Origin of the sequence: uncultured Maribacter sp., from assembly GCF_963975365.1 — a bacterium.
Classification (GTDB): Bacteria; Bacteroidota; Bacteroidia; order Flavobacteriales; family Flavobacteriaceae; genus Maribacter.
In genome coordinates this window covers 1-44775 of record NZ_CAXBGF010000021.1, presented here as the reverse complement: position 1 = coordinate 44775, position 44775 = coordinate 1, and the positions used below count along the sequence as shown (strand labels likewise).

Here is a 44775-nt window from a genome sequence, read left to right as displayed (position 1 = left end):
GAACAAAGGGTTGCTAAGGTTTCAAAGGGTCTAATCCCTCCACCTTTCTTGATAACTATTCAATATGTGTTTGAACTTTGGCTACAAATATAAGGGCAGAAGATTTTAAAAACCTAATCATTTAGAAAAATTTATATAAAATCACATATTGTGCCATTTGAGGAGCGTTTATAACTAGTTATATACATTGTAATATGTCACTTCGAGTGGCTTTCACGACCTTTTCGGGAAGAAAAGTTGTATCGAGAAGCTATTTTAATTTAGACTCTTTTGATCAAAACATATCTACAATCATATTGACTAGCTAGGTTCTCGATACACTTTCATTCAAAATCACCAATTAGAATAAAAGCACTTGAACTGACATAATACCCAACTACCATCAACTACTTAATCATCCCCGCACTTTTGTACTTCTCAATATATTGCTGGTCTTGCTCTGGGGAGTCTTTGTACTTTTTACGTAGTGCAATTAAATCTTGCTTTAATTTCTTAACGGTATCTGCATAGGTAGGGTCGTTGTATACGTTGTTCATTTCATTAGGATCGTTTAACCTATCGTACAGTTCCCATTCATTAACATCATAGTAGAAATGAACTAGCTTAAATTCTTTATTTACAATGCCGTAATGGCGTTTAACCATGTGCACCGATGGGTATTCGTAATACTGATAATATACGGCATCACGTGTCCAGTCTTTTTTGTTTCCTTTTAATAGCGGAATTAGACTTTCGCCCTGCATATCGTTTGGTGGTGTAATACCTACTGCTTCTAACATGGTTTGTGCAAAATCTAAATTCTGTACCATTTCATTTTCAACAGCACCTGGTTTCACAACATTTGGCCAACGTACCAGTAACGGAGTTTTAAAAGATTCGTCATAAATAAATCGTTTATCGAACCAGCCATGTTCTCCTAAATAAAAACCTTGATCAGAAGTGTAAATAACAATCGTATTCTCTGCTAAACCAGACTCATCTAAATAATCTAAAAGCCTACCTACATTATCATCCACCGAAGAAATACTCCCTAAGTAATCTTGCATGTATCGTTGGTATTTCCATTTCATTTTCTCGGTAACGGTCATTTTTGGCCAATTCTCATAGAAGAAATCATTGATGGAATCTAGTACAGGATCATATAATGCTTTTTGCTCTGCTGTGGCACGATTATACGGACCATAAAATCCATTAGGATATTCCTCAACTACCGGAAAAACGGTGCCCTCCATTTTCGCCAAGGTCTCTGGCCTAATCTTACTATCGTGACTGTACATCATATGGGTCAACAGATTCATTTCGGCCGTTTTTGCCGCTGAGCCTCTATTCTTGTAATCGTCAAACAGCGTTTCTGGTTCTGGGAATGTTTTCTTGGTGAATTCCTTGAACTTATCTGGTCTTGGCCACCAAGGGCGATGTGGTGCTTTATGCAAATACATCATCATAAAAGGTTCGTCATCAGCCGCTTCTTCCTTTAACCAATTTAAAGATACATCTGTTATGATATCGGTTACATAGCCTTGTTTTGTAATGGTATCACCGTTGGTGACAATAAAATCGGGATTAATATAATTACCTTGACCTGGTAGAATCATAAACTCATCTACCCCTTTTGGGTTGTTTCCAAAATGAAGCTTGCCGAACATGGCGGTTTTATAACCGTTCGCTTTAAATATCTGCGGAAAAGTGACTTGCGTAGTATCGAACGGAAAGTAATTATCTACTTTTCCATTGATATGTGTGTGCTTACCCGTAAGTATAGTAGCTCTTGATGGTGCACAAATGGAGTTGGTAACGCTCGCATTCGTAAACAACATCCCTTCTTTTGCCAAGCGGTCTATATTTGGTGTCTGAATCAGTTTATCATCATACGCGCTTATCGCCTGATACGCATGATCATCTGACATGATGAAAATAATATTTGGCCTTTTGGTTTTGCTTTTTTGAGCTGCGCCTAAATGCGGCACTAGGAATAAAAGCACTACTATTGCTGATAATAAATTTTTCATTTTTGGTGTTGGTATTTGGTAAGGTTCGTTTGTAATAAAAGTAAGTTATTCTTGTGTTATGCTATTGGCTTGGTTATTTCTTAATCCTACAAATTGCCTACTCCAACACCGAAAACTCAATACTAGAATCTGTAAATACGGTATGGGTTTGGGTTTTAAAGTCCGCCTCATCTGCTTCAAAAATATTTTCCACATAAGTCTGCGGGTTTAAATCTATCAACGGGAACCAGGTACTCTGTACTTGCACCTGTAACTTGTGTCCCTTTTTAATGGTATGGAAAACGTCTTGTAACTTTATCGTAACATCTGTCTTTTGGTTGGGCACAAATGGTTCTGGGTTGGCGAAGCTATTTCTAAAACGCCCCCGCAGTACTTCGCTACGCACCATTAAATGGTAATTACTCATTTTTAAATGGTCTTGTATGCCTTCATAGGCAGGTTCATCTGCTGGGTGCACATCGATAATTTTCACGATCCAATCTGCCGCTGTACCTGTCGTCGCTACTTTTAATTTTGCTAAGATATCTCCTGCTAATGTCAGGTCATTTTCCATAACTTCGGTTTCAAACACCAATACATCACTACGGCGAGCGGCAAACCGTTGGTCGTCTGTCATGTATTTCCTAGGGGTAAATACGGTTTTAATATCCTCAGAATACGGAACCGGTTTTTTAATATCACTAATAAACTGAATGCCTTCTACCTTTTTTGGTTCAGTTGTTAATTCTTGGTCTGCTGATAAATACATATCCTTTTTAACCATGCCTTTTGGTGGCCAGGTATCATAGGTTTTCCAATCTTTTCTTCCGGAATCAAAAACATAGGCTTCAGGTAGTCCACTATTTTTATCGCCATTTCCTTTTAAGAAATGGTCAAAGAACTTGGTTTCTATCTTCTCTTGGAAAAACTCAGAAATGGAATCTCCGAAATAGTAGTTTCCCACTATATTCTGACCTTTACTACGTGCCCATCCACCATGATCCCACGGTCCGAAAACTAAAGTATTGTAATTATCTGCGTTGTACTTCTCAATATTCTTATAGGTCTCTAACGGCCCGTATAAATCTTCTGCGTCAAACTCGCCTGCAACCACCATGGTCGCCACAGTAGGTTTTACATTTTTTAAATGCTGAATCAATCCCCTACTCTGCCAAAGTTCGTCGTAATTGGGGTGTTCTTTTAACTCGTTCCAAAAATAATCATCGGTCACGCCTTCTTTTGCCATACGTGGTGTATCGGCGGTTTCATACTCAAAGAACTTATCCAAATTTTTTAACGGACCTTCATCTAAAAAGAATTGGTACTGATCTTCGGTCGGTAATTCCGGCAATACATACCAAGCCGTGTCTATAGGTTTATCGCCATTTGGTCTTGGCGTACCGAATAAAGAGGTCGCTCTAAAATAGCTTAACAAATAGGCTCCGTTATGGTGAAAATCATCAAAAAAGAAATCAGCTATACTTGCTTGTGGAGAGGCAGCCTTCAATGCTGGGTGAGCATCTACCACTGCATACGTAGAGTAGAAACCAGGATAGGAAATTCCCCAAATACCCACATTGCCATTGTTGTTCTCTACATTATTTACCAGCCAGTCTATCGTATCATACGTATCTGAACTTTCATCAATATCTTGATCCGTTTTCTTGTTTGGATTATATGCACGCATATTCTCATAGTTCCCTTCGCTCAACCAGCGGCCACGAACATCTTGGTAGACGACGATATACCCATCTTGCATCATATGTATATTTGGTGCAATTTTCTCTTTGAATTTTCCCGCTCCGTATGGCTGCGAACTATAGGGTGTTCGCTGCATGATAATAGGATATTCTTTTGAAGTATCTTTTGGGGAATAAATGGTAGTGTGGAGTTTTATGCCATCACGCATGACGATATCTACCTCTTTTTTATTATAGTTATCCCCAACAAAGGTTTCGGAGATTTCAGCATCTGCTACTTTGGGTGTTTTTCTACAGGAAATAATCAAAGTAGAAAGAAAAATAAACGCAAAAAGATGTTTGATGGTAAATTTTGGCATGTCTTAAGATTTTGAAATCTTAAAGCTAAGAAAGTTTACTACTGTACGGAATAAAAATTCCGTATTTCGAATAATAAGTGTTTTCCCGATAAACAGATTTCTTCAAGGTATTCATTATAGCAAAATAAAAATCTCTTTACAAACGAGAAAGTGAATACGTAAAGTTAGGGCATAAAAAAAGAGCGAATTGTAGGTGATTCGCTCTTTTAATTTCTAACTCAAAACGCTTACATCATGAATAACTTTTTGGTTAAAAGTAGTATTCCTTCATAAAAATTGTTTCGGTTAACTTTTACTTCTGATTCTTGATTAAGTTGATTTTTCATTGGGACATGTTTTTAAGTTAATTTTTTCTTTGGGACTTTACATAAGGTTATTTTGAATCTTGAACACCAAATCTGTTAGTTGGCCTTGACAGCTTGTGTTCTTGTACGTTTACTGGCGTAGCTATTTCAATAAAATCATAATGACTAAGTTTAGTACTAAATTCAATTTTTTCCACATCACGTATTACATACTCCGATATTAGGTCAGCATCTTTTGAACAAGATTGAAAAACAATAAACATTAATAAAGCTAGAGTAGATTTGGTGAATTTTAAGTAAGCATTCATAGGTTAAGTTATTTTTTAAATAAGCAGTTTTAAATAGACTCCATATGCTCAGATAGAAACTTGTTTTGGTCAACTTTTGGGGCTTCAACCTACACTTGTTTATGTCCGTTTTTGGTCAGTACTTTTACCATACATTTGATCTATTTCTATTAAGTAATTTGGGATTCACAATTAATTACATTTTAAATTTATGTAATATTTTTCCTACAAATTTAAATTTGTTGCAAAACCACTCAAAGTTGTTGTGTAACTATCTTAAAATGTTTGTGTTGAGATTTAAAGAATGTTTATCTCGGAATGGAACTTGTATTTATAACACCCCTGTATAGCGGCAGGCAAGCTTCATGAAGTGGTTACTAAAATAAGTGCAAAGCAAAAAGCAAAACATGAGTTTCATTTATTATAAGTTAAATTGCTTCGTACCTCGAAATGATATATTTTTCAAAAAAGTGCCTCCATCGAGGCACTAATAAACTATGACGTTATAAATTAAATACTTTTTTAATTTCTGTTACCATGTCCAACTTTTCCCAAGTGAACAATTCTACTTCTCTTTCGACACGACCGTTGTAGGGTGATTCGAAAACCTTTGTAATAGTAATTGGTGATTTACCCATATGGCCGTAAGCAGCTGTCTCCAAATAAATTGGATTTCGTAGTTTCAAGCGCTCTTCAATTGCAAATGGTCTCATATCAAATAATTTAGCTACCTTTTTTGCTATTTCACCATCACTCAACGATACCTTTGAAGTTCTGTAGGTATCTACAAAAATAGAGGTTGGCTCTACTACCCCAATTGCATAACTCACTTGCACCAAAATTTCATCAGCAACACCGGCAGCAACTAAATTCTTTGCAGCATGCCTTGCAGCATAAGCCGCACTGCGGTCTACCTTACTGGGGTCTTTTCCGCTGAAAGCACCACCACCATGAGCTCCTTTTCCGCCATAGGTATCTACGATAATCTTTCGACCCGTTAAACCTGTATCGCCATGAGGGCCGCCAATTACAAACTTACCTGTTGGGTTAATATGATACTTTATTTGATTATCAAACAACTTTTGTGTTTCCTTAGGCAATTGTGCTTTTACTCTTGGGATAAGTATTGAAATGATATCTGACTTTATCTTCGCCAACATTTTTTCATCATCCTTATCAAAAGGATCATGTTGCGTTGACACAACAATTGTATCGATACGTTGTGGCTCATTGGAATCTGAATATTCAATAGTTACCTGTGCCTTGGCATCTGGTCTTAAATAGTTGATTTCTTTATTCTCCCGTCTAATTTCTGCCAATGTGTGCAGAATTTTGTGGGATATATCCAAAGCCAACGGCATGTAGTTTTCGGTTTCGCTAGTCGCATACCCGAACATCATACCTTGATCACCAGCACCTTGCTCTTCTTTAGAACCACGATCAACACCTTGGTTGATGTCTTGAGACTGCTCATGAATCAATGAAATAACACCACATGAATCGCCACTAAACTGGTATTCACCTTTCGTGTATCCTATTTTATTAATCACCTCACGGGCAATATTCTGCACATCTAGATAGGTGTCACTCTTCACTTCACCAGCTAATACTACTTGACCGGTAGTCACTAAGGTTTCGCAAGCAACTTTACTTTCTGGATCAAAGGCTAGGAAATTATCTAATAACGCATCACTAATTTGATCCGCAACTTTGTCCGGATGTCCTTCACTAACAGATTCTGATGTAAATAAATAAGCCATTACAATTTTTTTAAACAGTAATGGATTTGGTGATATTCGGGGAGAAGTTTATGAATCTCGAAATGAGAATCCAAATATAATTTGGATTAAACTGCTTTAGCATTTTTACCCTTAAAACTAGCTTAAGGCCCCGAGGTTGCAATCAGACAAATCCTTCCTCTTTGATAACGACGCAAAAGTATGAAAATTGTTTGTATAAAACCCCAAGGAATAGTTTTTATACAAACAATTTTCATACTTTATAAGTGTTTATTAATAGCTACATTTCACCTACTATTTTTCTTAATGCTTAATTTACTTTGTATATTGTGCGTTATAATTTTCACTAATTTAACCGTTAAATAGAATCAAAATGCATATTGCCGTTGCTGGAAATATTGGTGCAGGTAAAACAACCCTAACCAAATTACTTTCAAAACATTATAATTGGGAAGCGCATTTTGAGGATGTTGTCGAGAATCCTTATTTAGATGATTTTTACAATCAAATGGAACGATGGAGTTTCAACCTTCAAATTTACTTTTTAAACAGTAGGTACCGACAAATTCTTCAAATTAAGGAAAGCGGTAAGGATATAATACAGGATAGAACAATTTACGAGGATGCGCATATTTTCGCTCCTAACCTTCATGCCATGGGTTTAATGACCAATCGTGACTTTCAAAACTATTCTAGTTTGTTCGATTTGATGGAGAGTTTAGTTGAACCACCAGACCTTCTTATCTATTTACGAAGTTCTATTCCTAACCTAGTGAAACAAATTCACAAGCGCGGACGTGAATATGAAAACACAATTTCAATAGACTACCTAAGTCGTTTAAACGAACGCTATGAAGCATGGGTTCATGGCTATGAGAAAGGAAACTTGTTAATTGTCGATGTTGACGATCTTGACTTTGTTGACAACCCTGAAGATTTGGGATTAATCCTCAACAAAATAGACGCTGAAATTAACGGCCTATTTTAAACTCAACGCATTTAAGCTCAAATTGATTGAAAGATTTTGAAAATAAGGTTACCAACTTTCTACACGAACAAAAACCGTTTTTATTTATAATAGACTTCAATAAGTCTAAAAAACTGGTGTATTCATTTGAGGAAGCAGCCGAACAAAACATCTATTTCAATATAAAAGGAAAAGGAAACGACAATCAACTAAATTCTAAAACTCAAGATAAGAGCCCAATAAATTTAGATCCTGTGCCAATATCAAAAGAAATCTATCGAAAAGCTTTTGACACGGTTAAAAAGGAATTGAATAGTGGCAATAGCTTTTTACTGAATCTTACTTTCCCAACAATACTTAATACAACGGCTGGTTTAAACGAGATTTACACCAAGGCTTCGGCACCTTATAAGCTACTTTACAAAGATAAATTTGTGCTTTTTTCACCAGAGTGCTATCTAAAAATAATGGACGATACTATTTTTTCGTACCCTATGAAAGGGACTATAAATAGTACTATCCCAAACGCCAAAGAATTACTGCTTTCTAACAAAAAGGAGTTATACGAACATAATACTATCGTAGACCTCATTAGAAACGACCTTTCTATGATTTCCAATAAAGTAAAGGTCAATAAGTTCAGATATATTGAAAAAATAAAAAAAGGCAACCAAGAGCTTTTACAGACCAGTACCGAAATACAAGGTGATCTGCCAAAAAACTGGAAAGATAATTTCGCCAACTTATTGCTAAAAACCTTACCCGCTGGATCAATAAGCGGAGCTCCCAAAAAGAAGACGATAGCTATTATTGAAAGCGTAGAAATTATGCCTCGTGGATTTTATTCTGGCATTTTCGGCATCTTTGATGGCACCCAAATTGATAGTGCCGTTAGTATAAGGTATATTGAACAAATTGACGGACAACTACATTACAAAAGTGGTGGTGGCATTACACACTTAAGTACGCTAGATGAGGAATATCAAGAACTTTTAGAAAAGATATATGTACCCATTATTTGAATCTGTATGTATTGCAAATGGTGAGATTCAAAATAGGTCTTACCACGAGTCGAGGTTCAAATCTTCTTTTTATTCATTTTTTGGATTCGAAGCAGAATATTCTTTATTTGACAAAGTAATCTTACCGCGAATTGACAAATCTCTAAAATGTAAATTAAAAATCGAATACAATGAAATTGACACCAAATGGACAATTTCTGAATACCTCAATATAATACCAACAAGCCTATTATTGCTAAAAGATGACGAAATTGACTACCGATTAAAATATACTGACCGCATACATTTAAACCACCTTTTTCAACAAAAAAGAAATTTTAAAGATGTTTTAATTATTAAAAACGGATTCATTACCGATGCTACGTACTCCAATATTCTTTTTACCGATGGCCATGAAATAATAACACCTTCTACCCCTCTATTACTTGGAACTTGTAGAGCCAAACTTCTTTCTGAAGAAAAAATCATAGAAGCCCCTATTAAAGCAGATACTATTTACTTATTCAAAAGCTTTCAACTAATTAATGCTTTAAACGATTTTAATGAAAATAGGTGGATAACCACTAAAAATATTGCAACCAAATAGTTTTTAGATAAATCCGTTTTCTTTCGCATGCGCAATTGCCTCCTCTGTTTTATTGACCATTAAAAAAGGAATATCCTTGAAGTCTGAAAATAGATTCTCTATACGCTTCATTCGTTTTGAATGATTTACGCTTCGTAGGTAAATTGCTTTTATTCTCCCTGGGAACAAGCTGGAAATTTCTTGATAAATATCTCCATCTTTTTCTCCACTATCACCAATTAGTATAAACGGTAAATTAGGATATGCTTTTAGTAGATTACTGATTTCTCGCTGCTTTTGCGGTTTCTCGTCGTTCTTTTTACGCATTCTAAAACTTGCCATACTTCGCAATAGAATTGGACCTTTAGGGAAATTATTCGTTTTTAAAAAGAGTTCAAGATATCGGTATAAATTCCAAGGACTATGGCTCACATAAAACAAAGGATTCGCTTCTCTTCCTGTTTTTCCGTTGTGGAGTTTCATGTAAAAGTCCGATGCCCCATCTAATTGCCTACGTTTAGTAGCGCGTTTAAACATGGTATTTATTATTACCTTCCATTTCAATGAAGAGACCACACCAGTATGCAAAATGGTATCATCTATATCACTAATAATACCGAATTTAGCCTGATCACTTGGAATGAGCATTTCACCTGGAAATCGATTCTGTAGTACTATATCCCTTTTTAAATTTAGATTATTGAATGATAGCTCAAAATTCAACCAACCCTCATCATTCGCTAAGTTTTGTAATCCCTCTATATTTTTATCAATTAAATAATACCCATCATTATCAGTAGAACCTTCTACTGTTTCTCCGTTTGCAAAAGTAATTTTAAGAGCCGTATTTCTAATTTCATCTGTTTCAAACCGCTTCCAAGTATTCCCCATCAAATTAAAAATACCTTTTTGATCTAAATCAATGTTTTCATCCTCAATAGCACGACCACGCACATACAAGCGGGTTGCAGTACCGTAAGACTGAAAGTTAATAATTTGAAGTTTGTCTTTCTTAAAAATACCCATGGTGTTAAAATTACGGTCTTTCGACAATCTTTTAAATTTTTATTTTAACAAATACCACCTTAAAGTAACTTCATAAACTATTTTTAAAGTAATAATCAGCATTAAAAGGCATTTCACTCAGTCAAAACTACTACTGACTCATTGCTCATTTTCCAATCTCTTTCTATAGAATAGTTTTATGAAAGCAAAAGTATAATAACCCAACTTGTTTTAAACAAGTCTAAATTTAAAAATTATGGAACCAAAAAAAAATCCACAGAAAGACCTCAACAAAAAAAGCAGCATGTATTTCGTATTCGGACTGCTATTAGTATTGGCGATGGTATATGTAGCCTTAGAATGGAAAACTTTTGAATCTGATATTTATATGGACCAAGCTATGAATACTAAAGAGAGTGAAATAGAAGAAGAGTATGTTGAGGAGTTCGTAATTGAACAACCTATAATGAAACAAGTTTTACCTCAAGAGATTAAAATTGAAGAAAATGATACTGAAGTTGAAGAGACAGAGATAATTGCAATTGAGGTTGATGCCAATACAGAAGTCTTAGAAATTTCAGATTTAGAAGTTATTGACGAACCTGACGAAGTAGAGGTAAATTGGGTTACTATTGAAGAAGTTCCCATTTTTCCTGGTTGTGAAGATGAAAAGGACAAGAGAGCTTGTTTTAATGCCATGATGCAAAAGCATATTCGAAAAAATTTCAGGTATCCAGAATTGGCTCAAGAAATGGGGCTTCAAGGTAGGGTAAGCACACAATTTATTATTAATAAAGATGGAAGTATTGGTACTATTAGCAAAAGAGGGCCACATGAATTACTAGAAAGAGAAGCAGCACGCATACTTTCTAAACTACCAAAAATGAAACCGGGTATGCAAAGAGGCACCGCAGTTAAAGTTCCTTTCAGTATTCCGATTACCTTCAAACTTCAATAAAAAAGAGGATAAAAAAAGCCATCAGCATTGCTGATGGCTTTTTTTAAATTATTAGTATCAACTATTTGTTAATCTCTACTTTTTCAATAGTAACTTCAGTTGCTTTTCCTTTTTTAAGAACATTTGCATTTTCAAATTCAGCCAATTTCGCTTCTACTTCAGCTTTGGTTCCATTATAAACCACTTCTTCAGTAACCGCTTCGCCATTAACTATTGTTGTAAAAGTTACTACTGCTTCTGCTAAATCTTGATTCTGAACATTTAACTCCACCGATATTTCCTTTGTATCGTTTTGCATTGCAACACCTTCTTCTGCATGTCCGCCCAATATTGGAGCAATTACCAACCCAATTAAACAAGTTAATTTAATTAAGATGTTCATTGAAGGACCTGATGTATCTTTAAAAGGATCACCAACCGTATCTCCTGTTACCGCAGCTTTATGAGCTTCAGAACCCTTATAAGTCATTTCACCATTAATCTCCACACCAGCTTCAAATGATTTCTTAGCGTTATCCCAAGCACCACCAGCGTTATTCTGGAAAATAGCCCATAATACCCCTGACACTGTTACACCAGCCATATAACCACCTAGCATTTCAGCAATTGCCAATTTGTTCATTCCGAACAATAAAGGAGCGAAAGCTATTAATAACGGGAAACCAATTGTCAATAAACCCGGTAACATCATTTCTTTAAGCGATGCTTGTGTAGAAATTGCAACACATTTATCATATTCTGGCTTTCCTGTACCTTCCATAATACCAGGAATTTCTTTAAACTGACGTCTAACCTCCTGAACCATTTCCATTGCAGCTTTACCAACAGCGTTCATCGCCAAGGCTGAAAATACTACTGGCACCATACCACCAACGAATAACATCGCCAATACTGGAGCTTTGAATATATTAATACCATCAATACCAGTGAATGTTACATAAGCAGCAAACAATGCCAAAGAAGTCAATGCTGCAGAAGCAATAGCAAAACCTTTACCAGTTGCAGCCGTAGTGTTACCTACAGAATCTAAAATATCCGTTCTTTCTCTTACGATAGGTTCTTGCTCACTCATTTCTGCAATACCACCAGCGTTATCAGATATTGGCCCGAATGCATCAATCGCCAATTGCATAGCTGTTGTTGCCATCATTGCTGATGCCGCTAATGCTACACCATAAAAACCTGCAAAAGCGTAAGACGACCATATTGCAGCCGCAAACAACAAAACAGATGGAAAAGTAGAAATCATACCTGTAGCCAAACCTGCAATTATATTCGTGCCAGCTCCTGTAGAAGATTGTTGTACAATTTTTAAAATTGGCGCTTTTCCTAATCCCGTGTAATATTCAGTTACCGAAGAAATAACAGCACCTACAACCAAACCTACCAATGTAGCATAGAATACACGCATTGAGGAAATTTCCAAAAGACCTTCACCGAAAAATTCCATCTTCATTGTTTCTGGAAGCATCCAAGTCACCAATCCAAAACAAGAAATAGCAACAAGAACAATAGACGTCCAGTTACCAATATTTAAAGCGCCCATAACTTGAGCTTCTTTTGCATCGTTACTTTTAATTTTCACCAACACTGTACCAATGATAGATATAATAATACCAGCCCCTGCAATTGCCATTGGCAATAAAATAGGACCAATACCACCAAAGGCATCAGAAATACTTCCGCCCATATCTTTTATCACATAATTACCCAGAACCATAGCCGCTAAAACCGTAGCAACATATGAACCGAATAAATCAGCTCCCATACCTGCAACATCACCTACGTTGTCACCCACGTTATCTGCTATTGTAGCTGGGTTTCGAGGGTCATCTTCTGGTATACCCGCTTCTACCTTACCCACTAAATCTGCACCTACATCTGCAGCTTTTGTATAAATACCACCACCTACACGTGCAAACAATGCGATAGATTCAGCACCTAATGAAAAACCTGCAAGAGTTTCAAGTACAATTGTCATATCCATTGTAGTAGTCCACACACCTCCCATAAAAAAATGGAAGAATAGAATGAAAAATATAGTAAGACCTAGAACTGCTAAACCTGCAACACCCAGACCCATAACAGTACCGCCACCAAATGAAATTTTCAATGCATTAGGCAAACTTGTACGGGCGGCCTGTGTGGTACGAACATTCGTTTTAGTAGCGATTTTCATACCTATGTTTCCTGCAAATGCTGAAAAAATAGCTCCAAAAATGAATGCTACTACAATTAACCAATGTGTTGTTGGCACTACAAATGATACTATAGCAAGCAAAACACTTACTATTACTACGAATATGGATAAAAGCTTATATTCCGCACTTAAAAAAGCTAACGCGCCTTCATAAATGTAATCTGATATTTCTTTCATTTTTCCATCTCCGGCATCTTGTTTCATTACCCAAGACCTCTTGATACCCATATAAATTAGGCCTAAAACAGCCATTACTATTGGCATATAAATCATTAGTGACTCCATTTAATCTGTTGTTTGTTTAGTTATAAAATTAGCGCGGCTAAAGTAGTAAATTAGAATAGAATAAAAAAAAGCCACTTTTTAATACAAAAAGTGGCTTTATTATGTATTTAAACCAATTAAATCACAAAAGTACGTTTTGCTTTATGCTCACTTTCATTATATCTCTTTACACATTCTTGGTATATTTCTATTGCTTCTTTTGCATCACCCCAACCGCCAGTATCTACTTTTTTCTCTTCTAAATCTTTATAAACCTGAAAGAAATGTTCAATTTCTTTTAATCTATGTGGATTTAAATCGCTGATATCATTGTTATTGCTCCATATTGGATCAGAAACAGGCACACAGATAATTTTTTCATCTGGTCCTTTTTCATCGGTCATATGAAACACACCGATTGGCTTAACCTCCATTACCGTCATTGGGTAGGTTGGTTCCGTTCCCATTACCAAAACATCCAGTGGATCCTTATCTAAGGCCAATGTTTCTGGAACAAACCCATAATCACCAGGGTACATCATGGAAGAAAAAAGCATACGATCAAATCGTATTTTATGTAATGCAAAATCGTATTCGTATTTATTTCTACTTCCTTTCGGAATCTCTATTAACACATCAAAGGTCAATATTTTAACTTCTGCCATATTTTAAGTTGTTTAATTTATAGTTGACTATGAAAACGGTACTTCTTTGTTATAATTGCAAAAAATAAATGAATTAAAAGACAAATCCAAATGTACCGGTCACTCCGAATGGCCTTGCTTTAGGATTATCTAAATAATTACCCCTAAAATTAAAATCCACTCTAAGGATCTTGAAAATATTACCTATACCGAAGGAATATTCATAATATATCTTTTCTGATGGCGCCCGCAACGGTGTATTTGCAGTCGCTGGCGCACTTAATGCTTTATTGGCATCAGACAAATCGCCCCATACACCACGAATCGCCACAATCTCCCTAAGATTATATTTTCTAAGGAATGGTATTCTAGAGAAAAATCGTCCATTAAAATTATGCTGCAAATGAACCGCAGCATAGGTATCGGTTACAAATTCGTAAAAATCTAAATTTGGAAACGTCCCGTAATTTGAGAAAAAAGTTTGATTCCCTGGCACTACACTTAAAAGCCCCAAAGGAACTTCTCCAAAGGTTTTTCCAAGCTCAACAGTACTTAACAACCTACCTAACCCACCTAACTGCCATGGCTGACTATATGAAAATTGCAACTTATTATAGTCAAAATCACTATCAAGTACACCTTTAGTCCCTTTGGTATAGTTCAGTAATATGGTACTGTAGGTATCATTAACATCACGGCGTTCAACACCATAACCAATGGTCTTCTTACCTGGGGTATACAGAATGAGCGCATTGAAATCGAATTGTCGTATTTCTGACGAAACCCCTGTTAGCGACTCTGGATCTACATAATCCAAACTAAAATCATTTGGTAAAGCAGAACTCAATATTCTAAAGGTACCCCCTGCTGAAAACTTAAAATTAGTTAATGGTTCAATTTCAAAATTTAGAGCACTAAGGTTAATGTTTGTCAATCTATTATTAGCGCCAACCGTTAATAATGATGATGAAGCAATACTTCGGCCCAAAACATCATTTGTCGCCGTTAAACTAACACCAAGCTGCTCAATATCCCTCCTGTTTCCTCCTGATACGATTAACCTACTATTTCTATCTACTAAAAATTTACCTGCAAGACCATGCTTAAATTTATGATCTTTAAATCCGTATGCCGTATAACCTTCAATTCGCCAAGGGTCATTTTGACCATAATATGTTCTCGCCCCAACTCTTACCCGAGCACCTTCAGCACTATTGTAACCAAAAAAATCATAGACCGAACCTAAATCAAGGTTCCACTTATCCATTTCAACATAGCCAGACCCTAATATGCTTACTAAGTTATAATATGATTTAAATTTAGGTACCGTCTTTAACGTATCTAACAATTTGTAAATTCCTTTTTCATCTTTATTTAAGGTTTCTAGTCTATTTTTTTCCCAAAACGCATCATCCTTTAATATTTGGTTAACATCTAAAGGATTACGTTCTTTTCTATAAGCCTCCCTTGGTTTAGGTTTATTAAAATCATAATTATCATAAACCGTAGTTCGTTTACCATACAAACCTCTAGACTCCTCTTTTTTATTAAAACTAAAATCACTTAACATATAATCTCGCTTCAACAGAAATATCGAATCATTCAAAACTTCAAAATCTTGTTCTATATAGATTTCCTTTACCCAGTTTATATTTGCGCTCTTGGTTACCTGTAGATTTATATTTTTTATGGCGTATGTGGAATCATTCACCCAAAAATCCCCTTTAAAAGTCAGTTCGTTTTTACGTCGAGGGTAGTATACTATATTATAACACCACTTATTATCTATAAATGCGCTATCGCGCAATGCATAATTATAAGTGTCGACACCGGTTCTTGACAAAGGACTGGTAAAACTTTTGTCGAAAAATTTTAGGTAATTATTATAAACATCATACTCTTGATACAAATCCTTTACAAAGGCAATAATGGCTTGGTTATTTTCAAAACCTGAGTTCTTGTTTCCTAAAATATCTTCCTTTTCCTCATTTAGTTTATTATCACCGTATACTTTAGAAAATGTTTCATTTAAAAAAATAGGCAAATAGGTTTTTCCCGTAATTCTAGAAGTGTCCAAATCTTGAAATACAAATTCAAGCCCTTTAAATATCTTACTTTTTATTAAAGAACTATCTATTGTATTTAAATCAAATTCAACTTTTTCATATTTATCAAAGGCATATTGGCTGAATTGCCGAACCCCGTTTTGCCTTTTCTTTGCCCAAATTTTACGAAGAATATCTACAGCAGGGTTATTCTTTTTAGATTGTTTACCTGCTATTAACACCACCTCGTTTAGCTGCTCGGCCGACTCGGTAAGTATAATTTTCAAATCATACATTACCTTAGAAGTAAGTTCTAGCTCATATTCCGTATATCCTATAAATGATATGATTGCTGTGGTAAAATCGTTTTCAGATTCTAAATAAAACCTACCATCATCATTGGTAATCGTACCCTCGGTAGAATTCTTAAATAAAACATTGGCAAACGACACTGGTTCGCCTTGTTCGTCTATTACAATTCCCCCTACTTTGGTCTGAGCGTGAGTTATAAAAAAACAAAAACTGACTATTAAAAAGAATATATCTTTCATCAAAAATTTTGGATGTCTTGCATTTTTTTCAAATCAAATTATCTATCAATAAAAAAAGCTTCTCCAGACTTGGTCGGAGAAGCTAAGATACTTTTACAAAATTGTATTTTACTTATATAAAACTTTTTTAACAGCAGCAACGACATCTTTATAATTCGGCAACCACTCTTCCAACAAAACTGGTGAATAGGGTGCCGGAGTATCAGCTGTGTTAATTTTAACAACAGGAGCATCTAAATAATCGAACGCATGTGCTTGAACATGATATGTAATTTCAGTGGCAACATTTCCAAATGGCCATGCTTCTTCTAAAATCACCAAACGATTTGTCTTTTTCACAGATTTTAGAACAGCCTCATAATCTAATGGCTTAACGGTACGTAAATCTATAATTTCACAGCTAATACCATCCTTTTCTAATTCATCGGCAGCTTTATCAGCTTCTTTAATAATCTTACCAAAAGAAACTATAGTAACATCCTTACCTTCGCGACGAATATCAGCGACACCTAAAGGAATGGTATACTCACCCTCTGGAACTTCGCCCTTATCACCATACATTTGCTCTGACTCCATGAAAATAACCGGGTCATTATCGCGAATAGCAGCTTTTAACAATCCTTTTGCATCTGCCGGGTTAGATGGCACTACCACTTTTAAACCAGGACAGTTGGCATACCAACTCTCAAAAGCTTGTGAATGAGTTGCCGCTAATTGACCTGCAGAAGCCGTTGGCCCTCTAAACACTATAGGACAAGGAAACTGTCCACCAGACATTTGTCTAATTTTAGCTGCATTGTTTATAATCTGATCTATACCTACCAACGCAAAGTTGAAGGTCATGAATTCAATAATCGGTCTATTCCCTGTCATGGTAGAACCCACACCTATGCCCGCAAAACCAAGTTCTGAAATTGGGGTATCTATGACCCTCTTTGGACCAAATTCATCCAACATACCCTTGGAAGCTTTATAGGCACCGTTATATTCTGCTACCTCTTCACCCATCAAATAGATAGACTCGTCCCTTCTCATTTCTTCGGACATCGCCTCGGCTATCGCTTCTCTAAATTGTAGTGTTTTCATCTATCGAAAATATTAATCTTTGTTATATGCTAGAAAGCAAGCAAAAATAGGAAATATAATGTCAATTAATAGAACGCCGTATTTAAAAAAAGTTATAAAATTTATTATGCATGCATAATAAATTTAGAATTAAATAGTTATCTTCGTCGTCATTGAATTAAAGTTTTTACACATGAAGATATTAGTTTGTATAAGTAATGTACCAGATACCACCTCTAAAATAAATTTCACAGATGGCGATACTAAATTCGACACCAATGGCGTGCAATTTGTAATTAACCCAAATGATGAATTCGGATTGACAAGAGCAATGTGGTTTAAAGAAAAACAAGGAGCTACGGTACATATTGCAACCGTAGGCGGCCCAAGTGCTGAACCTACCATGCGTAAAGCATTAGCTATCGGTGCAGATGAGGCATTTAGAATAAATGATGAACCTACCGATGGTTTTTATGTTGCGCAACAATTAGCCGAAGTTGTTAAAAACGGAGGTTATGATTTAGTGATTGGTGGTAGAGAATCTATTGATTATAATGGCGGTATGGTGCCTGGCATTTTGGCTTCATTATCTAACATGAATTTCATAAACTCTTGCATCAACTTAGAAATTGATGGTGATCATGTTACCGCCATAAGAGAAATTGATGGTGGTAAAGAGAAATTAAGCACCACATTACCTCTAGTTGTTGGCGGACAAAAAGGTTTAGTGGAAGAAAGTGATTTACGCATACCGAATATGCGCGGCATTATGATGGCTAGAAAGAAAACATTGAGTGTTTTAGAACCTGTAGATGGTATTAATGCAACTGAAGACAAAAAATTCGACAAACCAGCAGCGAAAGGCCAGGTTAAACTTGCCGACAATGTGGACCAATTGATTGATTTACTACATAATGAGGCTAAAGTCATTTAATATCCAAAAATTCGGGAACTAATTAAAAAGAAAGAGAAATGTCAGTTTTAGTATATACAGAATCAGAAAAAGGAAAGTTTAAAAAGAATGCACTTGAAGTTGCCTCTTACGCAACAGCCGTTGCTAAAATGTTGGGAACCACTGTTACCGCAGTTGCCTTTAACAACACCGAAAATGAATTGCTAGGTGATTATGGTGTTTCTAAAGTTTTAAATATTAAAGATGAATCTTTGGTAACATTTAACGCGAGCGCTTTTGCGGCATGTATTGTGCAAGCTGTTAAAAGCACAGACTCCAAAGTTGTTATTCTTAGCTCTAGCACCGATACAAAATATTTAGCACCTCTTTTAGCTGCTAAATTATCTGCCGGTTACGCACCTAACGTGGTTCAAACCCCTGAAAGCACTTCTCCTGTAATGGTTAAAAGAACCGCATTCAGTAATAAAGGATTTGCACACACTCAAATAAATACTGATATTAAAATTATCGGTGTATCCAATAATGCATTTGGCGCGCATGAGAGCAAGACAGATATTACAGTAGAAGAAGTTAGTGCTACTTCAGATGAAAATACGAACAACACCAAATCAGTAGAGATCGACAAAGTTGTAGGTAAAGCTACAATTGCAGATGCCGATATTGTAGTATCCGCAGGAAGAGGATTGAAAGGTCCAGAAAATTGGGGAATGATTGAAGAACTTGCCAATATACTTGGTGCTGCCACAGCATGCTCTAAGCCAGTATCTGACCTTGGCTGGAGACCTCATGGCGAACATGTTGGTCAAACAGGAAAGCCCGTTGCAAGTAATCTTTATATCGCTATTGGTATTTCTGGAGCAATTCAGCATTTGGCAGGAGTTAGCGCCTCAAAAACAAAAGTTGTTATCAATAATGACCCCGAAGCACCTTTTTTTAAGGCTGCCGATTACGGAATTGTTGGTGATGCCTTTGAAGTAGTTCCACAATTGATTGAAAAATTAAAGGTTTTTAAAGCTCAAAACGGCTAATTTTTTGTTATTTTGTGCCCCTTAAAGGGCTGTTCAAATAGTTGGAGCCCCAAGTATTTTGAACAGCCTTTTTTAGTTAAAGATATATGAGCCTAGTACGTTTAAAAATAAAAGGTATTTCCTATAGCCAAACTCAAAATGGTGCCTATGCACTGATTCTGAATGAGGTAGAAGGTGATAGAAAATTACCAATAGTTATTGGTGCTTTCGAAGCACAGTCTATTGCGATCGCTTTAGAAAAAGAAATTAAGCCGCCAAGACCTTTAACACATGACCTTTTTAAGAATTTTTCAGATAGGTTCGATATTGTCATCAAACAAGTTATTATTCACAAATTAGTGGATGGCGTTTTTTATTCTAGCATCATTTGTGAAAGAGACGGTATCGAAGAAATTATAGATGCAAGAACTAGTGATGCAATCGCATTGGCTTTACGTTTTAATGCTCCGATCTTCACTTATAAGACTATATTGGATAAAGCTGGGATTTTTCTAAAATTCTCCTCAAAAGACAAAGAGAAAAAAGATAGCGATGATAGCATAATGGTCGATGAAATTCTACAAGAAGGTGAAACTATAGAAATAGAATCTGGAGCTTCCGACGGTTACACAGAACTAACGATAGATGAACTTGAGGCAGAATTAAAAAAGGCAGTCGCCAATGAAGACTACGAAAAGGCGGCGAAATTGAGAGATGAAATCTCTAAACGCAACTAAGTACTAAATTACAGTTTATGAAAAAGGGCAAATGGTTGCTATTTTTTGCATTAATATTATCCAATTTTATCCTTGCCCAAGAAATAGAAGTATCCACGATTATAGGGAATACGGTGGAAACCACCTTGCCGCAAAACCCCGACGGTTTTGACATGCCACCCACAATAGTTGCAAACCAAGGCTTTTCGACCCTTAGTTTAGGCAGAGGCATACTCGGTATGCTAGTTTTACTTTTCATTGCCTATTTATTTAGTTCTAATCGAAAAGCAATTAATTGGAAAACAGTAGGTATTGGTATCGCGATTCAACTTGCCTTAGCCATCGGTATTTTAAAAGTCCCATTTATTAGAGGGATCTTTACAGTTTTAGGAAAATTGTTCAATGAAATTTTAAACTTTACAGTTGCCGGAAGTCAATTTTTATTGGGCAACCTTATGAATTTAGACAATCCTAATATTGGGTATATTTTCGCTTTTCAAATTTTACCTACCATTATATTTTTCTCTGCCTTAACCTCAGTATTATTTTATTTAGGCGCAATACAAAAAGTGGTAAAAGGATTAGCATGGTTACTTACAAAATCTTTGGGCATTTCTGGACCAGAAAGTCTTTCTGTAGCTGGGAATATATTTTTAGGCCAAACCGAAGCTCCATTGATGATTAAAGCCTATTTGGAAAAAATGACACGTTCCGAAATTCTTTTGGTCATGATTGGTGGTATGGCTACAGTAGCTGGAGGAGTACTTGCTGCCTATATTGGTTTTTTAGGCGGTAATGACGAAGCACTAAGACTTGAATTTGCTCGTCACTTAATTGCGGCCTCAGTAATGGCTGCCCCTGGTGCAATTGTAGTATCAAAAATGTTATGCCCACAAACTGAAACGGTAGACACCAATATTCAAATTTCAACCGAAAAAATAGGCACCAATCTACTAGATGCCATTGCGAACGGAACTACGGAAGGTTTAAAATTAGCTGTGAACGTTGGCGCCATGTTATTGGTCTTTGTGGCCTTTATTGCCATGTTAAACGGTATTTTTGGTTTCTTGGGCGAAATTACCGACTTAAACAAATTTATTGCTAATCATTCTTCTTTTGACAAACTTTCTCTTGAAGCAATTCTAGGGATAATTTTCGCGCCTTTAATGTGGCTAATAGGTGTCGCCAATGAAGATATTGCTTTAATGGGCCAGTTATTAGGTATTAAATTAGCCTCAAGTGAGTTTGTGGCCTATACGCAATTGGCTTCTCTAAAAGATTTAAGCAGCGCTCCTCATTTAGGGTTTCAAAAATCAATTATTATGGCCACTTATATGTTATGTGGCTTTGCTAACTTTGCTTCTATAGGCATACAAATAGGGGGCATTGGCTCACTTGCCCCAAGGCAACGTAAAACACTTTCTGAATTTGGAATGAAAGCTGTTTTAGGAGGCTCTCTTGCTTCGTTACTTTCCACTACTATTGCAGGTATGATTTTAGGATAGCTAATTATTTCAATTGAATTTTAGTTAATAAATTCTTTATAACCCTCACTGCAATTTCTGTTCAAAACCCATGTAAATAGTATTTTTGTAATTCGCCAATAACTTGTTTTGGCGCTTACATAATACGATTTATATGAAACAATACCACGACCTTTTAAAACATGTTCTTAAAGAAGGTAACCAAAAAGGCGACCGAACAGGAACGGGAACTAAAAGTGTATTTGGTTATCAAATGCGATTCGATTTAAGTGAAGGTTTCCCAATGGTTACTACCAAGAAATTGCATTTAAAATCCATTATATATGAATTGTTGTGGTTCTTAAAAGGTGATACTAACGTAGAATACCTACAAGAGAATGGTGTACGAATCTGGAATGAATGGGCTGATGAAAATGGTAATCTTGGGCCCGTATATGGTCACCAATGGCGTAATTGGAACGATGATGAAATTGACCAAATAAAAGAGGTAGTTCATTCTTTGAAGACCAACCCAAACAGCAGAAGAATGTTGGTTTCTGCTTGGAACCCCAGTGTTTTACCGGATACCTCAAAATCTTTTTCAGAAAATGTAGCGAATGGAAAAGCAGCCCTACCTCCTTGCCATGCCTTTTTTCAATTCTATGTTTCGGACGGAAAACTCTCTTGTCAATTGTATCAAAGAAGTGCAGATATTTTCTTAGGGGTACCTTTTAACATTGCATCTTATGCCTTATTTACTATGATGATGGCACAAGTGTGCGGACTTGAAGCGGGTGATTTCATACACACTTTTGGAGATGCCCATATCTACAACAATCATATGGAGCAGGTTGAACTTCAATTGAGTAGAGAACCTAGGTCTTTGCCTAAAATGCAAATAAACCCTAATGTAAAAGATATTTTCGATTTCAAGTTCGAAGATTTTACTTTGGTTGACTATAATCCGCATCCGCACATTAAAGGAAAAGTTGCAATCTAACTTATGAGCATTAAAACACTTCACTTTTTTATAGTTTGTATTTTGACATCTATGAATTGTTTATCGCAAAACAATTCTGTTTATTTTCCTCAGGAGGAAATAATTATAGCTGAATGTGCAAACACAATAGATAAAAATGAATGCTTAAATATTAAAATAGAGAAAGAAGTATTTCATGTTCTAGAAGATTTAGCAAAAAAAAGAGATAACGAAATTGATACCTTAAAAACAAATATCACTTTTCAATTAAATGATTTAAATCAGATTGATAAGGAAAGATTTTTTTCTTCTATCAATGACAAAAAACTTACCAAAAAATTTCACAAAGATTTAAAGAACAGGATTTTAGACCTTAACATTATAAGAGTTGACAATATCAAACCAACTAAATACAGCATAATATACCACTTCAACTACCATTATTTACAAAACAATCAACTTAATAAGATATTATTAGATAGTAGTATGGCTTTTAAAGGTGGAGTAATCGAGGAAGTGCCTTTATTTCCTAACCAACAAAGAATTGACAACAATTCAGATAGTAAAACATTTAATTCTCTGATGCAAGAGCATATTGGCTATCACTTTAATTACCCACAAGAAGCCTTAAAAAAAGGCCTTCAAGGCAGGGTAAGTATAATTTTCGTTATTGATGAAAATGGAGATAAGACCAACCTAAGAACTAAAGGCCCTTCCCCTTTATTAGAGAATGAGGCCATACGCATAATTTCTTTGCTACCAAATTTTCAACCAGGACTTCAAAATGGTATTCCCACAAGAGTTCCATATTCTATTCCAATTACATTTAAATTGCAATGGTAGCAGTTTTTAAGCACATTCTAAAGCTTAGCGAAAATTTATACTTCCCTATCCGATAAAAAAGAATAATTATAGAAACACAAAGGCGCACTACTCAAAGTAATACGCCTTTTATGTTTTGTGATATCGATGTTCTACTACAATTCTAAAACAGCGTTTTCAGAACCAGCATAATCATTCCACTGATAACGATCAGCTTCAGTCTCGTTTACAAAGTTACCATCCACTAAGTATTTGAACTCAAAAGAATTTTCTTTAGGAAGGTCTAAAGTTCCTTTAAAAGTTCCGTTTTTTAATTTTTTCAATGTACTAGCTTTTGGGCTCCAGTTATTAAAGTCACCGACTACGGAAACTTTTTTTGCTTCTTCTGCAGGTACCGTAAAAGTTACCTTACATACAGGTTTTGTTTTTAAATATTGTTTTGCAATTGCCATGATGTTAATTTTAAAAATTCATTTCAAAATTACCACAATAAAATACTCATTACCAACACTTAAGCCATTATTGTGAATTTGACAAAAAACAAAGTCTTTTTAACTCAGTTCATGAATTTTATCCTGCTAAAATTATTTTTAATGAAGAGCTATCTACTTGCTTTTAAGATTTTTACAATTGCATCTATATCTTCTACCCTATTATATAAATGAAAACTTAGACGCACACCATGACCTCTTTGCACACAATATATATCATTCTCCAAAAGATGCTTAAAAGTAGCTTCATTAGCACTTATATTGAATATTGTACTATGCTTACCTCTTGAGTTAAATTTATCATGGAGAAGTCCTAATTGTTGAAAATCAGTTTTTGCCTTTTCAGAAAGTTTTTGATTATGTGCGGTGATTTTATCTATCCCAATTTTAGTAAAGTAATCCAGTGAAAATTTTAAACTTCCAAAAGTTAAGGATGACAAATGCCCTGGTTCAAATAATTTAGCAAACCGTATTGTATTCTTTTTATCAAAATCACCATTTGCAGCATTAAAACCAATATTATTAATAGAAATCTCTTCTTTAACACGATCAGAAAAAAGCATAAAACCATTCCCATATCCGGCCAACAACCATTTATAAGCACTCGCTCCTAACACATCGATACCTGAGTTATCAAAATCAAATTGCATACTACCACAAAACTGAGTACCATCGGCAATAATCAATAGATCTGGAAATTTAATTTTCAGTTGCTTTAAGAATTCTAAATCTATAGAAAAACCATCTAACCATTGTACCAAACTTAAAGCTAGTACATCTATATGTTCCTTCTCAATAACTTCTTGAATGCGGTCTTCTAAATCACAAACCATTTTCAAGTAACGAATATTAAAACCTCGGTTCTCGAAACTCCAATTTAATGAAGGATAATCACCTTCGATCAGCAATATTTTTTTCTTAGGATTCAATCCTTCCAATAGCACATTAAGCCCAGTTGAAAAGTTATTGACCAACGCTACATTTTCACGCTTGCAATGAAAAAACTCCCCAACTGTTTTACGCGTGTCTGAAATAACTTTTAAAGATTTTTCTCGCATTTGACTGCCATGAATCAAAAAATCAAGATCATGTTCTTGCCTCCAATCTAATAATGATTCATACATTAACCCATATACTGCAGTATTGGCATAAATACCATTTCGTAAAACCGGAAATTCCTTTCTTATTTTTTCCATATTATTTTTGGTAAAATACATTTCCTGTATCTTTGGTCCAAAGATAGGAAGAGCTATGTTTTCCAAAAATAAAAATACCTCCAAATTAGATTTAGAGCAGCATGAACTTGTAGAAAATGCTCAAAAAAGGATTTCACAAAAAAAACACCTATACACTCATTTTGTAGTTTTTTTAATAGGCAGTATATTCTTGATTCTAATCAATAAGATTTTAAAATACGGGCAAGAATATAATTGGTTCATTTGGGCCATTACCTTCTGGGCTTTTCTTTTTGCTCTTCACATTTTCAATGTTTTTATCACTAATAAATTTATGGGTAAAGATTGGGAACGTTCTCAACGTGAAAAATTAGTGCAAAAGCAAAAACAACGTATTATCGAAATGGAGAAAGAAATCGAAACATCCAAGATGATTGAAACTGATACTAAAAAAAAACTGCTTTGAAGACGCTTATAATGATTGCCGCTGCAGCAGAAAACAATGCTTTAGGCAAAGACAATGATTTACTATGGCATTTGCCAGATGATTTTAAACGATTCAAGAAATTAACTTCTGGACATAAAATCATAATGGGCAGAAAAACCTTTGAAAGTTTCCCTAAACCACTCCCGAACAGAACCCATATAATAATTACCCGAGACAAAAATTACACCGTTCTTTTTGAAGACTGTATTGTCGTTCATTCATTAGATGCTGCGATTGCATTAGTTAATAATGAAACTGCATTTATAATCGGTGGTGGGGAAATTTATAAATTGGCTGAAGAACAATCAGACAAAATTGAACTTACTCGAGTACATGCTAACTTTGACAATGCCGACACTTTTTTTCCTGAAATTGATGAAGATTACTGGATGATGACGAAACAAGAATTTCACCCAACAGATGATCGACACAAATTTTCATTTACCTATATCACCTACGAAAGAAAAAACAATTCCCTTAAAAATCTTTAAAAGAAACGGTTAAGTTTAATTTACTGGAAGGCAATACATTAGATAATACTTTTTCGTTTTTATTAGTAAAGAATTGATGTGATCCCCATTCAGAAGAATTAGATAACAAATCTAATCTCTCTAAAACCGATTTAGTTTGTCGAGCAACCGCTTGGCCTGAATCAATTATGGTAACATTTTCTGGAAGCATTTTTTTTAATATCGGAATCAAATAAGGGTAATGTGTGCAACCCAATACCAAATAATCCATCCCCTTTTCAAGCATTGGTAAAATATAGCCTTCTAAAAGTGTATATAATTCATGACTTTGCAATTTTCCTTGTTCAATCAATTCAACCAAACCAGTTCCTCGTTGTTCTAATACTGTAATACCGGCTGCATGGTTCTTTGTGGTACTGTGAAACAAACTACTTGATAAAGTTCCTTTTGTTGCAAGTACTCCTACTATTTTTGACTTTGAGTTTATAGCAGCGGGTTTTATAGCTGGTTCAATACCTATAAATGGTACTTTATAATTCTCACGCAGATAATTGATCGCATTAGTTGTCGCCGTATTACAGGCAACTACAATAAGCTTACATTTAAGATCCAATAAAAATTCTGTATTCTTAATACTCAGTTCTAAAATTCGTTCCTGAGATTTCTCGCCATATGGAGCATTCCTACTATCGGCCAAATAAATAAAATCTTCATGAGGTAAAAGCTCTTGAAGTTCACCCCAAATGGATGTTCCTCCAATACCAGAATCAAAAATACCTATCGGCCTAACATCCATTTTATTCTAATACGGCTGTTATAGGTTTACCATTAGCACCACTTGGAAAAGAAATTCCCAAAAGGGCGGATAATGTAGGGGCAATATCTGGTATTTCAGTTCGGTTAACCGTTGACCCAGGTTTTATCCCTTTTCCATAAAATAATAATGGGGCATGAGTATCATAAATTTGTGGTGAACCATGTGTTGAACCAGTAGTGCCGTATGAAATAAATCCTGGTTTTAAAACTACTAAAACATCGCCTGATCTTTTCTGATTGTACCCATTCTGTAAAATGTAAGGGATACCAGTAGTGTATTCATTGTTCCACATCTGATTTGCTGTATACACCTTATCTATACTATCATATCCTAAAAATTCTTGAGCGATTTCCGCTTCAACCTCTGCTAAGTTAAGATCAAGATTCATTACTATTTTATGGTCTAAAAATATTTGATCGTTAGAATAGTTTTTTACAATATCTTCTGTACCATAAGTGTATTTCAAAAATTCTGCAAGCCTTTTTTTATTGGATGCTTTATCTATATAACCAGCAGGTATTTTTTGATCTTTTAAATAAGCAGGAACTTCAATAGCTGCGTGATCCGCCGTCAAGAACAATGTGTATTCGCCCTTACCAACATTCTTATCCAATGCTTTAAATAATCTTGCTAAATCTTCATCCAATCTCAAATATGTATCCTGAATTTCTTTAGAGTTAACCCCATACATATGACCTACGTAATCGGTGCTTGAAAAACTTACCGCTAAAAAATCGGTAATATCATCCTTACCCAAACCTTCTTGTTGTAAGGCCTCTATTGCAAAATCAGTAGTTAGAGAATTTCCAAATGGCGTTCCTTTTATAATATCAAAATCTTGAGTTTTACTTAAAAGTGCAGTTGTGCTATGCGGAAAAGTAGGTGACGTTTCCCCCTCAAACAAACCTTCATATACATTATCATCTGGTCCACTCTCCTTATATTCCTTAATATCTTTTAGTGTATTCCATGCTCTTTTATAAGATTGGGCCGTACCAGACGAATTAAAATCTAACACCCATCTTGGAAGTTGTTCCATATAATATGAACTAGTAATCCATTTACCCTCATTTGCTCCATGAAACCAATACGCAGCATTGGCCGTATGCCCACCAGGTAAAACAGCTCCTCTATCTTTTAAAGCAATGGCTATTGTTTTTCCTCGCATTTGATTATTTAATCTTAATTCATCTGTAATTGTTGTAACAATCATTCTATGAGGGGACATTTGACCCGCATTCGATGTTGTACCTACAGATGTAAAGGAATCATCAGACGCGCAATACACATCGGCATCCAATTCTTTATCATACCAATTATTACCAATAATCCCGTGAATAGAAGGGGTTGCTCCGGTATAAACCGATGTATGTCCAGGTCCCGTACTTGTTGGCGCATAATTAAAATGATTGTTCTTACAATTGAAACCTTCCTCAACCAATCTTTTAAAACCATCATTTCCAAAATGATCATAAAAACGCGTCAAATAATCATAACGCATTTGATCCACCACAATACCTACTACTAATTTAGGCTTAAACCTTAACTGCTCATCATAATCATTTTCTTTGCTCCTATTTTGCGCTGATAAATCTGCAGCAATAAGAAGTGTCCCAAAAAACAATATCACAATAAAATAAAATCTCATTTTCATACCTATCCATTTGAAGTGTAAAAGTAAATAATTTACACCTTTAAAGATTAAACCGAGGTTAAATCAAGTCCTTTATTGTTATTTTTACGGTAAGAATTCTATTTTTAATCAATGAACTATTTAGCATCTGTAGGAAGCTATGCAATTATGATCCGTGAGGTTTTTAAAAAACCAACCAAATGGAGAATAATGAAATCCCTTATTTATAAAGAAATAGACGAATTGATTTTCAGCTCTCTGGGTATTATCATTTTCATTTCTTTCTTTATTGGTGCCGTTGTTGCAATACAAACCGCACTTAACTTAACGAACCCTTTAATACCACGCAATCTAATTGGTTTTGCTACCAGACAATCTGTTATACTAGAGTTTGCACCTACCTTCGTATCTATTATAATGGCCGGTAAAGTAGGTTCGTATATTACCTCTAGTATTGGTACGATGAGAGTAACCGAACAAATAGATGCGTTGGAGGTAATGGGTGTAAATTCATTAAATTACTTAGTCTTCCCAAAGATTATAGCGATGCTTTTTTACCCTTTTGCAATTGCAATTTCTATGTATGTTGGAATCTTTGGTGGTTGGATGGCCGGTGTGTTTGGCGGATTCTTGACGAGTACCGATTTTATAACCGGACTACAAACAGATTTTGTGCCTTTTCATATCGCCTATGCTTTTATTAAGACATTAATATTTGCTTTTATAATTGCTACTATACCTTCCTTTCATGGGTTTTACATGAAAGGTGGAGCCTTAGAAGTTGGCAAGGCCAGTACAACGTCTTTTGTTTGGACTAGTGTTGTTATCATCATATTGAATTATATTTTAACCCAACTTTTATTAGGATAATGATAGACGTTCAAGACATACACAAATCATTTGGAGACGCTCATATCCTTAAAGGTATATCCACCACTTTTGAAAAAGGAAAAACCAATTTAATCATTGGCCAAAGTGGTTCTGGTAAAACCGTATTTCTTAAATGCTTATTAGGTTTGTTTGTGCCGGAACAAGGCAATATTGTTTACGATGGAAAGAAATACGCTGAACTTTCAGATGACAAAAAACGAGATTTAAGACAAGAAATGGGTATGGTCTTTCAAGGAAGTGCTCTTTTTGATAGCATGACGGTAGAAGGCAATGTAATGTTTCCGTTAGAAATGTTTACAAAGCAATCTAAATCAGAAATGAAAGATCGCGTCGATGCAGTACTTAAAAGGGTAAATCTTGTTGATGCGCATCACAAATTTCCTTCTGAGATTTCTGGTGGTATGCAGAAAAGAGTTGCTATTGCACGTGCCATTGTAATGAATCCTAAATATCTATTTTGCGATGAGCCAAATTCTGGCCTCGATCCAAAAACCGCTATTCTAATAGATGACCTCATCAAAGAAATTACCGAAGAATATAACATTACTACTGTCATCAATACACATGACATGAACTCGGTAATGCAAATTGGAGAAAAAATTATTTTTCTAAAAGATGGCCTTCTTGAATGGGAAGGTACAAAAAATGAAATTTTTAAAACAGATAATGAAGCGGTGACCAATTTCGTATACTCATCTGATCTCTTTAAGAAAGTACGCCAGATGTATATACAAGAACAAAATTAATCTTTGGGTATTTCCTTTAGTTGAATACTTTTATTATTCAGCCTCAATCGCAGCCAGTCCTGTAGTTTATTCATATCTTTTACAATCTCAGCTCTATTTGTTTCCTTTTTCCAAGTCACTTCAAACAATGGAATACTATCCGTTTTACTAAAATCGGTAGAGATTAAATATGCGTAACCTAGTCGTTCTAAATTTTCGTAATTCGTTTTAGCTTCTAGGCTAATTTCCTTAAATGGAATTTGATTTGAAGAAATCTGATTTAGCCTAACCAACTCGCTTTCCAAAATTTTAATTTTTTCGTCTTTACTAGATAAAATACTCTTTTGAGATTCGTATAATTCATTTACGTATTTCAACTCATTCGCCTTTTCATTGCTTGAGCCCTGAACAATACTTAATTCACAATTTTTCAACTGTTTATAATCCAACATTTGATTTCTCCATGTGGCAATGACATTATCGGGTATCGCCTCATTGCCCATAAAAACCAGTTCAACTTTTGAATTTTCACCATCATTGAATTCAATATCACTAAAATCCTTTAAAAATTTACCTTCTCCAGTAAATTGGTAAGGCTCTATTTTCTCAACTATGAAATTATTTGCGTCTCTTGTGAACAGTGATTTTTGAAATACGTTATAGAAAGTAAATCCTGCAGGTATCATTACTAAAATAGCAAGCAAAGAAGCTAACCTACCTATTAATCGTCTTCTTTGAGAATTGACGTAACGAACCATTGGAAAACGTAACAACTTAATAACAAGAAATGTTGCTAACGCAATAAATATTGTATTAATCGTAAAAAGATATAAAGCACCGGTAGCATATGACCAATTTCCTATCGCCAAACCAAAACCTACCGTACACAAAGGTGGCATTAAAGCCGTAGCAATCGCAACACCAAAAATAACACTTGCGATAGTACCTTTTTTAGCACGAGCAATGACCAATGCCAATCCACCAAAAAATGCAATCAAAACATCCCTAATATCTGGCTCGGTTCTGGCCAAAAGCTCAGAAGATTCGTCACGTAAAGGAAAAAAATTAAAAAAAAGATAGGCAGTAATTACACTAAGAATTACCATGACCGTAAAATTCTTTAAGGACCTTTTTAAGGTATCAATGTCATTAATTGCCACTGACATACCAATTCCTAAAATAGGTCCCATAAGAGGGGAAATTAACATCGCGCCTATTACTACCGCTGTTGAATTCGCGTTTAACCCGATAGAGGCAATAAAAATAGAACAAATTAAAATCCAAGATGTGTGTCCCTTAAACGGTATATCGGCTATAATCGCTTCTTTCGTTGCATGTTGGTCTGTATTCGTACGAATATCCAACAACTCAGAAAGAAACTTTTTTATACTACCTAAAAGTCCTTGAAAGTCTTTTTTTACTTCCTCACTACCATTCCCCTCATTACCAGTTGGGTTGATATTATCTTGATTCAAATTATTCTCCATACTTATTTATGCAAATTCATCACCAAAGGTATCTTTCACCTTATTAAGTACTTGTTTAATATCTTGTTCTTTTGCTTTAGGATATATTAATAGTACCTCATCCTTATCTACAATAATATAGTCATTTAAACCATCTACTACAACTACTTTACCCGCTTTTGACCTAATCATATTACCACTTGCGTCTTGAGTTAAAACTCTAGCATTTACAATAGCATTATTATTTTCTTCTTTGTCAAGCTTGTCATATAATGAACCCCATGTACCCAAATCGTTCCAATCAAAAGTGGCCTCTAATACAAAGATCGAATTTGAATTTTCTAAAATAGCATAATCAATAGATATATTTTCAGCTTTAGGATAATTCTCTGATATAAATTTTCTCTCGTCTTCAGTATTGAAACAAACTAGACCATCTCTAAATAATTTGTATTGCTTTGGCTGATAGTTTTGAAAAGCATCCACGATAGTTTTTGCACTCCACATGAAAATACCAGCATTCCAAAGAAAATTACCTTGGGCAAGAAAATCTTTTGCAGTTTCATAATCAGGCTTTTCTCTAAACTGTTTTACTTTTTTAATTTGTGCAGCATCTGCTTTATTATATTCTATGTACCCAAAACCTGTATTAGGAAAAGAAGGCTTAATACCTAAGGTGCACAAAACATCTTCAGTTTCACATTTTTTAAAACAAGCGGTAACATCTTTTGCAAAAGCTTCTTCATCTTCGATCCAGTGATCACTAGGTGCTACTATCATTACTGCATCTTCATTCATTTTCTGAATTTTCAATGCAGCATATAATATACAAGGTGCCGTATTTCTCATTGCAGGCTCAAGAACCACTTGCTCTTGTTTCACCATTGGCAACTGCTTTAAGACCAAATCATTATACCGTTCATTAGTAAGAATTAAAATATTCTCAGTAGGCACAAACTTGTTTAATCTTTGAAATGTTTTTTGTATGAGTGTGCTACCCGTACCTAACATATCATGAAACTGCTTTGGATTCTCACTAGTACTTATAGGCCAAAATCTAGACCCTACTCCACCAGCCATTAAAACGGCGTAATAATTTTTATTCATATCGGCTTTTTATTAACTCTACTTCGGCGTTTGGTTGAAACAAAAACATTCTGCCAGTAGATATTTCTGTACATGCATAGCGCTTAGTTCGTTTGTTACCCTTTTTAAAAAGTTTACCATTATAAATACGAAAAACACTACCTATCGGTAATTCGTAAACGTAAGATTTTTCTGATTGTTGTTCGTCGTATTGTTTTAAAGCAATCGATAAGTGCGCATCGGTACCACTACTTGCCTTTGGATTTTTGAAATGTTTTGCCAATAATGGAAGTAGTTGAGAAGGAAAAACTTCTGGCCGAATAAAAGGCAGCATTAAATATTGGAATGTTCTTTTCCATTCCAATCCGTGTGGTTTAATATTCCGCCCATACTTTTCAAATGCTACTAAATGCGCAATTTCGTGAATTAGCGTAATTAAAAATCGATATTTATTGAGTGATGCGTTTACCGTAATTTGATGATTACCATCTTTTCTTCTTCTATAATCTCCATGCCGTGTTACGCGCTCATTAACTATTTTCAAATGAACTTGACTAACTCTAATGAGTTCAAAACAAGGTATAACTGCTGTTTCAGGAAGATATTTCGCTAAAGTTTGCTGCATTCTAAGGTGTACTACTACTGACTTGTAAAATTTTACCGTTATATAATTTTTGACCCTTCAAAGCGAAATCCATTACGTATTCAGCCATTTCTATTGCTGACACTGGTGCTTTATATCCCGGAAAAGCCTCTTCCAGCATTTCAGTCTGTACCGCGCCCAAAGCCAAGGCATTGAACGATGGTCCGGTCTCTTTAAATTCTTCTGCCAGCAATTCTGTAAGCGTAAGCACAGCTCCTTTACTTGAACTATATGCTGATAAGCCGGGAAATTTAGCGCTACCTTGAATACCGCCCATAGAACTAATTGTTACTACATGGCCTGTATTTGACATAAATGGAATTACCAATTTTGTTATCGCAGCAACACCAAATACATTGACCTCATAAACAGATTTAAACTCTTCTTCAGTAGTTTCTAAAAATGGCTTGTTCAACAATTTCCCAGCATTATTTATTAATGCCCTTACTTTTCCGTTATCTTTTAAATAGCTTGCTAGTTTTTCACGATCAAAAACTGATGATACATCGAAAGAAAATGCTTGAATATTCTTATGCTTAAGATCTTTAATCGGTTTTTCATTCCTAGATAATGCCAAGACCTTATATCCTGCATTTGCCAACAATTTGCTTAGCTCAAAACCAATTCCCCTACTTGTGCCCGTAACAATAATGTATTCCATTAATTATACCTTAATTCTTTAATTGGTGAATTTACAATTCCTGTTATCATTGGTATGGTTTCATTTACTATTGTCGCCATATGTATATAATTCATTAAAGAGGCCTCATCTCCCACTTTATGATATTCTCCAAAATTAGTAAAATCAAACGTGCTATACGTTTGAGAAGGAACACTAAAAACATCGTGAAACGAAGCATTGTCAGACCGTCTGAATAAATTAAATTCCTTTGCCTTCGGCAAAAATCCTACAAGATTTTTGCGTGCATACCTATTGCTAACCTCTGCCAAATTCGATAATTCATAACCGGTTAAATACAAACTATGGTCTTTACCAACCATTGGAACGCCAACCATTTCAAAATTAAGCATAGCATACAAATCTATATTCTTCTCTTTTAATTTATCGGCTAAATGTTTAGATCCAAGTAATCCTTTTTCTTCAGCAGAGAAAAGAGCAAAAATAATACTTCGTTTATTCTCTTCTAGTTCACCAAAATATTTAGCAAACTCTAGAACTGTAGTTGTCCCTGATGCATTATCGTTAGCTCCATTGGCTATACTATCAACAACTTGTCCGCTCATTAAACCAATATGATCATAATGTGCGCCTATTATTACGAACTCATTTTTAAGCTTTGCATCCGTTCCTGGCAAATACCCCACTACGTTAAAAGCTGTGCCATCAGAATAGTTTGACAATGTATCACGATAAGAAGAAAAATAAGGTTGAATATTATTCTTCTCAAATACATTTTGTATAAAGTCCGCAGCTTTGGAGATACCTTCACTACCGGTATCTCTACCTTGTAATTCATCAGAAGTTAGGTAAACCATAATATCCTCGATATTTTCAGGCGTACTATATGCTTTAAGCTTGGGAGCTAAATTAGATGATTTAACATCATCGCCATTGGATGTATTTTGCAAAACATCTCTTTTAATTCCTTCTATTTCATTAGTAGGATTCAAAACGGTTGACTGTTCTACTTTTGCTCCGCTACAACCAACCAACAAAAAACCAAATAAGCATGTAATAATATGTTTCATAATGATGCGCCTTTTAAAATCTAAAGATAAAAAAAAGCATCCTCTTCAAAGGATGCTTTTTTAATTCTATTTAAAATCATATTTCTATGCTAACATAGTCACTGGGTTTTCAACAAAATAACGAAGTGTCTGTAAAAATTGAGCTCCTACGGCACCATCAACAGTTCTATGGTCACAAGCTAAAGTCAACTTCATAGTATTACCAATTACAATTTCACCATTCTTAACTACAGGTTTTTCTACTATAGCTCCTACTGAAAGTATTGCTGAATTTGGCTGATTTATTATAGATGTAAATTCTAATATACCGAACATACCTAAGTTTGAAACGGTAAAAGTACTACCTTCCATTTCTGAAGGTGATATTTTTTTGTTTCGAGCTTTCCCAGCTAAATCTTTAACAGCACTACCAATCTGTGTCAAGCCCAATAAATCACAGTGCTTTACAACTGGAACCACTAAACCTTCATCAACCGCAACAGCAACACCCATATGAATATGCTGATGATACTTAGTTGTATCTCCATTCCACGAAGTATTTACTTGAGGATGCTTCCTAAGCGCCATTGCACATGCTTTTAACACCATATCATTAAAAGACACCTTAGTATCAGGCAAACTATTTATTTGAGCACGAGATTCTTTCGCATTATCCATATCTACCTCAATGGTTAGATAAAAATGCGGTGCATTAAATTTAGAATTACCAAGCGCTTTAGCTATTGCCTTACGCATGTTAGAATTCTTAACTTCTTTAGTACCTTCTTCACCTATTGGCAAAGCCATTGATATTGATTGAGAAACTACGCCTGACTCAGCCTTAACTGCCGAACTTACAACTGGTACAGCCGTTGTACTAGGCGTATAATTTTCAATATCTTTCTTGGTAATTCTACCATTATCGCCTGAACCAGAAACTTTTGCTAAATCGATTCCCTTGTCTTCTGCAATTTTCTTAGCTAAAGGTGATGCAAAAATTCTTTCACCTTCAGTTACCGTTTTTGAAACCTCTTTCTTATCAGAAGAATTTTCAGATTTTATTTCAACTCTTTTGCTTTCTGATGTAGATGATTTTTTACCACCTCCAGATTTATTACTTAAAACAGCATCAACATCAGTTCCATCAGGACCAATAACTGCCAAAACCGCATCTACAGGAGAAGATTCACCTTCTTGAATACCAATATATAATAACTTCCCAGAATAAAAAGACTCAAACTCCATCGTAGCCTTATCTGTCTCAATCTCAGCTAAAATATCTCCTTCTTCTACATCATCGCCAACCTTCTTCAACCAACTTGCCACCGTACCTTCTTCCATGGTATCACTTAAACGCGGCATTTTAATAATTTCAACCCCCTCAGGAATTTCAGCTCCGTTTTCAACTTCTTCCAAAGACTCTTCAGCAACATCCTCAACTAGTGAAGATTTATTTTCTGAAGCAGTTGCACTTTTACCACCGATTAAACCCGAAATATCTTCACCCTCTTTACCTATTATAGCCAACAGTGTATCCACCGGAGCAGCATCACCTTCTTGTACGCCTATATATAATAAGGTTCCTTCATTAAATGATTCGAATTCCATCGTCGCCTTATCAGTTTCGATTTCAGCCAACATATCACCTTCTTCAACTTTATCTCCAACGCTTTTTAACCATTTAGCAACCGTACCTTCTTCCATGGTATCGCTTAAACGGGGCATATTTACTACTATAGCCATCTACTTAAAATTTATGTTGAACAAATGGAAAATCCTCTTGTTCGTAAACCATATCATACAATTGATTCACTGGTGGATAATCTGATTCTTCTGCAAACTTCTCACACTCCTTAACCATCTCTTTGACATTTTTGTCAATTTCCTTGATTTCAGCGTCCGTTGCGTATTTGTTTTCCTTTATTATATCCAACACCTGAGTTATTGGATCTATCTTTTTATATTCTTCAACTTCATCCTTTGTTCTATAATGTTGTGCATCAGACATTGAATGACCTCTATATCTATACGTCTTCATTTCTAGAAAAGTTGGTCCGCCACCACTTCTAGCTCGGTCAATTGCCTTGCTCATTTCTTGCGCAACCGTAACAGGGTTCATACCATCAACCGGGCCACATGGCATTTCGTAACCTAAACCTAATTTCCATATTTCAGTTGAAAATGAAGTTCGTGCTACAGAAGTACCCATGGCGTATCCGTTATTTTCACAAACAAAAACAACCGGTAATTGCCATAACATAGCCAAATTAAATGTTTCGTGAAGAGAACCTTGTCGCACCGCTCCGTCACCCATATAACACAGAGTAACATTATCGCGACCTGCATACTTATCACCGAATGCCATCCCCGCACCAAGCGGAATTTGACCACCAACAATACCGTGGCCTCCATGAAAACGATGTTCTTTTGAAAAAATATGCATAGAACCGCCCATTCCTTTTGACGTTCCCGTTACTTTTCCATAAAGTTCAGCCATTACCATTTTTGGGTCTACACCCATACCAATGGGCTGAACATGATTTCTATAAGCAGTAATCATGCGGTCTTTAGAAAGATCCATTGCATGTAGGGCGCCAGCTAAAACCGCTTCTTGCCCATTATACAAATGAAGAAATCCTCTTACTTTCTGCTGAATATAAACAGCAGCCAATTTATCCTCAAATTTCCTCCAAAACAGCATGTCGGCATACCACTTTAAATACGTTTCCTTGGTGATTTTTTTCATCAATTTTAACTATTGGTTTTAAATTCTCTAAAGATACTAGGGGTTAGGTTCACCTAGGCATCGAAGAAGGACAAAAATACACATATAAATGAATCGATAAAAATAATAGAAGTAAATCAATTAAGAAATTATATGCTTAACAAAAACAGTAAAAAACGTGGGTATTCAAAATACCCTTCCCATGCTTCATTATGAAGTGACTTAAACTTATTGTGTGGAACCGAGAATTAGGGCTTTTGAGACCTAATGAAGACAATTTTCAGTAGCATAGCCTTAGCCACGGTAATCAAAATTGGGAAAATTAGGGTGCAAAATGCCAAATTCGTAGGTAAAAGAAAATGTTTAAACCATTTCTATTCTAAATAACTACTATTAAAGCCTAATGGTAGTAAATCTGCCACAGAATCACATTCTATTACACCACCGGTTTCACCCATTAACAAAATTCTAATCGGTTTAGCCTGTTTAAACTCATACTCTGAAATTGCTTGCCTACAATTACCACAAGGCGCTGCCGGCTCGCATACTTCATGATTTAATGCAGCAGCAGAAATAGCCATTGCTTTTATTTGAACACCTGGAAACTTAGCTCCTGCATAAAAAATAGCAACCCGCTCTGCACACAAACCCGATGGGTAAGATGCATTCTCTTGGTTGTTACCCTCTATTATTTCATTATTCTCCAGTAACACCGAAGCGCCAACAAAAAAATTAGAATAGGGTGCGTAGGCTCTTTTTCTAGCGCTTACCGCCGCAGACATTAACACGTTATCATCTTCGTTCAATTCACTTAACGAGTCATATAGGGTTACCTCAAAACTAATTTTTTTTTGAAAAGCCATAGTTACATTTTAAATATCAATCTACAAATTGAAGTGGTTTAAATATAAAGCATTATATATTTTAATTCTGAAATATCCCAACATAAAAAAAACCTGCAAGCTTGCAGGTTTTTTTTATTCAAATTTCTAACCAGGGTTAGTCATTAAGATATTCTTCCCCTAAATTAAACGTTAAGGAAAACCTTAAGGTATTTTCCAAAGGATTTCTAACTTGTGACGTTGAGAACAAATAAGACAAATCAATTTGAGCCGAATTAAACTTAAATCCTGCACCTAGGGTAAAGAATTTTCTAGAACCTTTTTCCTCGCTTTCATTAAAATATCCTGTTCTTACCATAAAAGCATCTTGGTATGTATACTCTGCACCTAACGCCCATGTAAATTCTTTTAATTCCTCACTGAAACCATCTGGCGCATCAGTAAAAGAATTGAACATACCACTGAAACCGCTTTCATTTTGATAAATATCATTATCTGCCGAATCAACATCACCATCATTATCATAATCTTGTGGAGTCGGAACAAGAAGTTTATTGAATTCGGTTGTTATGCCTATTACATTATCCTGATCTAAAATAAAATCGAAGCCTCCACCAAAGCTTAATTTACTCGGCAAAAAGTTTTCTTGTCCGCCAGCGTCGTATTGAATTTTACCGCCAATATTGGAAAGATTAAAACCTGCCCTCCATCTACCATCAAAATTATTGTAAGCTATCTCATCAGACCTATAATAACCTGCAACATCGACAGCAAAAGAACCTGCAGCTTTCGAATCTTCAGATCCATTTTGAGGTAATTTTAAATTTGACCTTATATACCTACCACCTACTGCCATTGAAAACGTAGGGCTTAATTTTAACGAATAAGAACCATCTAAGGCCAACTCATTGGGCTTTGCTATGGTACCGGGATCATTGGCAAATTGACGTAGCTCTATTTCACCTAAAGTGAAATAACGCAAACTAAGTGCAAATGCACTTTGATCATTTATCTTGTTGTAAAAACTGGCATTTAAAAGAGAGATATCGGTAATTATACTCTCTAAATAAGGCGTATAACTTACCCCTATTCCCATTTCACGTTCAGCAAATGCGAATTTTGCCGGGTTCCACTGCTGTGAAAAGGCATCTGTTGAAGTAGCAACGCCCATATCACCCATACCAGCTGACCTTGCATCGGCTGCTATCGTTAAAAAAGGTACTGCCGTGGTAATTACCCTGTTATTTTCTTGCGCAGATAATTTCCCGAAAAGGGCAAACATTAAAAGAATTAATATTTTTTTTATTTCCATAGTTGTTGGTTTAATTGGTAAAAATCAAGTTATACAAAAGAATATTAAAATAAATCGGTCGTATGACACGTAAACGAGGATATTATGAATTTCTTGCGTGCTTTAATCATTATTTTTTCACCAAACACCGACACTTAGACCTTACACCCCAGAACAAGCTTGTTCTTAAGCCATTGTGTTTAAAAATTCTAGACAATAACGAATGTTGATTATTTAAAAAATAAACGATAGAACTATCGATCCTTTTCTAAAACTGTTATCGGCAAATCGGTGACACCCGCATAAAAAACGACTATTTCAACTGGTTTATTGCCTTGATTGATACCATAATGTACTTTGTTTACCAGCTCCACAATAACATCTCCTGGTTTTAGATGCAAAACTTTATTAGCTTCATCAATAACAGTTAACTCCCCTTTTAAAATAATGCCAGAATTTATAACAGGATGGTGATGCTCATGCAATTTAGTTTTGGGTGGTATGGTAATTTTTAAAACGGTAACCTTTGGGGTACCATTGGGGTAGTTAGGCAACATATCGCCATTCCAACTGGTGGTGGTTTCGGCTAGTGTAACAACGCTAACAGTTGGTGCTTTTTTTGTAGCGCAAGAAACAAGCATCATTATTAAAATACTAAACCATACTATTTTTTTCATAATTATAAATGTAATGTATTCAACTTTTACAACTAACAATATAAGCAACTACACCATGCACAAAACCACTAAAAGTACCAAAGGCACTACTATAGCATCTCGCTGCGCTGCGGTCATACGTGGCGGTAAAAACCCTTTGGTGGCACTACTTACCTCCAATTGTGCCGAAACATTTGGTGTGGTGGTGCCTATACCTGTTTGGGAAAAGGTGGTTGCCGTGAATAATAAGGTCGCTAAAATTGTGAATAGTTATTTCATTAATGATATTGTATTGTTTTAAAGCTTCCTGACAAAGGCATTATTTTATAAATAGTTTACTTGTTAAAAAGCCCGAATTGCACGCACATTATAAGTATTTGACGAGTTTTTAATTTGTACACCATAGCAAGTTGAACAATTAGATCCGAACGACATGTTCCATACTCTTCTATCATCGGAATCTTGTGAAGAACTCCATCTAAAGCCTGACTCAAAAGCACTTCCTCCATTTACAACAGATCTATCATTTATAATCGTCTCATTATTGTTCATTTCAACTAACTCATCAATACTTGGCAAAAACCAATCAGTAAATCCGCCTCCATTATAAGCGCTTGCAAAACCTGCAGCATAATCAGTGCTTGTATCTCCTTGCATTTCTATAATTAATCTCGTGTTAGAAGCTCCATAGCCAATGCCTGTTTCATTGGCTCCTGTTTGTATTGCAACTAAATTTCTCCAGGGTTTTATACCTTGATCCTCTATGGCACATACCAAGCCAATATCTAAATCACCATCACCATCTAAATCAGTTGGCGTATCTGCTAGGTAAAAGACAATTCCCCCACCTACAAAACTACCTATAACTATATTATCTTCTTGCCCATCGCAATTATTATCAACTCCATCATTTGGAAATTCAAAAATAGAAGGATTAATTGATGCATCCGAATCGTCACAATCATCTGTTCCTGTTCCCGACAATTCATTCAACAAAAAACCATTGATTGGTCTTAAACATGAAACTACATCTGTGCCCACATAACCATCGCCATCTGCATCAACATACCAAACTGTTTCTGGATTTATTGCAACATCACTATCATCACAATCTGTATTATCAGCAACATAGCCCAAAGGTCTTAAAACTGAAGCAACAGTACTGTTGACATCTCCATATCCATCACCATCTAGATCTTGATAAAATGTAGTACTAGTAATGCCTGCCCAAGTTGGCAAACCACTAGTTAACGTTAAAATCTGCCCTTCGGTACCGGGTACTATGGTTACCCAAGCGCTGCCGTCCCAATACTGCATCTCACCAGCGGTGGTGCCATCTGGATTATCTTGATATGATACCCAACCCGATGCGGTTTTGTATTCTAACACATTGGCGGTAGTATTATACACAACCAAGCCAGTTGCTGGGCTTACTATATCATCTCGCTGCGCTGCATTCATACGTGGCGGTAAAAACCCTTTGGTGGTACTACTTACCTCCAACTGTGCCGAAGGATCCGGAGCGGTGGTGCCTATGCCGGTTTGGGCATAGGTGCCAGCGGATAGGAACAGGAAAAACAGGATGGTTAAATGTTTCATTTTCTATTAGGTTTTTATCAATTTTTATCAATCAGTTCATGGGGTTCTAGCTATTGTTTGGTTCACTTAATCTGCCCAGGTAGGTACGCCGTTTATAATCTTTAACACCTGCCCTTCGGTACCGGGTGCTATTACCAACCACGCTGTACCATCCCAATACCTCATCTGGCCTTGTGCTGTGCCGGGGGCAACTCCAGATTTAATCCAGGCGGTACCATTATAAACTTGCAGTTCGCCTTCAGTAGCGCAATCTGTACACCAAACTACTAGTCCTGCCACTGGTGCTGTTATTAAATTTCGTGCTTCTTTTGTCAATCGTGGCGGCAAAAACCCCTTGGTAGTACTACTTACCTCTAACTGTGCCGAGTCATCTGGAGCGGTGGTACCTATACCGGTTTGGGCAAAGGTACTGGCCGTAATTAAAAAGGCGGATAAAATGGTGAATAGTGGTTTCATTATTTAAATATTTAAAATGATATTATTTCCTCGTTATAAGCGAGAGGATTATTCTATTTATAAGTGAATAATATTATTTTAATACAAGCCTCTAAAACTTATCCATTGCGTACCATCGGATACTAGTTTTATCCAGTTGTTCTGCGCTTCTACACCCAGGCCTACCGTAACGGTTTTATTATTGGCATCTTGCCAAATTTGTTCGCTACTTGTAGTGGCTATGGTAACCTTAAAGGCAGTCATATTTTTAACAATATATTCTTTACCGCTTGCGCCTACGGCTGAGGGTAATGTAATGGTACTAGCTGAATCACCTGTGAAAATGATGTAATTATCGGTGGTTAATACCGTATAATCTGCAGTGGCTGTTGCTACGCTAATACTCGATGTAGTTGCAGGCGCACTCCATGCTAAAGTACCCGCACCATCTGTAGCCAATACTTGGTTAGCTAAACCATCTGTATCAGGAAGTGTATAGGCATTACCAACAGTTAAGGTACCAGCTGTTGTAGTGTTTCCACTAAAATCTACCACAAAGGCATCTGAAACATTTGCTTCATCGGTTCCATTACCAATAACAAAAGCAGGAGCGGTAGCATCCCAGTCTGGATTTGTTTCCACACTTCCTTTATTGTTATATTGACCAATGACTAAGGAGGCAAAATCTGAAGCAGTTGTATAATGGCCCATAGCCGTGGAATTGACGCCTGATGCGGTTGTACCATTCCCCATAGCGATAGAATTAGTTGATTTAGCCGTGGTGGATGACCCCATAGCTATGGAAGTACCACCACTAGCTATTGCACCACTTCCCATTGCAGTAGACATTAGACCACTAGCCGTTGTTTCATATCCTGCTGCAAAAGAAAACATTCCTGTTGCACCTAAAGTACTACTGTCTGTATAAGAAGTACTTAAATCTAAGGCCTTAAAACCAATGTTACCATATTCGTTAGGATCGGCATCTGATCTTCTATAGCCTGTATTTCCGTTTTCGCTTATACTAACCAAACCGGCTAAACTTTCGTTTGTTTTTATTTGGTAATCCAAAACTTCTAATGCCGAAGCCAAAGAAGTTTCAGCATTTATGTAATTTGTTTTACTACCTGGTACATAAGTGCCATCCGTTTCTAAACCTGCACCTGCCATGGCATCGTTTATTAGGGTGGTGTTGTTTGAAATATCCAGAGAAATCGTTGTTAAGGAGATAGATAATCCATCAATTTTCGATTGTGCAATGGCAGCATTTGCAGAGATATCTTCGTTGAGAATGGTTTCATTTAAAATTTTAGCAGTATTAATAGCATCAGCAGTGATAGAGACCCCATTGATGCCTATGGTTGCATCGCCTTGCACTTGTACAGCCTCAGTTTCTCCATTAGCATTTCCAATAAAGATGTAACCATCTGGCAGGCTTCCAATTTCTGTTTTTAAATTGTTTAAATCGGTTTCTACGTTAGTTATATATGCCGTATTACCTGAGATAGCATTCGCGTTTATAACAATCCCTGATATATCCTGAGAGGCTTTTAAGGACTCTAACCAATCAGCTTCACTTAAATCTGGGTCAGCATGGTTTGCCGCATAAACTTCATAAGCACTTAGGCCATCTTGTCCATCTGTTCCATTTATACCGTTTGTACCATCTGCACCGTTCCTTCCATCTATTCCGTCAGCACCGTCCAGACCTGCCGGGCCTTGTGGGCCCATCGGGCCTGTTGCACCGTCCAGACCATCAGCACCGTCTGCTCCGTACCTTCCATCTATTCCGTCAGCACCGTCTAAACCTGCCGGGCCTTGTGGGCCCATCGGGCCTGTTGCACCGTCCAGACCATCAGCACCGTCTGCTCCGTACCTTCCATCTATTCCGTCAGCACCGTCTAAACCTGCCGGGCCTTGTGGGCCCATCGGGCCTTGTGGGCCCATCGGGCCTGTTGCTCCGTCCAAACCATCAGCACCGTCAGCGCCGTCCAGACCTTGCGGGCCCATCGGGCCTGTGGCACCGTCCAAACCATCAACTCCGTCTACACCATCCAAACCTGCCGGGCCTTGCGGGCCCATCGGGCCTG

40 protein-coding genes and 1 pseudogene are annotated in these 44775 nt (G+C 35.9%); 15 read left to right on the top strand and 26 right to left on the bottom strand.

The window, feature by feature from the left end:
* Positions 1-386 precede the first annotated feature (386 nt).
* From AACZ49_RS17315 to metK, 4 genes are all read right to left on the bottom strand, one after another.
* Positions 387-2009, bottom strand: coding sequence for a sulfatase (locus AACZ49_RS17315; RefSeq protein WP_339657368.1), 1623 nt, complete (start codon positions 2007-2009; stop codon positions 387-389).
* Between the two features lie 97 nt (positions 2010-2106).
* Positions 2107-4047: a CocE/NonD family hydrolase gene (locus AACZ49_RS17310; RefSeq protein ID WP_339657366.1), complete on the bottom strand. Its 1941-nt coding sequence runs from the start codon at positions 4045-4047 to the stop codon at positions 2107-2109.
* A 373-nt stretch (positions 4048-4420) separates the two neighbouring features.
* The gene (locus AACZ49_RS17305) at positions 4421-4660 is read right to left on the bottom strand and encodes a hypothetical protein (protein ID WP_339657364.1); all 240 of its coding nucleotides are present in this window, start codon (positions 4658-4660) and stop codon (positions 4421-4423) included.
* Between the two features lie 482 nt (positions 4661-5142).
* On the bottom strand, positions 5143-6399 hold the full coding sequence (gene metK, locus AACZ49_RS17300; RefSeq protein ID WP_339657362.1) for a methionine adenosyltransferase: 1257 nt from the start codon (positions 6397-6399) through the stop codon (positions 5143-5145).
* A gap of 352 nt (positions 6400-6751) precedes the next feature.
* Here metK and AACZ49_RS17295 point away from each other — a divergent pair, with 352 nt between their 5' ends.
* From AACZ49_RS17295 to AACZ49_RS17285, 3 genes are read left to right on the top strand one after another with little or no spacing between them, the layout of a single operon-like run.
* On the top strand, positions 6752-7366 hold the full coding sequence (locus tag AACZ49_RS17295) for a deoxynucleoside kinase (RefSeq protein ID WP_339657360.1): 615 nt from the start codon (positions 6752-6754) through the stop codon (positions 7364-7366).
* A gap of 26 nt (positions 7367-7392) precedes the next feature.
* Positions 7393-8367 (top strand): aminodeoxychorismate synthase component I, encoded by a 975-nt coding sequence (locus AACZ49_RS17290; RefSeq protein WP_339657359.1) that lies wholly within the window; start codon positions 7393-7395, stop codon positions 8365-8367.
* Complete coding sequence (locus tag AACZ49_RS17285; protein ID WP_339657358.1) at positions 8351-8953, top strand: aminotransferase class IV; 603 nt, start codon at positions 8351-8353, stop codon at positions 8951-8953. Before AACZ49_RS17290 ends, AACZ49_RS17285 begins: the two co-directional genes overlap by 17 nt.
* Positions 8954-8956: 3 nt before the next feature.
* On the opposite strand, the gene AACZ49_RS17280 is transcribed toward AACZ49_RS17285, so the two are convergent.
* Complete coding sequence (locus AACZ49_RS17280; protein WP_339657356.1) at positions 8957-9985, bottom strand: phosphatase domain-containing protein; 1029 nt, start codon at positions 9983-9985, stop codon at positions 8957-8959.
* 208 nt (positions 9986-10193) lie between these two features.
* Here AACZ49_RS17280 and AACZ49_RS17275 point away from each other — a divergent pair, with 208 nt between their 5' ends.
* On the top strand, positions 10194-10895 hold the full coding sequence (locus AACZ49_RS17275; protein WP_339657355.1) for an energy transducer TonB: 702 nt from the start codon (positions 10194-10196) through the stop codon (positions 10893-10895).
* A gap of 61 nt (positions 10896-10956) precedes the next feature.
* Here the strand turns inward: AACZ49_RS17275 and AACZ49_RS17270 are convergent, their stop codons facing one another.
* From AACZ49_RS17270 to AACZ49_RS17255, 4 genes are all read right to left on the bottom strand, one after another.
* Positions 10957-13380 (bottom strand): sodium-translocating pyrophosphatase, encoded by a 2424-nt coding sequence (locus AACZ49_RS17270; RefSeq protein WP_339657354.1) that lies wholly within the window; start codon positions 13378-13380, stop codon positions 10957-10959.
* Between the two features lie 116 nt (positions 13381-13496).
* Positions 13497-14024, bottom strand: a complete 528-nt coding sequence (locus AACZ49_RS17265; RefSeq protein ID WP_339657353.1) for an inorganic diphosphatase — start codon at positions 14022-14024, stop codon at positions 13497-13499.
* A gap of 73 nt (positions 14025-14097) precedes the next feature.
* Positions 14098-16599 (bottom strand): DUF5686 family protein, encoded by a 2502-nt coding sequence (locus tag AACZ49_RS17260; protein ID WP_339657352.1) that lies wholly within the window; start codon positions 16597-16599, stop codon positions 14098-14100.
* A gap of 108 nt (positions 16600-16707) precedes the next feature.
* Positions 16708-17685, bottom strand: coding sequence for a pyruvate dehydrogenase complex E1 component subunit beta (locus tag AACZ49_RS17255; RefSeq protein ID WP_339657351.1), 978 nt, complete (start codon positions 17683-17685; stop codon positions 16708-16710).
* Positions 17686-17857: 172 nt separating this feature from the next.
* Between AACZ49_RS17255 and AACZ49_RS17250 the strand changes: the two genes are divergently transcribed.
* From AACZ49_RS17250 to AACZ49_RS17225, 6 genes are all read left to right on the top strand, one after another.
* On the top strand, positions 17858-18598 hold the full coding sequence (locus AACZ49_RS17250; RefSeq protein WP_339657349.1) for an electron transfer flavoprotein subunit beta/FixA family protein: 741 nt from the start codon (positions 17858-17860) through the stop codon (positions 18596-18598).
* A 38-nt stretch (positions 18599-18636) separates the two neighbouring features.
* Positions 18637-19605 carry an electron transfer flavoprotein subunit alpha/FixB family protein gene (locus AACZ49_RS17245; RefSeq protein WP_339657347.1) on the top strand — a complete coding sequence of 323 codons (969 nt, stop codon included), beginning with the start codon at positions 18637-18639 and terminating at the stop codon, positions 19603-19605.
* A gap of 86 nt (positions 19606-19691) precedes the next feature.
* Positions 19692-20321 (top strand): bifunctional nuclease family protein, encoded by a 630-nt coding sequence (locus AACZ49_RS17240; RefSeq protein WP_335633169.1) that lies wholly within the window; start codon positions 19692-19694, stop codon positions 20319-20321.
* Positions 20322-20338: 17 nt separating this feature from the next.
* Entirely contained in the window at positions 20339-21805 is a 1467-nt protein-coding gene (locus AACZ49_RS17235) for a nucleoside transporter C-terminal domain-containing protein (protein WP_339657339.1), read from the top strand.
* Between the two features lie 133 nt (positions 21806-21938).
* Complete coding sequence (locus AACZ49_RS17230; RefSeq protein WP_339657337.1) at positions 21939-22763, top strand: thymidylate synthase; 825 nt, start codon at positions 21939-21941, stop codon at positions 22761-22763.
* Positions 22764-22814: 51 nt separating this feature from the next.
* Complete coding sequence (locus tag AACZ49_RS17225; protein ID WP_339657335.1) at positions 22815-23585, top strand: energy transducer TonB; 771 nt, start codon at positions 22815-22817, stop codon at positions 23583-23585.
* 134 nt (positions 23586-23719) lie between these two features.
* Here the strand turns inward: AACZ49_RS17225 and AACZ49_RS17220 are convergent, their stop codons facing one another.
* Together AACZ49_RS17220 and AACZ49_RS17215 are read right to left on the bottom strand one after the other, a co-directional pair.
* Entirely contained in the window at positions 23720-24016 is a 297-nt protein-coding gene (locus AACZ49_RS17220) for an isoamylase early set domain-containing protein (RefSeq protein ID WP_339657334.1), read from the bottom strand.
* A gap of 149 nt (positions 24017-24165) precedes the next feature.
* Positions 24166-25251, bottom strand: coding sequence for an aminotransferase class V-fold PLP-dependent enzyme (locus AACZ49_RS17215; RefSeq protein WP_339657333.1), 1086 nt, complete (start codon positions 25249-25251; stop codon positions 24166-24168).
* Between the two features lie 55 nt (positions 25252-25306).
* Here AACZ49_RS17215 and AACZ49_RS17210 point away from each other — a divergent pair, with 55 nt between their 5' ends.
* Both AACZ49_RS17210 and AACZ49_RS17205 read left to right on the top strand, forming a co-directional pair.
* Positions 25307-25696 carry a 2TM domain-containing protein gene (locus AACZ49_RS17210; RefSeq protein ID WP_339657370.1) on the top strand — a complete coding sequence of 130 codons (390 nt, stop codon included), beginning with the start codon at positions 25307-25309 and terminating at the stop codon, positions 25694-25696.
* Positions 25693-26208, top strand: a complete 516-nt coding sequence (locus AACZ49_RS17205; protein ID WP_339657332.1) for a dihydrofolate reductase — start codon at positions 25693-25695, stop codon at positions 26206-26208. The genes AACZ49_RS17210 and AACZ49_RS17205 overlap by 4 nt, the downstream gene beginning before the upstream one ends.
* Here the strand turns inward: AACZ49_RS17205 and murI are convergent.
* Positions 26195-26983 (bottom strand): glutamate racemase, encoded by a 789-nt coding sequence (murI, locus tag AACZ49_RS17200; protein ID WP_339657331.1) that lies wholly within the window; start codon positions 26981-26983, stop codon positions 26195-26197. The two genes, AACZ49_RS17205 and murI, sit on opposite strands and share 14 nt — an antisense overlap.
* A 1-nt stretch (position 26984) precedes the next feature.
* Positions 26985-28658 (bottom strand): alkaline phosphatase PafA, encoded by a 1674-nt coding sequence (pafA, locus tag AACZ49_RS17195; protein ID WP_339657330.1) that lies wholly within the window; start codon positions 28656-28658, stop codon positions 26985-26987.
* A gap of 111 nt (positions 28659-28769) precedes the next feature.
* On the opposite strand from pafA, the gene AACZ49_RS17190 reads away from it, so the two are divergent.
* Positions 28770-29507: an ABC transporter permease gene (locus AACZ49_RS17190; RefSeq protein ID WP_339657329.1), complete on the top strand. Its 738-nt coding sequence runs from the start codon at positions 28770-28772 to the stop codon at positions 29505-29507.
* Positions 29507-30274 (top strand): ATP-binding cassette domain-containing protein, encoded by a 768-nt coding sequence (locus tag AACZ49_RS17185; RefSeq protein ID WP_339657328.1) that lies wholly within the window; start codon positions 29507-29509, stop codon positions 30272-30274. Before AACZ49_RS17190 ends, AACZ49_RS17185 begins: the two co-directional genes overlap by 1 nt.
* Here the strand turns inward: AACZ49_RS17185 and AACZ49_RS17180 are convergent.
* The 10 genes from AACZ49_RS17180 to AACZ49_RS17135 all read right to left on the bottom strand — a co-directional run bounded on the left by AACZ49_RS17180 (position 30271) and on the right by AACZ49_RS17135 (position 40672).
* Complete coding sequence (locus AACZ49_RS17180) at positions 30271-31740, bottom strand: DUF389 domain-containing protein (protein WP_339657327.1); 1470 nt, start codon at positions 31738-31740, stop codon at positions 30271-30273. The two genes, AACZ49_RS17185 and AACZ49_RS17180, sit on opposite strands and share 4 nt — an antisense overlap.
* Positions 31741-31746: 6 nt before the next feature.
* Positions 31747-32826, bottom strand: a complete 1080-nt coding sequence (locus AACZ49_RS17175; protein WP_339657326.1) for a mannose-1-phosphate guanylyltransferase — start codon at positions 32824-32826, stop codon at positions 31747-31749.
* Positions 32819-33430, bottom strand: a complete 612-nt coding sequence (locus AACZ49_RS17170) for a SprT-like domain-containing protein (protein ID WP_339657325.1) — start codon at positions 33428-33430, stop codon at positions 32819-32821. Before AACZ49_RS17170 ends, AACZ49_RS17175 begins: the two co-directional genes overlap by 8 nt.
* Position 33431: 1 nt before the next feature.
* Positions 33432-34109, bottom strand: coding sequence for an SDR family oxidoreductase (locus AACZ49_RS17165; protein WP_339629095.1), 678 nt, complete (start codon positions 34107-34109; stop codon positions 33432-33434).
* A complete protein-coding gene (locus AACZ49_RS17160) occupies positions 34109-35158 on the bottom strand; it encodes a M28 family peptidase (RefSeq protein WP_339629096.1) in 1050 nt (349 codons plus the stop codon). The genes AACZ49_RS17165 and AACZ49_RS17160 overlap by 1 nt, the downstream gene beginning before the upstream one ends.
* A gap of 84 nt (positions 35159-35242) precedes the next feature.
* The gene (locus AACZ49_RS17155) at positions 35243-36880 is read right to left on the bottom strand and encodes a 2-oxo acid dehydrogenase subunit E2 (protein ID WP_339629097.1); all 1638 of its coding nucleotides are present in this window, start codon (positions 36878-36880) and stop codon (positions 35243-35245) included.
* 4 nt (positions 36881-36884) lie between these two features.
* The gene (pdhA, locus tag AACZ49_RS17150) at positions 36885-37883 is read right to left on the bottom strand and encodes a pyruvate dehydrogenase (acetyl-transferring) E1 component subunit alpha (protein ID WP_339657324.1); all 999 of its coding nucleotides are present in this window, start codon (positions 37881-37883) and stop codon (positions 36885-36887) included.
* Between the two features lie 353 nt (positions 37884-38236).
* Positions 38237-38725 (bottom strand): cytidine deaminase, encoded by a 489-nt coding sequence (cdd, locus tag AACZ49_RS17145; protein ID WP_339657323.1) that lies wholly within the window; start codon positions 38723-38725, stop codon positions 38237-38239.
* 136 nt (positions 38726-38861) lie between these two features.
* The gene (gene porV / locus AACZ49_RS17140; protein ID WP_339657322.1) at positions 38862-40016 is read right to left on the bottom strand and encodes a type IX secretion system outer membrane channel protein PorV; all 1155 of its coding nucleotides are present in this window, start codon (positions 40014-40016) and stop codon (positions 38862-38864) included.
* 233 nt (positions 40017-40249) lie between these two features.
* Positions 40250-40672, bottom strand: coding sequence for a cupin domain-containing protein (locus tag AACZ49_RS17135; RefSeq protein ID WP_339657321.1), 423 nt, complete (start codon positions 40670-40672; stop codon positions 40250-40252).
* 13 nt (positions 40673-40685) lie between these two features.
* Between AACZ49_RS17135 and AACZ49_RS17130 the strand changes: the two genes are divergently transcribed.
* Positions 40686-40952 (top strand): hypothetical protein, encoded by a 267-nt coding sequence (locus AACZ49_RS17130; protein WP_339657320.1) that lies wholly within the window; start codon positions 40686-40688, stop codon positions 40950-40952.
* A gap of 41 nt (positions 40953-40993) precedes the next feature.
* Here AACZ49_RS17130 and AACZ49_RS17125 read toward each other — a convergent pair whose 3' ends face one another.
* The 3 genes and pseudogenes from AACZ49_RS17125 to AACZ49_RS17115 all read right to left on the bottom strand — a co-directional run.
* Positions 40994-42250, bottom strand: coding sequence for a putative metal-binding motif-containing protein (locus tag AACZ49_RS17125; protein ID WP_339657319.1), 1257 nt, complete (start codon positions 42248-42250; stop codon positions 40994-40996).
* A gap of 66 nt (positions 42251-42316) precedes the next feature.
* Positions 42317-42706, bottom strand: coding sequence for a hypothetical protein (locus AACZ49_RS17120; RefSeq protein ID WP_339657318.1), 390 nt, complete (start codon positions 42704-42706; stop codon positions 42317-42319).
* Between the two features lie 78 nt (positions 42707-42784).
* Positions 42785-44775, bottom strand: a pseudogene (locus tag AACZ49_RS17115) (hypothetical protein); the annotation flags it as partial.

Coding starts and splice junctions, on each gene's coding strand:
- AACZ49_RS17315 (WP_339657368.1), bottom strand. CDS start 2,009: ATGAAAAATTTATTATCAGCAATAGTAGTGCTTTTATTCCTAGTGCCG.
- AACZ49_RS17310 (WP_339657366.1), bottom strand. CDS start 4,047: ATGCCAAAATTTACCATCAAACATCTTTTTGCGTTTATTTTTCTTTCT.
- AACZ49_RS17305 (WP_339657364.1), bottom strand. CDS start 4,660: ATGAATGCTTACTTAAAATTCACCAAATCTACTCTAGCTTTATTAATG.
- metK (WP_339657362.1), bottom strand. CDS start 6,399: ATGGCTTATTTATTTACATCAGAATCTGTTAGTGAAGGACATCCGGAC.
- AACZ49_RS17295 (WP_339657360.1), top strand. CDS start 6,752: ATGCATATTGCCGTTGCTGGAAATATTGGTGCAGGTAAAACAACCCTA.
- AACZ49_RS17285 (WP_339657358.1), top strand. CDS start 8,351: ATGTACCCATTATTTGAATCTGTATGTATTGCAAATGGTGAGATTCAA.
- AACZ49_RS17275 (WP_339657355.1), top strand. CDS start 10,194: ATGGAACCAAAAAAAAATCCACAGAAAGACCTCAACAAAAAAAGCAGC.
- AACZ49_RS17270 (WP_339657354.1), bottom strand. CDS start 13,380: ATGGAGTCACTAATGATTTATATGCCAATAGTAATGGCTGTTTTAGGC.
- AACZ49_RS17265 (WP_339657353.1), bottom strand. CDS start 14,024: ATGGCAGAAGTTAAAATATTGACCTTTGATGTGTTAATAGAGATTCCG.
- AACZ49_RS17260 (WP_339657352.1), bottom strand. CDS start 16,599: ATGAAAGATATATTCTTTTTAATAGTCAGTTTTTGTTTTTTTATAACT.
- AACZ49_RS17255 (WP_339657351.1), bottom strand. CDS start 17,685: ATGAAAACACTACAATTTAGAGAAGCGATAGCCGAGGCGATGTCCGAA.
- AACZ49_RS17250 (WP_339657349.1), top strand. CDS start 17,858: ATGAAGATATTAGTTTGTATAAGTAATGTACCAGATACCACCTCTAAA.
- AACZ49_RS17245 (WP_339657347.1), top strand. CDS start 18,637: ATGTCAGTTTTAGTATATACAGAATCAGAAAAAGGAAAGTTTAAAAAG.
- AACZ49_RS17240 (WP_335633169.1), top strand. CDS start 19,692: ATGAGCCTAGTACGTTTAAAAATAAAAGGTATTTCCTATAGCCAAACT.
- AACZ49_RS17235 (WP_339657339.1), top strand. CDS start 20,339: ATGAAAAAGGGCAAATGGTTGCTATTTTTTGCATTAATATTATCCAAT.
- AACZ49_RS17230 (WP_339657337.1), top strand. CDS start 21,939: ATGAAACAATACCACGACCTTTTAAAACATGTTCTTAAAGAAGGTAAC.
- AACZ49_RS17225 (WP_339657335.1), top strand. CDS start 22,815: ATGAATTGTTTATCGCAAAACAATTCTGTTTATTTTCCTCAGGAGGAA.
- AACZ49_RS17220 (WP_339657334.1), bottom strand. CDS start 24,016: ATGGCAATTGCAAAACAATATTTAAAAACAAAACCTGTATGTAAGGTA.
- AACZ49_RS17215 (WP_339657333.1), bottom strand. CDS start 25,251: ATGGAAAAAATAAGAAAGGAATTTCCGGTTTTACGAAATGGTATTTAT.
- AACZ49_RS17210 (WP_339657370.1), top strand. CDS start 25,307: ATGTTTTCCAAAAATAAAAATACCTCCAAATTAGATTTAGAGCAGCAT.
- murI (WP_339657331.1), bottom strand. CDS start 26,983: ATGGATGTTAGGCCGATAGGTATTTTTGATTCTGGTATTGGAGGAACA.
- pafA (WP_339657330.1), bottom strand. CDS start 28,658: ATGAAAATGAGATTTTATTTTATTGTGATATTGTTTTTTGGGACACTT.
- AACZ49_RS17190 (WP_339657329.1), top strand. CDS start 28,770: ATGAACTATTTAGCATCTGTAGGAAGCTATGCAATTATGATCCGTGAG.
- AACZ49_RS17185 (WP_339657328.1), top strand. CDS start 29,507: ATGATAGACGTTCAAGACATACACAAATCATTTGGAGACGCTCATATC.
- AACZ49_RS17180 (WP_339657327.1), bottom strand. CDS start 31,740: ATGGAGAATAATTTGAATCAAGATAATATCAACCCAACTGGTAATGAG.
- AACZ49_RS17175 (WP_339657326.1), bottom strand. CDS start 32,826: ATGAATAAAAATTATTACGCCGTTTTAATGGCTGGTGGAGTAGGGTCT.
- AACZ49_RS17170 (WP_339657325.1), bottom strand. CDS start 33,430: ATGCAGCAAACTTTAGCGAAATATCTTCCTGAAACAGCAGTTATACCT.
- AACZ49_RS17165 (WP_339629095.1), bottom strand. CDS start 34,109: ATGGAATACATTATTGTTACGGGCACAAGTAGGGGAATTGGTTTTGAG.
- AACZ49_RS17160 (WP_339629096.1), bottom strand. CDS start 35,158: ATGAAACATATTATTACATGCTTATTTGGTTTTTTGTTGGTTGGTTGT.
- AACZ49_RS17155 (WP_339629097.1), bottom strand. CDS start 36,880: ATGGCTATAGTAGTAAATATGCCCCGTTTAAGCGATACCATGGAAGAA.
- pdhA (WP_339657324.1), bottom strand. CDS start 37,883: ATGAAAAAAATCACCAAGGAAACGTATTTAAAGTGGTATGCCGACATG.
- cdd (WP_339657323.1), bottom strand. CDS start 38,725: ATGGCTTTTCAAAAAAAAATTAGTTTTGAGGTAACCCTATATGACTCG.
- porV (WP_339657322.1), bottom strand. CDS start 40,016: ATGGAAATAAAAAAAATATTAATTCTTTTAATGTTTGCCCTTTTCGGG.
- AACZ49_RS17135 (WP_339657321.1), bottom strand. CDS start 40,672: ATGAAAAAAATAGTATGGTTTAGTATTTTAATAATGATGCTTGTTTCT.
- AACZ49_RS17130 (WP_339657320.1), top strand. CDS start 40,686: ATGTATTCAACTTTTACAACTAACAATATAAGCAACTACACCATGCAC.
- AACZ49_RS17125 (WP_339657319.1), bottom strand. CDS start 42,250: ATGAAACATTTAACCATCCTGTTTTTCCTGTTCCTATCCGCTGGCACC.
- AACZ49_RS17120 (WP_339657318.1), bottom strand. CDS start 42,706: ATGAAACCACTATTCACCATTTTATCCGCCTTTTTAATTACGGCCAGT.